Here is a 47322-nt window from a genome sequence, read left to right as displayed (position 1 = left end):
CAGAGCAGCGGCATTGAGCAGGTCAACCTGGCCGTGACCCAGATGGACCAGATGACCCAACAAAACGCCGGGCTGGTGCAAGAGAGCAATCACGCGACCCAGATGCTTGCGCAGCTTAGTACCCAACTGCGCGAGCGTGTGTCTCACTTCCGAGTGGATCACCAGTCGCCCCTAACCCCCCTACCATCACGCTCATCAACGTCACGCGTTACACACGACGATAGCGATTTTTAAACCAGGCTAGCAGCAGAAAAACGCCCCCTTGGCTTTTTTGGCCACGGGGGCGTTTTTGATTGTATGCCCCACCTTTTCAGCGCGCTTATAGCGAATTTTCAACGCCCTTCTAACGAGTTTTATGTAGTTCGCCTTAAGTAACAGAGCGTTAGGCCGATATAGGTATAGGATGTATTCGTTACTTACTTAGCTGTGATAGGAAAATAATAATGCAAATAACAACAACACAAAAACTCTGGGGAACGCTGGGCATCATCTGGATCACCATGCTGCTGCTGGTGGGCTGGCTTGCTTGGGAGAATCGCCAAACGATCGAAAGCGAACGCCGCGACAGCATTCAATACATCGTCGAAAGCGTGCATAACCAGATTGAAGTGTTACAAGAAAGGGTCGCCGCTGGCGAACTGAGCCTTGAAGAAGCGCAACAACGCGCTATCGATAATATGTCCAGTGTGAGCTTTGGCGCTGATGAATATATTTTCTCTTTCAATGACGATTTAATTGTCATCTCCCACCCTAGCCGAACACCTGGCGATGATATGAGCCGCTATGAAGATGCCGGCGGCATGCTGCTGTATCCCGAACTGCTTCGCACAGCGCAAGCGGGAGGCGGCCACGTTGGCTACCATGCTCGCCGTGCCAATGGCGACGAGCAGCTACCTAAAATCAGCTATGTGGCCTACCTGCCTGAGTGGGAGTGGTCACTGGCAACCGGCGTTTATGTGGATGATATTAACGAAGCATTCATTGCCAACTTGCTGCATTCCATCATCATGCTGTTAATCATCGGCTTGCCGGCCACTCTGCTGATGGGCTGGGTCATTCGTGATGTTTCTCGCCGCCTGGGCGGAGACCCGCGTTATGCGGCAACGGTGGTGCGTTATATTGCGGATGGCGACCTTACCCGTAGTACCCAGCTTTCCAGCCGTGACCAAGCAAGCCTGCTTTATGATATTAATCGTATGCGGCAGACGTTAGCCGGAACGATTGGCGATATTCATCACGGTGCCGACCAGGTCAACAGTGGCGTTGAGCAAATTGTGGGCGTTAACGAAGAGCTTTCAACCCGCACCGAACAGCAGGCTGCCTCCCTTGCCGAAACAGCCTCCAGCATGGAAGAGCTCACCGCCACTGTGAAACAGAATGCTGACCATGCCGAGCATGCCCGCCAATTGGCCACGAACACGGCAAATAATGCGCAGCGCGGCAGCGACGCAATGACCACGGTGGTCAGTACCATGGCCACGATTAATGAAAGCTCGGCGGAAATGAGCAGTATCGTGAACACCATTGATGCCATCGCGTTTCAGACCAATATCTTGGCACTGAATGCCTCGGTGGAAGCAGCACGCGCAGGCGAACAGGGCCGTGGCTTTGCAGTGGTCGCCAATGAGGTACGCCAGCTTGCCAGCCGTTCAGCATCGGCCGCTCAGGAAATCAAAAAGCTGATTGAAAACTCCGGCGCTAAAGTCGCCGAAGGCAGCCAGCAAGTCCGCAATACCGGTGACATTATCAATAGCGTGGTCACCGACATCCAACAGCTCAGCACGCTGGTACAGGAGATATCCGCCGCCACCAGTGAACAGAGCAGCGGCATTGAGCAGGTCAACCTGGCCGTGACCCAGATGGACCAGATGACCCAACAAAACGCCGGGCTGGTGCAAGAGAGTACTCATACCACCCAAATGTTAGCGCAGCTTAGTACTCAACTGCGTCAGAAAGTTGCTCACTTCCGTGTAGATCAAAACGGCGAAGAAGCGCAAGCAGCCCTCCCGCAATACCACTAACAAGCACACAAGCCCCATTCGCTGGCTAAAGCTCCCACAATGCTCATCAAGCCTCAAGGCCAAGCAAACATTGTGGGAGCCCAGCTCATCAAGCTTCCAGGGGGTGGGCGAGCATTAGCCTGCCCCACAATTTATTTAAGCAGTATTTGAAGCAGCGCCAGCTAAACGCACTGTTATGATGTATTTCAGCAAGATTATAAAAACGTGAGCCTTGTCAAAACGTTTAAGCCGACTTTAAACGCTTGGAAAAACCTACACTACAACTATACTTAAATTGTACTCGCTAGCAATTCCCCCCTCCCCTGAGGCTAGCGAGCTACTTCGAGCCAAGCTCTTTTGCCCGCCCACCCCGGCGGGCTTTTTTACTCAATATGAATGACGACTTCGACGCGTCGATTGCGTGACCGACCTTCTGGCGTGCTGTTATCTTCAAGTGGCTGAGTAGCGGCGAGCCCAACCGCTCTTAGGCGCTCAGGCGCGACGCCTTCCGCTTCTAGTGCTTCGACAATAGCAATGGCCCGTGCACTGGAGAGTGCCCAGTTTGAAGAAAACTCCTCGGTGCTAATACTCTGGCTGTCTGAGTGGCCCTCTACCCATACCTCCCCTTCGTATCGCTGAATGGTTTCCAGCAGGCTGCCGACCAGTGAGCTTCCTCCACTGGTGAGCTGTGCCTCAGCGGAAGGGAACAGCAGTTGATCCTGAACGCGTAAACTAATCCCCTCCGCCACCCGGGAAACCTCAACACCTTCCAGGTCGGGCAAATAGGGGGAGACATCAACACGCTCGACCAGGGAGGCCTGAAGTACCTGGGCACTATTGATCGCATCCATGGATACTTCCTGAACATTCACCGGGGGGTGGTCTGTCAGTAGCACCATATAATCGGCCAAGGGCGTCGCTAATGCCTCATCATCCGTGCGCATTAACAGCGTAGGCAGCTCCACAGGAGGCATCCACGCTAACGGTTCAGCAACCTCTTCTGGCGGTATAACCTCCACAGGGGCAAGTGCCAGCAGTGGCGGCGGCGCTTCGGGTGTAGCCTCAGGTTCAGCAATACGACTGGGCAACCCGGCAACGCCAAGTGCCGCGCTCAGCGCGTAAGGGTCCAGCCCTCGCCGCCACGCTTCAATAGTGCGCTGTTGCCGTGCATCTTCTATTGGCTCTGGAAGCGGTATGTTAAGTGTAAGATCTGACGTTTGAGCCGCCTCTTCTGAGGATGCTTGAAACAGTTCAGGTGCCTTGGCACCCGCTGCCGCCACAATAATGACAAATAGCGCCACCAGCAGCGTCATAATATCGATGTAGCTAATCATCCATCCGCTACCACTTTCATCGGCAGGATAGGCGGACATTAGCGTATCATGGCGCGAGCCGCCGCGATGGTCTTCAAGCATGCGTGTTATCGCTCATTCAAGTTTTCAATCCCGTGGCCGATGGTTACCAAGCATGGTAAAACTAGACAAGTCTATCAAAGACCCTATGACACGATAAGGAACCTCTGGTGCAGAGCTGCTTAAGCCATTTACTAACGCCCCCATTATTCCGTATTGCCTGTGCAGGGTTTGCAAGCTTACTGCTAAGCGGCTGCTTCTATGCCAACACCTCGCAGGCCCCCATCGCCACCACCTATCCCTATACTGAGCAGCAACGTATGCAGGCCGCTCACCACTGGGAAGTACTGGCGCGCTATGAAACCAACCGCATTCTACAGCGTGAGCGCGTGCGTTTTCGGGATTTATATATCACCGAGCCTGACCACCAAAGCCTGAGTACGTATAGCGGCGGCGAATTTGAACGCGGTTTTCGCACGCTACTAACCAGCGAGCTCGTTTCGCGTGGCGCCAACCTCACTACGCTGCCAACGGCCAACACCGCCGATGTCCATATCGGCGTGGAAGTAGTTGAACACCGAGACCGGGGCTTTATTCGCCCGCCAGTCGGTACCTTTACAGCCCTAACAGCAGGCATTGCGGTCGCGACTATCCCCTATAACCACTGGGCAGAACCCGCGCTTGGATTAATACCCGCCGGGATTGCTGCCGACGCCGTTAGCGGTAGCTGGACCTCTACAGGCAATGAAGAGGTTATTATCACCATTCAGATAACCGACGATGAGCGTATTCTTTACTCCTCATCGAATATCTATTACATCAATGCAGGCGACCGCCGCCAATATGCGCCGCATCGCGTTCCGCAAGCACCGGCTGTCCCCTCTATCCCGGTAACAGGTACCTGGTAACGCCATGCATTTCATATCGTCGACATCACCGCATCCGCACACGTTTCTAGCGACTAGCCGCCTGTTATTGATGGGCCTTTTGCTGCTTTTCATAGCGGGCTGTGCCACGAACAGTGCTAACAGCAAGCCGCGCCCGCCAGAGCCCGACCTTTCTGAGCTGGCGCATAAAGCTGCTCAACAGATGGTGGCTGGCAACCCAGATATCACGCGCTACAACCCCATGATTGCCGCGACCTTTGTCAACATCGACAACCTCACGCAATCCTCCACGTTTGGGCGTATCAGCTCGGAAATCATGGCCTCGGCCCTTGCGCAGCAGGGCATGCAGGTGCGTGAAGTCAAAATGCGCCACAGCATGTTTATTGAGGAGAAAGTGGGCGAGTTGATCCTTTCTCGCGAGGTACAGAGCTTAAGCTCACAATATAATGCACGCTCTATTTTGATGGGCACCTATGCCCAAGGGCAGGATTACCTCTACGTAAGCACACGTGTCGTACGTTCAAGCGATGCCATGGTATTGGGCAGTGCAGATTTTCAAGTAAAGCTGGATAATAACATGCGTAGCTTGCTGGAAGGCCAAGGGGGCTGGTAAACGCGCCCATAGTGAACACTCACTATGGGCCACCTACTCAACTGCCCTGTATGTCTCACCGGCAATGTCGTTTTAATCGTTATTATCAGGCCCTGCAGTATGAAGATATGGAAAGATAAGTCAGGTTATTTCAAGAAAAAATCTCTACAGTGGGCCAACCAAACACGCCATGAGGATATCCAGCGTGTTTTAGTGATACGCCAATGTGCTTTTGGCGACTATATGGCGGCCCGTCCCTTCCTGGTTGAATTAAAAAGGACCTTTACTAACGCGCACGTGACGCTGGCAACCACCCGCAAATACCGCTATGCCGTGCCTGAAGACCTGGTCGATGACATTTTCATCCATGACACATCAACCGGCATTCAAGAACAGTACAAATCGCTTACAACGCTTGGTAAGTTCGATATTGTGTTTGACCTTGCGGATACTTCTCGCTCAAGGGCACTCACACTATTGAGCAGTGCGCATTTAAAAATGGGGTTTCCATATCGCCCCTGGTACAACCGCTGGCTGTATGACGTTACTCTGCCCCGCTCAAACTACCATTACGAAGCCGAGGTCTTACTCGACTTCTTAAGCGTATTCGGCAACCAGCCCTCGTACCCGCTCGATTTTGCGCTGCCCGTTCACTCCCCAAGCGAGAGTGCTCGCGCTATCTACTATTTCCCCTTTGCGTCTGGAACCAATAAATCTGTTCCACAGGACGTATGGAAGGCGCTTATGTTACGCACTGCCTCACAGTTTCCTGATTATCAGCATATTTTGCTGGAAGGGGCCAACGAGAGTGAAAAAGGGGATTTCCTGCTCGCCGAGGCCGCGCAGCACGCCAACATTACGATCCAGCACAAACTCCCCCTAGAGGAGCTTACGCACACCATGGCCCAAGCAGATTTACTTGTTTGCGGCGATACGGGCGTAAGAAACCTGGCACTGGCCACGCACACGCCCACCTTGGGCATTTTTTATTCGACGCTGCCTTACCGCTATTGGCCCAGGTACGAGCCACAACATACGTGTTTATTTAACCAGGATGGGCGCATCCCTGACGTTGATCAAATTCTCGAAGCGATGGCGTCGTTTATCCCTCGCCCTGAGTAATCAGGCATCATTTCACTTTTACGCGTCGCTAAAACCAAAAGGCCTACACGATTTAACGTGCAGGCCTTTTTTCAGATATGGCGTGAATTGGTGAGCCTTACGGGCTAACCAGGCACTTCACGCAACCCCTTATCACAACGTTACTTATAAACCGGGAAGCGGCCGCAAACTTCTGCCACTTTCTCTGCCACTTGAGCCTCAATGGCGCCGGTGTCTTCGCCTTTGGCCAGCACATCCAGGATGTCACAGATCCAGCCTGCAAGCTGACGGCACTCTTCTTCACCGAAACCACGTGTAGTCACCGCTGGCGTACCGATACGCAGGCCTGAGGTAACAAACGGGCTTTGCGGGTCGTTAGGCACGGCGTTTTTGTTAACAGTGATATGGGCACGGCCTAGTGCCGCATCAGCATCTTTACCGGTCACGCCCTGCTTGATTAATGAGAGCAGGAAGAGATGGTCTTCGGTACCGCCGGAAACGATATCAAAGCCTCGCTCCATAAACACACCGGCCATTACCTTAGCATTTTTAACGACCTGCTGCTGGTAGGCTTTAAACTCAGGCGACATGGCTTCTTTGAAGCAGACCGCTTTTGCCGCAATCGCGTGCATTAACGGGCCGCCCTGACCGCCGGGGAAGACGGCAGACTGCAGCTTTTTCTCAATGTCGGCATCATTTTCAGCCGACAGAATCACGCCACTACGCGGACCACGCAGCGTTTTGTGTGTCGTTGAAGTGACCACATGAGCATGAGGCAAGGGGCTTGGGTAAACGCCCGCGGCGACCAGACCCGCCACGTGTGCCATATCAACCAATAAGTAAGCGCCTACTTCGTCAGCGATTTCGCGGAATTTGGCCCAATCGACAATTTGTGAGTAGGCAGAGAAACCGGCAATGATCATTTTCGGCTTGTGTTCACGGGCCAATTCAGCTACTTGATCATAATCGATCAGGCCTTGCTCCTTTAGGCCGTACTGAACCGCATTGTACTGCTTGCCAGAGAAGCTAGGCTTGGCGCCGTGGGTCAAGTGACCGCCTGCGTCCAGGCTCATGCCTAAAATGGTGTCGCCCGGCTTAACCAGCGCTAAAAATACCGCGCTGTTGGCCTGGGAGCCGGAGTGCGGCTGCACGTTCACGTAGGTGGCGCCAAACAGCTCTTTTGCGTAGTCAATCGCGAGGTTTTCAGCGATATCGACAAACTCGCAGCCGCCATAGTAGCGCTTGCCCGGATAACCTTCAGCGTATTTGTTGGTCAGCTGGCTACCTTGCGCTTCCATTACGCGGGGGCTTGCGTAGTTTTCGGAAGCAATTAATTCAATGTGCGCTTCTTGACGGGCCACTTCTTTCTGCATGGCGTCAAACAGCGCATCATCAAATCCGGCAATTGTCATATCGCGGCTGAACATTGGCGGGAAACCTCGTAGATAAGGATCGTTCATGAAAGAAATCAGACTGCTATCATAACGCAGCCTGAGGTGACTTTCATCGCATCCGCGTCAGGTACTGCATGAATACCGTTCATCACGGGTTGCCCGATTTTGTGCGCTATAGACACCCCATAGCACAGCGAGCCAGAACGCATAGAACATGGCGCCACTGTTATGCGCAAAGAACGTTTGTGAGAGGCCAAAATCTATATAAGCAACGGACAATAACGTGCCCGCTACGGCCAACGCCCGAATTTCAAGGTTGGAATGCTGCAAACCGGAGGCAAACATGCGCAGTGGCACTAAATACAAACATAGTAATGCGGCCACCCCGAATACCCCACGCTTAGCAAACGCATCAATAAGGTCATTGTGTGCATGATCAAACGTAGAAGCAGCTAATGAAATATCACCTTCCTCGCTCAGTTTGTGCATAGCGGCCTGGTACCCGGCCTCCCCCCAGCCTAATAAAGGACGCTCTGCGATCAACTGCGCTGCCCCTTGCCACATTTCAAAACGAAGCCCAAGCGAGGTATCCCTTTCTTCTCCCGTGACATAACTGCTGATATCACTGACAGCCTCGTGTACTCGCTTCTGCAAACCGGCCTCAGGCAACATATAAAGCGTTGCAAGAAGCAGTGTTACAAAACCGGCCACGCTGAGTTTAACGCGCACAGAAAAACAGTGGCCATAGCTGCGGTACAGCACCAGGCCTATAATGGGCAAGCCGACCCACCCTCCTCGGCTACCCGAAAATAACGACCCCAACATGCCGCAAAGCGCGCCGGTTAATAAGAGCGCCATCCACGTATAACGAAAGCGCTGCACAGTAGCCCAGCCCAGGCCTGCCAGGCACAACACTCCCATTAGCATACTTAGATTGCCAAACTGTATGGGATGCAGAAACCCATCCGCCCGCCCAACGCCTTCAATGAATTTTTGCCAAGCAGCCAATGCCCCGGCGCCCATTGCACCGACTGCAATACCCGACCATAGCCACGACAAGCGCGGAGGTACACGTAGAATCAACAGCAATACGGGGACCGCCAATAAAAAACGCACCGGGCGGTCAAGCTCGCGCATACTCAGCTCAAGCAGAGAAAACATGCCCACGACAAGGCCATAACCACTCAATGCAGCTATCACCCATAGGTCTCGCCGCGCAAGCTTGTATGGTAGAGGCTTAACCAACAGTAGCCCGCTGAGCAACAATAGCATTGCAGGGCCAATTGAATAGCCCGAGGGCACAATTAGCGCCAAAGCACCCATTAAAAACACGATGCCACTTGCCACTTGGTACAGAGGCTTTGTAACGACCATTTAACGCTTCCAGCAGACAATAAACAGCGAAGATAGTAGCACAACTCTCCAAGAGGGCTCGGAGGCGCCCATATTGCCCAAGCCCCATCTAATGCCTCCTTGTTGGGTAACTCTCCGACAGAAGCTGGGCCAGTGTGCACATACGCGGCAAGGTTCCAGGAATGAAAAACGCCCTCACTGTTCAATGAGGGCGTTTCAGTCAGGTAGAAGCTACAACACCTGCTATGCGGCTAGAAATTCCGATGATAGCGGCTCAGCAACGCCGGTCACCGGCACTGCGTCAAGGTCGAGCATGTTTTGCGTGTTATTGACAGCAGCGACATCGACTTCCCCCTCGACCTCTTCGGCATAAAGCTCATCAAAGGGCGTGCGCTCACCCCGCTCTGGGAGCAATAGCGCTAGCTCTGGGTCAATGGTTTCAAAACCATCCTTACCAAGCGCCTGCATGACGCCGACCATGCTCAGAACCCCCTCAAGGGTTAACGCGCTTGCTACGGCATCAAAATCAAGCGCTAATCCTTCCAGCGCTTTTAGCTCAAACTCTTCAAGCCCACGCTGTTCTATTAAAAGCGCCGGCGTACCATCCATCGCTATACCATTACGGCCTATATTCGCCGCATCGCCGCCAGGAAATAAAGAGAGATAGCCGTAATCGAACAGTTCAACGCCCTGGGAAAGTGCTATAGCCGCCTGCTGAGCGGTGCCCGTGACAGAAGGCTCGACACCGTCATTGGTTGGCCAAAGAATCGACATTGTCTCCAGCTCGCCCGTCTCATTGAGGTAGTTATTCTGGTTGTGATAATCAAGGATCAAGTCTGGCTGAAACGCTTCCAGTACGTTGCGTACGGCCAGGGTTTCAGGAATTAACGCCGGATCGAATGCTTCATCCGAATCCCAGGTACGGTTGAGATCAATATCCGCTGAGTTACGACGCGGGTCCAGGGTTGTCTCTGGGTCGCTGTTACCAGCAACCAACTGTTCCCAACGCTCAAAACCGTCGGGATTAACCCTGGGCATAACGGTCAATGTGACCTGCTCTCGCAACGATTGCGCTGCCTCACTGTCGCCACTCATCCACTCTAGCAGATGCATCGCCGACTCCGTTCCCACAGGCTCGTCACCGTGCTGCTGGGTCACAACCATTAACTTATGCGAGCCTTCGCCTACCGTTGCGCTATATAACGGACGCCCCTCTACAGACTCGCCTGCCTGCGCCAAGCTTAACGTATCATACGTCGCCGCCAACGCTTCCAGGTCCTGATAAAGCTGCTGGTTTGACCTGAAGCCCTCCTGGACTAACGTTTGCTGGGGGTCGTAGTCTTCACTTGAAACGCTTGAGGAGTAGAACTCTGCCACCGAGGCGTAGGCGTTTAATGCCTCGGCATCGGTGTCTTTCGCAAAGCTAATCATATCAAGCAAAATCGCCTGAGCAGAGTGACCATTTTGAGCCTGCTCAGACCAATAGGACACCCCTTCAGCTTCTGCCTCACGTGCGAACAAGCGCTGGTATACCTCATTGACCCAGCCGTTATCCTCAAGTTGAACAAGTACTTCACGCTGTGAAGCAAACTCTTCAGACTGCAGCATCTGCTCGGCGATGCCTTCAAGCGTTAACGTATCGGTATTCAACTTATCGAACCAGTAAGCAAACCCTTCCGGATCGGCGGCCCGGCCAAACATTGCCAAATAGTACGATTGCAACTGCTGTGATGGCGTTAGCATTTTTGTCTCCTGACATCATCCATTACATTCCCTGTCGCCTGTCAGCCACAACGCTACTTAAATGGCAGTCTCTTCGTACCGCTCACTCAAAGCCGTGCTTGCGTATCGTCGCTTAACCAACAGCTGATTCAGCTATAGCTTAGTTCTTGTGGCTGTGTCAATGAATTACCCCGTGGGCGCTACCAATATAGAAAGGTTATAACATTCCACTTGTCTCGCCATAAAAAGCACGGCTAAAAAGCCGTGCTCACATCAACCCTGCTGCTTCTTTACAAACACACTCACCTTTAGTGCGTTTTTTTCTCAGGCAGCTCATCCTTCAGCGCATTCGCATAAGCAGTGCGTGCTGTTTGAGCAATCGCTAACAGCTGGTTTAAACGCTGAATTTCCTGATCCGTTACACGAAGATTAATCAGTTGATTCCGCGCATTCTCAGATAGATCAGATAGAATATACTCATGCCCATCAATCGTGACATATTGAGTTTCATCTTTTGCCATACTAGGCTCCCTGTCAATTAATCATAAAATATCAGTTACATAGTGTAGCAGTTTTGGTGTCATCAAGCTGCCTTCACAACTATAATGCGCCCATACTACTTCGAGCTTCCAACGCACTTAACAAAGCTTCAACATTAGCATTTTCGGGTAAGCGCTGGGATGCCCGCGTAGGGTGACGTAATGCATATTCTTTTAACGTTTTGGCCGGTAACGCGTCAGATAATGCCTTGACCCTGCTCCGCCAGACAAACAGGTGTTGTGTCGAGTGGCTCTTCAAGCACACCTCTCCCCAGCCACAGAAGCCATAACCTTTTACATATATCAGTAGGCAGTCACCCTCGCGGCAACGTTCACTCGCGTCGAAGTCACGCATCAACAGTGGAACATTTTCGGCTGTCCATGACTGCTGCGCCCACTCAGGGGATGTCATCTGCCAGTAATAGCGCCGTACTGTGGGAGGCTGCCGAACTGGCAGTGCTTGGCTCAAACTACCCAGGCAATGCTTTCGAGCCACTGTGTAGTAGGCCAACTGATCTTTCAACTGCGCAATATGTGCATCCACCCGCTCTAAATTCATCAACTGCTGACGGGCCCCTGAGCTTAACGCCCAGGTAGGGTACCGGCGACCTCCCACTACAACGCTTTTGGGCAGCGTAGACATTATGCTCCACTCTCGTTGCGATAAATAAGCGCGCTATTCTACTGAATTCGCATCATGCGGTAAAAACTGTTTTGCTTAATTTGGCAGCTAACGCGAGCAACAGCTGAAGAATGCAACCTCATTCGCATGGGCTGAGTAGACAGCAATTAAAAATCAAACCGCAAATCATCGTCATTATCTGCAAATAGCTCATCAATAGACTCGGGCACACTTAGCTTGGCGTGTAACTCTGAACGTTGAGAAAGCTGCTCATGCTGAGCCATAGAAAACAGCTGTCCATACGCTAGAGCAAGAGGTACGCCCTGCAACTGATAAAAATCTGCCTCCGATAACTTATTCAGCATTTCTTCATTAATTTGATATAGGCCAATAGCGTTAGGCCCATCCTTACCAGTTTGCCACGGCTGCAAAACACCCGACTCGGCTAGCCGTTGGCATGCCTCATCTGTTTGCTGTCGGTTCTTTTCACACTCACCTAAAAAACTCAATTGTTGGGCTACCGCGTTATTAAGCTCGCCTGAATCATCAAATAAAGGCTCTCCTGCTTCATGCGACAAGTGATCGGTATGAACCTGTAAGACCATTTCTCCGGTTGTTTCTTGCTTGGCAAGCCCAAACGGATACCCACGAAACACGGCAGGAACATAGACCCCTAACCAGCGGCTGTCTTCAGGATGTATATAGTGATGTGAGGACTCACCTTGACCAAGCAGCGCAACCAAGGTAAACCGCTCCCCACGCTTGATAAAGCCCATCACGAACTGAGTGGCCGCTTGCCTCAGTTCGCCAGCCAGAATTGGCACAACTGCATGAGTGGCAGTAAAGCGATAGTTTTGGCGCGGCAAATAAAAGAGGTCTGAGTGCTGCTGGCGCGAAAGAGTAACCCATTTAGACATGCTGACTCCCCCTATTAAAAGAAAAACCCCAATCCGAAGATTGGGGTTTTGTTTTCCTAATAGACAATCTTAAAAAATCATCGATAGGAAGCTGGTTGTCAAAAAGAATCCAATGACAACCAGTATTTCTCAACGATTAAGCAAGGTCAACCGCAGATGCATCAACAGTGTTACCAAAATCAACGGTGCCAACCAGCTCTGCACCAGTGAACTCATTGGCGGTATTGGCGTCGTTGACACCAGAACCGGTCAGTTCGAACACTTTGTACTCACCAGCGTTGTTGTTATTTTCGATCATAACAATCGCATTGATGGAGTTACCAACAAGGCCAGTAATATCAGCAGAAACGTCGAGAGTGGTAGACTGCAGGCTACCGTAGTCAGCACTGTTTCCACCATTCTGGATAGCAGTCAGCAAGTTCTCAGCAGTCAGGTTACCCCAAGTCTGGCCAGAGTTATTACCAGTGCCGGCAACAAAGTCGTTCAGCGTAATCACGTTGTTAGCTGTAACAATACCGCCACCGTTAGAACCAACTGTTGCGAACGCGTCACGAGATTCAGCAGAAGTGCTGCCGCCTTGGAACTGCTCGTTAGTCAGGTAGGCAGTGAAGTCTAAAACATCAGCGCCAGCACTGGTGCCATCGGCGTCAAAGTTAACAATGGTGTTACGGCCAAAGTCATTTTCAAAAACAACGGTCTCATTGCTGTTAGCGTCGGTAGATAGAACGATGACATCCCGTCCAGCGCCCGCATTAACAATGTTGCCAGTGTTGTTGTTGGTAGAGGCCGAACCAGTCAGATCAGCACCATTGTCAGTAGCCAGAACACCACCACCTGTACCGATACCTTCAATAGTATCAACAGCGGTCCTGGAGCCAGTCAACACTGCTTGCAGATTGGCATCAGTACCGTCAAAGCTAGAGTCATTAGCTTCTTGGCGAATGGCAGTTTCCAGACGACCTTTATCGGAAGAGCTCATGCCACTTACACCGGCAGGAAGCATCGTGATTTGCAGGTCTTCAGCGGCAAACGTGCCATCAACCAGTGAGCGAATTACCAGACTGTTATCAGGACCGTTCTCAGCAACCAACAGTTTGCTCAGAACGTTGTGGTTGTTAACCACTTGCATGATGGCAGCATTAACGTCGTTCTGGTCACCGAAGATACGGTCTCCCAGAATGTCGTTCATGTTGATAACGCCTTCAAAACCATTTCCAAAGGCAGCAGCAGCACCACTAGTAACTTCACCACCGGTTTGTGCACCGGCTAAAGTAACAGTCAGCTGGGCACCAAACAGTACCGCAGGAATGTCATTACCAGCAGGCGTCGTTTGGCCGGAAGACAGGCCAGCGATAGTACCGCGCAGATCAGTGAACTCTGTATTAGCAGCATTCACCAGCCAAGTTGCGCCTAGATCACTATTCATCTGAGACAAGCCACTGTTATCAGTGTAGATAACGTCGTTGCCAGTACCGGTAGTGATAGATACACCACCTGCACCTTCAGTCCAGACAGTATTATTGTCGCTGCCTGCATTGATGGTAACGTTTGGCTGCAGATCTTGCTGGTTCAGCAAGTTGTTGCCTAAAGTGTTCTCGGAAATAGTGTGAATGGTGTCATCACCCGCACCCGTGTTAATTCCCAGCGAGAAACCGTTGAACTCAGCTGCTTTATCAAGTGAGTAGGTAACATTAATAGTATCGCTACTACCCGCTTCGTTAGCTGTGTTGTAAACGTGGGCACGCGCGTCAGCATTCGGTTCCCAGTCATCGCCAAAGTTATCGGAGCCAGCGTTATCGAGGCCAGCTAAACCGTTAACAGCCAAGTTGGCACCTTCAAATGCAGTCGCATCGAAGTTGTGGACATTGCCAACATTCGCGATGGATAGGTCGCCCTGGGCAGCGCCAGAAGTAACTTCAATTTGCTCGAAGGCAACTTTAGTTTCGGTGTTGTTAACGACTCCGTGGCCCATACCGTAGGCAGAGAACACATTGTCAACTTTGCTGCTACGGTCTACTTCCAGGTTCAGTTTTTCAATTACTGTGCCTGAATTAGACATACCACCAATGGTCACGTCACCAGCTTCGGAACCACGACCAGCGTTGTCAAGAACAAGGTTGGTTTCGATCAGGTTGCTGCTAACAGCAGGATCAACAGGCTGGGCATTACCTGCTACCAGGAAGCCGTCCGCTACCGGCTCAATAGCTGACTGAGTAAAGTTCACGTTACTGAACTCGTTACCGGCAGCATCAGTGATCAGGATTTCTTGTGCAGTGAACGGCAAGTTAACAGTGTTACCAGCCACCGTTACTTGCTCGTAAGGGGTTGACAAAGCAACTTCCACGTCGCTCTGGCCGGCTTCAGCTAACTCAGCGCGCAGCGCTTCTACCAGACCAGCATAAGTGCCGTCAGTAGAGCGAATGCCATCAAGTGTTACCGTCTCACCGCCAAGATCGAAGCTCAGGTTGAGGTCAACATTCGCTAGCGGCGTAGTGGGAGTTTCGGTGCTAACATCAGCAATACGAACCAGCAGCTGAGAGTTCAACTGGGTAGCCGGTGCACGAACCAGAGATTGGCTTTCGAACATGGCACGCAGGCCAGAGTCGAAATCCACGTCACGCATACCGAATGTCACGTCTTTGGTGATATTCAGATTGCTGCCGTTCAGATTGACGCCTGAGAACGTCATATCGCTGCGGCTAAAGTCGGACCAGTATTGCTCAACGTTTTCCATGCGAGTAACGTCGAGAGTGGCGTTACCACCATCGGTAGAGTTGCTTTGCAACGCCTCGATGTATACTTCCTGGATGTTTTGAGTAATAGGACGTGGGGCTTGTGTCGTACCGTCATCAACTTCATTGTCGTTGATCAAAGAAGCTTCAATCGTGTTGCGACCACCAGCACCGTCCAAACGGTCGCCAGTAGAAAGGGCGTTAGAAATCGCGCCGTTCTGGTTCTGGCCTACGTCACCTACGAAGGTGTCGTCGTTAGCAGTACCAGTCACGTTATCGCGACCTTCAGTCAGGACGAAAGTTTCGCCCGGAGTGGCCGGCACTTCAGGTTCAGTCGGCTCTTCGCCGCCCTGTGGGATACCCGCTACCGCGTCAGCAATCTGCTGTTCAGTAACGGCTGTTTCGCCAACGTTCGCCAAGAACTCAGCGGCATAATCAGCAGCATCGTTGCCTGCGTAATCGCTGCCAGCTGCTGCGGTAAACGCGTCAGCTGCCGCTACCTTATTGCTCAGTACAGTAGCGTCTTGAGCATCATCATTGGATGCATTTTCAACAATCGTTAATGCAATCGTCGCGAGGTCCAGCTCACCGCTTTCAAGCTTCTCGGCGTAGAAAACCAGACCGCCTTCATCGGCATCGCGATTGAATGCTTGCTGGTAAATGCTGTTAATCAGCTCTACCGAGCCAAGATCGCCAAAGCGAGCAACATACTCATCAGAGTTGCCGAATACGCTCACCACAGCTGCTGCGCCAGAAGCTTCAATTTCATCAGCCCAAAATTCGAGGCCTGCTTGATCGGCCGGACGACCGTAATAGGCTACGTAAAGCGTTTGAGCCAGATTTAAATTCTCTTGTGTTGCCATGGGACTATAGTCTCCTTGCTTAAAAAAGATACCACCCACAGTGGATGGTTCTTAGCGACCTTGAGCGCTCAAGGTAATCATTCTTGTTCCCTCGGTGCAATACAGTCGTTAGTTCGCATCAGGTGGCTAGCTAACAACACGTATTAACATTACCTAGCTGGAACAAGGGTAATGTAATAGCAGCGTTGATCATAAGTCAACATTCTTACCATCTATCAACATATTAAACATGATTAACAGAGGAAACAAAGAAGAATTGGCCTGTTTTTCTTCGCCCACTGCAATCCTTTTTTGAAGAAAACCTTTAAAAAACCTACAACTCAATGAGTTACAAAAAACGCCTTGTCAACCATGGCATGCTTTGTAAGAAATCTCTTACAAAGAAACGGGCGTTAACCATTATTCTATTGACCATAAATAAGCCGTTTTCCAAGACCAGAAATGGTTCGACCCAAGGGGGCATTTAAATAAGAACAACGCCGCAAAATGGAGCTTTTTACCCCTCATTACCCAGCCAGCCTGGCATCCATTGATTGACGTTCAGCCGCAGGTTGTGGCCAAAGCGTATAAAAGCCTTTACAGACTACTTGGCGCAAGCTTGCCCTCCTTGAGGGTTAGAAGGGGACCGTGTGATAAACGCCACTACCATTCATCGCTCTGGTTTACTACGCCATTTTGTCCTCAAACGCGCCCATGAGCTTTTCCACGACCCTGTTCCATGAGATATGTTGCTGCTGATAGTGTATACGGCCTGCCTGCCCCCACTGTTGTGCCTTTTTCCGGTTTGCATAAGCCGTATCCATTGCATCGGCCAATGCCTGTGCTTCTGGAGGTACGACCCATCCTGTTTGGTCTGGCTCAACAAAGGCCGTTGGACCGCCACTGTCGGTGCAGGTGATCACAGGTTTAGCCGCCAGCATCGCTTCCAAGGTAATATAACCGTAATCTTCATCAAAAGCAGGGAAAGCCACTGCAAGACTGTGAGCGTACAATGCCTGCTTCTCATTTTCGTTACAGTAGCCCAGCAGGCGCACACGGTCTTGCAAGCCATGCTGCTCAATTAGGGCAGCCAGCGCTTCGTGCTGGCTGCCCTCGCCAGCCAGCAGCAGGCTTACCGACGTGCGCGTGTAGCGCATTGCTTCAATCAGCAGTGCCTGGCGCTTTAGCGGCTCCAACCGGCTAGGGTAGAAAATGTATCCCCAATCATCGGCACAGGTAAAACACTCAGCCTGGTAAGGCGGATGATACAGCGGCTCGGCGTTTAGCTGATTATGGTGCTTCAGCCGCTCGGCTACCCGCGCAGAGTTGGCAAAGCACTTTTTTGCCTGGCGTAAATGCCGATTGTCGAAAGCCTCGATCTGGGCCTTCAACTCGGCTTGCGCGGGGCTGGCAGTGGCAGAGTCATATAGCTCATAGCTGGCGCGATGCTGGTGCATTAGCCACACAACATGCTCTGGGTGGGCGACGCCGTAAGTAGGAAACTGCAGACTGATAACTCGATCCACAGAAACATCATTAGGGTTTTGCACATTCAGCTGCTCAACGTAGCGCATTTGGTGAATAATATGCTGTTCGCCGTAATGGAAAGGCAAACGTATCAATTCAACCTGGTAGCCATGGTGACATAGCGCTTTCAATACCCCCTGCACATGATGGTCGGCCCCCCCCGCAATAAAGGGAGTTTGGTTGGCCGTTAGCAGTATTTTCATACCGCCACCTTCATGGGCGCTTTGGCCCCTATCACCGCGTAGTCCATGGGCGCGCATAGCATGTGGTTAAGACGCTCTGCAGTGGGTGTCTCCTCGGGGATGCGCGTTTCTTCAGGTGGTGGATTGAAGCGCTTTATTTCTACCGGCGCATACCCATGGAACTGGTATAGAAACTCAAGCGTGACCGGTGTCAGTGGGTTACGGTGGGTCAAATCGTGGTAGAAGCTATAGCTGGCCACAATCAGATTTTCCGGGTTTGGGGTTTCCAGTACTAAACGGCCACCGGGCGCCAATACTCGATAAGCTTCACCCACTAGCTCAAATAGAACGCTAAACGGTAGATGTTCAGCAATATGAAAGCCGGTAATCAGGGCATGGCTGTTATCAGGTTGTGCACGCAGCGCGGCCAGGGCATCCTGGTGGGTTACGTTAAACCCCTGCTCTTGGCAGTGCTCAACCATGGTAGAATTTAAGTCAATGCCGCAGGCTTGGTAGCCTGCTTGAGTCAGCATACGCAGCCATTCTCCTCGGCCGCAGCCCAAGTCCAGCGCTCTATCCCCCGCCTGACGCGCGCTTACCCACACTGAGCGGTAGCGTTCCAGATGAGCGCTAATTGTTGATTCCTCACCGCGAAAGGTGTCTTCAAATGCTAAATAATAAGCGTCCAACTGACCATGAATGGTCGATGTCATCGCTGGCAGAGCATCCCCTTGTTGCGCCAGCGATGACGCATCATTCACTGGGGCGCTAGCCGGTTGCGCTTGCTGGCGATGCAGATGGGCCAATTGCTGCCCTATACCTTGATGCCTAGTGAGCATCTGCTGTTGGCACTGTTGCAGCTGCATTTGCCGTTGGTCGAGTTCCGCCACGGCATCAATTAATAGGTGTTGGCGCATCGCCTGGCTGCGCTGTAGGGCAATAGCACGCCGGAATTCGGCATGGTGCGTGAATCGGTGCTGCCAACGGCGCTCCAATTTAGGAAGTAGTTTTTGCCATAGCCGGTTACACCACTTCATTCGATTAGCTCTTTTATGCAGGTTTGCCAATCGGTGCAGGCGCGGTGATATCTGAACCTTCTGCTCATTTAGATAGGCGCTAGCGGGTTCTGTGTTGAGCATATTAAGCAGCACAAAGAGACGCCCAAACTGCTGCGCTTCCTGAAGATAGTAGAGCTGCCCTTCGGGGTCGGCTTCGCGGCCTAGCAAGTGATGGTACAGCGCGGCTAGAAAGTGTTCGTCATCCTGGTCGTAGGCCAGCAGCTCAATCATACTGGGCGCACCAGGGTTTAAAAGTATGAGGTAGGGAGTATGCTGATACCTTACTTGATGCTTGAGCAGCCGGTGCCGCCAATCGCCCAGCGGTTCGCCTAACGGCTGTGAGCAGCCTTCGGCGGCCGCCTGGCGCAGCCGCGCTTCTAGTTCGGCAATATCACGCTCAGGGACATTATTCATGGGGTTTCCTTGCTTGCACTTGTTGGTACGCCAGGCTCGCATTGAATTGAATGAGGCGTAAGTGTGTAGGGAAGCTCGCAAATACCCGAGAACGTAGGCCCAATGAAACCAGCCACTTCAAACTGTAAAGCACCGTCCTGCCACCAATAGCAGGCATCAAGATGATCTTTGCCAGGGTGCATTGCTAACGTAACGGTATACTTTCCAGGTGCTATTACTGCATGAATAGCAACGTCAAATGTGCGGGTTTCCCCCTCATCCATTTGGATCGGGCCATGGCGTTCATAGGTATTAATGCCGAAAATATCTTGCCCGAACCGGTCGCGTATCAGCAGGCCTAGCGCCATGTCATCAACTGTTTCCTGGGCAGTTAACGTGATAGTGAGATACAGCATTTCGCCACTGGTAATCACTTCCGCTTGACTCAGCTCTCCTTTGGCCTGCGCATGAGCCACCACGACTTGATGCGTACCTGCAACATTGGCATGGCGGGCTAAATGACGGTTTTCTTCTTCTTCGGACTGCCTGGCCATGATGTGATTGTAAATGTTAACCGCATCTTCCGGTGAACCTTGTGTCACAACTTTACCACCGTCCAGCACGATGGCACGGTCACAGAGTATTTTCACAGCGTTAAGATCGTGGGAAACAAACAGGATTGCTCCACCCTGCTGTTTGAACTCGCGAATGCGCTGCATACATTTTTGCTGAAAGTAACCATCGCCTACCGACAGTGCTTCGTCTACCAGTAGGCAGGCGGGGTCTGCATGTATGGCAATGGCAAACCCCAAGCGCATCACCATTCCGGATGAGTAGGTACGCAGCGGTTCGTGAATATAATCGCCTAGCTCGGAAAACTCGATCATCGCCTTACGCCGCTGCTCGATTTCGGCGTGCGTCATGCCCAGCATCAGAGCATTGGCAGTTATGTTATCTGCGCCGCTTAGCTCAAGATTAAAACCAGTCCCGAGCTCCAGCAGCCCAGTGACCCGACCATTGATGACCATACTGCCGCTGTCAGGCATAATCACGCCTGTTAACAACTTAAGCAGCGTGGATTTACCCGCTCCATTTTTACCCAGTACACCGAGCACTTCTCCTGGCGCAACGCTGAAACTGACATCACTTAATGCCTGGTAGGCCGTATGGCGATTTTTTCCGGTTAGGGCTTCACGTAGCCGATCAGCAGGCTTGGCAAAAAGCTTAAACGATTTACCAAGCCCCTGAACATCAATGGCAAGCGGCTGAGGCGACACAGCATCGCTACTTAATGCAGCAGGGTCCAACGCCGAAAGAGATGATGTAGATGCATTCGATTTCATTGGAAGCCTCCTTATAGCGCGTCACGCAGGTCTTTTTCAGTACGTAAAATTAACCAACGCGCTATCGCTAGCAGTATGACGCTGAGTAACATAACGCCAGCCAACCCTCCCAGGTCAGGCATACGCTGGTACAACACCAACTCACGGTATGCGTTGATGATCTGGAAGAGAGGGTTAAGCTGCATCCACGGGAGCACACTAGCTGGGATAATATCACTGACGTAGACTATTGGTGTTAACCAAAACCATACCGGCAACAACACTGCAACGCCCTCACGCACATCCTTGAGGTATACCGCTAATACGGCTAGCACCAATCCCAAGGCATAGGTAAACATCAGCTGTAGGGCAAAGATGAGGGGCAGAAATAGCCACCAGGTAGTAAGCGGAAACGCCACCAGTATTAGAAAAACGGCAAAAAACAGCATTCCAATGGCATAAATGACACCTTCAGCCAGCAATACCGAAAACGGCAATAGCGGCAGCGAAAGGCGTACTTTTGTTATTAACCAGGCGCGCTCAATAAACAGGTTAGTGATCGTACTGATGCTTTTTGCAAACGCTGTCCAGGCGAGTATGCCGCTGATAAGGTAAATGCTATAGGTATACTGATCGACCTCAACGCCGAAGCCTTCCAGGCGGGCGCCCATTATGGTCGAGAAAATCAGCACAAACACCAGAATATTGATGAGCGGCGCTAACATGGTCCATAAGCGCCCCAGGATAGAGCCTTTATGCCGGTCAACCAGCTCTTGTCGGGTCAATAGCAATATAAGCGGCAACTGTGCTTTGATTTTTTTTGGTAAATTACCCAACCTCATATAGTGTCCTTATCCATGGGGGCGTACGAATGGGCACCAGGCTGGTCTTCCAGTACACAGTTAAGCCATTGCTGAGCACTTTGCTGCCAGCTTAAATAAGGCATGCTGGCCGACGAGGCTATCTCTCCTTGCTCCCAAGCGGTCACCCACTCACGGATAGCAGTGGCGAGCTGTTCGGCCTTGTCGGCATGAAAGTAACGGGCATGTTGACCTGCCACTTCACGAAATACCGCCAAATCACGAGCCAGTATTGCTATTCCGTGATGTGCGGCTTCAATTAGCGGCAGTCCAAACCCTTCGCCTTGAGAAGCGGCGATTAACACATCACTATGCTGATAAAGCGTATTGAGTACTTCGTCACTAGCACCCTGCTTCCAAAACAGCTGCTTGCCAAACTGCGAGTGACGCTCTATTCGGTGAGCCAGCTTCTCAACCTGCCACCCCTTCTTCCCAACGATCACCAATGTGATGCGTTCTCCGTTGGCCCAGCACTGTTCTAATGCATCAAGCACTTGCTGATGGCCTTTGCGGGGTTCTAGTGTGCCTACCATAAGTAGCGTGGGCGAAGCCTGCTTGACGATTTGCGGAGTACTATTATCCTTCGTGGGGGGGTGAGCACTCGCTGAATTGTCAGGTTTGAAATCAGCACCTAAATGAAAATGCTTTACCCAAGGGCGATGGGGCAAGCAAGCTTGCTGCGTCATGGCATCCAATTCGGCTTCTACTGTACTTGCGGTATAGCGTGATACGCAGGTAATCCCGTCCGCCAGAGGAGTGATGGCTTCAAACCATTCGCGCATTACCTGTGGCGTTTCCGGTGGAAAACACGCTGGTAGAGAAAGCGGCAATAAATCGTGTACCGTAAAGTAGAAGCGTACGCCTTGCGCCCGCATACGCTGCATAATATGGCCTGCTTGCTTCAGCAAGTTAGGTGCCCATTCAAGCGTTATATAGCAATCTCCTGCCCTTGCTTCTACTGGGCTGTCAGGCCCAGGAGAAGAAATATTCAGCTGCTGGCTAGCAAAGCCGCGCGCCAGATAGAAGTCATCACCTCCCCAACGAATCAACTCTACTCGCCACCCTTCAGGGGGATGACGTAATAAGTGGTCAGCAATACGTCTTGTCACTCTTTCAATGCCGGTTTTCAGGTCTTCCCAGGCGATCGTACTTACGTCTATTAGTAGCCTCGGAAGCTGCTCGGACGGAGTGTAGTCAGCATCAGCCAACGCCTTACTCAACGCATGGGATTGCGGCGTATCTTGCGCGGCCAAGATGTGCTTTAACGCAGGTATGCTGGCCAGCTGATCCAATAATCCTTCAAAGCGATAGCGCATTGACAGGGCTGGAGAGCGCGTAATTGCCTGAGCATACTGTTTTGCGATATGCGCAGGATTAAGCACCTGGCCGACATAATCGCGCCCCTCACGACTCAGTTTTTGACGACTGGCCGGGGAGCTGATGAGTTCACGCATTGCATCAAGCAGTTGCTCGTGAGTAAACCTGTCAGGTAGTAGCTGCAGCGTTTGCTTAGGTAGTTCAGCACTGCTGCCATGTGCATTGGCAATTACCGGTAAGCCGTAGGCCATCGTATCGAAAATAGCACCAGAGGTCTCCCCTCTGGATTGGGTGCGTAATTGCACTGCCAAGTCGGCAGCAGCCAGCCAATGTGTATAGGTGCTTCGATCAGCGTAGCCTGTAATAATAATGGCACGGCCATTTTGATGCTGTTTTATGTAGCGGTTTAGCTCACTCCCATAGTCACCTCCATGCTGAGCCCCCACTAAAACCAATTTGACATTTTGTGAGGCCAGCTCGCTTTCCAGAAAGGTTTCGACTAGCTTATGCGTCAGTTTTTTGGGGTTAATCCCACCAAAACTGGCCACAACATGGCTATGGGTATCCAGCTCTAGCGCATGACGTGCCACTTGTTTATTTGGCCATGGAGGCAATTCACGCAGGTGCGGAATAATACAGGTTGGTTCAAGCTTTCCCTTGTGCCACTGGCTAGCCAAGCTTCGTGCATACTCAGAATGATAAATGATCCCTCCGGCCAAGTCCGTTACCAAACCATTGACCGGATAGTACTCTGGTCCGCGCGAGTTTGGATCTGCATGTTCAAGCGCAATCAGCGCCGGGTAACCGTGGTCAGCATAAAGCCTTTTGGGTAGCGCTTCAGGCAGCAAGTTACTTTCCTGCAGCCACCAGACCGCGTCGAATAAGTAGTAATCATGCAGCACGACCGTGCCTGGGTAGCTGCGCAGTAGTGCGAACTGATAAGCATGATAAAGCGAATTACCAATTTGATAGAGCGTGAATTGGTATTGCTCAGCTTGCTGGCTAAACGTGGTGGCATCGATGACCTTAAAGTGCTCGGTAATGCCGGGCGCAACTATGGGCTGATCAACCACCACCGTAATATCAAAATATATGGCCAGATAAGGCAGCAACTCAGCGCTGTAACAGGCAATTCCAGTGGGCTGAGGCGGCATGGGCGATACAAAAGCAAGGGTGGGGCGCTCGCTTAAAACTACTTCTCTACATTCAATTTTTCGAGCCACCGAGCCATTACTTATTTCTACCATTGTGGCAGGTGCGTGAGCCTGGACAGCATGGTCAATAAGCAAGTCGACCAGTGTTGCATCGTACTCGGTCAACATTTGAGCAGTATGCGGCAGTACACTATAACAATGAGCTTCCGCTACTCCTTGCGTATGCAGAATGCGCCGCCACTCGATTAGTTCACATTCATTGAATCCAACCAATAGCACGTAGATATTGCTGAGCGCGTGTGACTTATCCTTCAATTGGTGAATTAGTCCCTCTCGCCATTGCTGTACGTCAGCAGGCAAGTGAGCATTACGCTTATCGATTAAATAAAGTGTGGTCATTGACTATCACGCTTCCAGCGTTGCTGGAGCCCATTCGTTATGCGCTGTTGGTGCTCACCATATCCCTCGACGGGGTTTTCAACGGTGAAATTGATGAACCGACCTGCCTGAAGCAAGCGGATAATACGCCCTTTGAGGTTTGGAAAAGGTGCCAGCACCTTATGCCCAAGCCGGCGAACGCTAGGGTAAACAACCAGTTTTTTAAGTACATAACGTAGCGTTTTTTTAATCAGGGCTTTGATCACCTTGCTTCTCCTTTACCAGTGGCTGGCCATCCTTGTTGAATTGCTTGTCTAGCTCATCAGCTAACGCGCACCAAAACTGTTGATAGCTAAACGTCTCAGCGTGTTGGCGACATGCCTCGGGTGAAAACGTGAGCAACTCGAAATGTTCGATAGCTGCTTGCAAGCTGGCGACAGTTTGCTCTTTAAACCATAGGCCTGTGGCATAAGGGCTGCCTGGATCGCCGCGCACAGTTTCAAGCGCACCGCCTTTTCCATAGGCAATGACGGGTGTTCCGCAGGCTTGGGCTTCCAAGGGAAGAATGCCGAAATCCTCATTGGCCGCAAATACAAAGCCTTTAGCTTTGGCCATTAGCTGCGTTAATTGAACATCAGTCTGGTAACCTAAAAGCTCAATATTGGGACATCCCACCGCCAGCTGGGCCAGCCGGGCTTTCTCAGGACCGTCACCAACGACTTTTAGCTTGCGCTGGGGCATGGCGGAAAAAGCGTTAATAATCAAGTCAAGGCGTTTGTAAGGCACAAGACGCGACGCTGCCAAATAGTAGTCTTCACGAGATTGTTTACTGAGCTGGTAGCGTTCTATATCCACGGGTGGATGAATAACACTGGCTTCACGCTGGTAATATTTCGCAATTCGTTTGGCCACATTATGCGAGTTAGCCATAAAGTGATCGACCTGAGTGGCGCTGAAATAATCCCATTGACGCAAGCGTTTGAGCATTACTCTGACACAGGTTTCCATGAACGGTATGCGAAAATTAGCATCTTCCAGGTATGACTCTTTCATGTCCCAGGCATAGCGCATCGGGGTGTGGCAGTAGCAAATATGTGTTTGATCTGGGTGTGTATGTACACCTTTGGCCACCGCATGACTTGAGGAAATTACCAGATCAAAACTACGCAGATCAAATTGCTCAATCGCGTAAGGCATCATCGGTAAATAGTGGCGATAATAACGACGCGCCCACGGCAAGCGCTGAAGAAAGCTGGTGTGTATGGGGTGCGATGTTAACCAGGGAGCTGCCTCCTTGGGCATAAAATTAACAGTCGTAAACAGCTCAGCCTGAGGAAACGCCTTTACCAGCGCATGCAGCACTTTCTCAGCGCCCCCGTTCACCACTAACCAGTCGTGAACAATGGCAACCCGCAGGGATTGATAGCGCGTGTGCAGCGCAGCAAGAGAATTTCCTGGCATCATCTTTTAAGACTCTAATAGAGAGCCAGCCGAAAGCATGATACACCTAATGATGTCCAGGCATTACGCACAGATACGTAAAATTATCTACCGGGCTTTTGGCTGGCACTTGTTGCATAAGACGGCATAGCTTAAAGCAACTGTTCCGCTGGCTCCAGTGAGTCAATCACCCGTGAATAAAGCCACGCGGGCACATCAACTGGCCTTACCTTGCTAACCATGCACGCTTACTGACGCCCATAATCGTCGCTATAACGGACAATATCGTCTTCGCCAAGATAGGCACCGGTTTGCACCTCAATTAGCTTAAGAGGGATAGCCCCGGGATTTTCCAAGCGGTGGATCGTGCCTAGCGGAATATAGGTCGATTGGTCTTCGGCTAGTATAAAACTGCGCAGATTGTCTGTATTGGCGTAACCGTCCCCTAGCGTTACCTGAGCCGTACCATTAACGACTACCCAATGTTCTGCACGATGGTGATGCATTTGCAGGGAGAGTTTACCGCCTGGCTTTACCACGATTTCTTTCACTTGAAAGCCATCGGTTAGCACCAGCGTACGATAGTGCCCCCAAGGGCGATAAACTTGCCGATGGCTCTGATACTCTTTGCGCCCCCCTGCTTTGAGGGCATTGACGATTTGCTTGGTAGCCTGCGCATGTTCCCGACTCGCAACCAGAACGGCATCCTCGGTTTCAATCACAACGAGATTTTCAACACCAACGGTAGCCACTAAACGCGATTCGCTATGGACAAGGCTATTATGCGTATCATGGAGAAGGACGTCGCCTCTTAACGCATTACCGTCGATGCTGGACCCTGCCGCCAGTTCGTGTAATGCGTCCCATGCACCAATGTCACTCCAACCTGGCGACATGGGAACCACTGCTGCTTGATCAGTATGCTCCATCACTGCATAGTCAATCGATTCGCTGCGACACCGACTGAAAGCCTCAACATCAACACGAATAAAATCAAGGTCTTCATTGCGATTGGCAAACGCTGTCTGGCACTCCTCTAGTATGTCGTTGGCATAGGTAGCTAACGCTTCCAGGTACACTTTTGCTTCTACTAGAAAAATACCGCTATTCCAGAGATACTGGCCAGTTGCCAGATACTCTTGGGCTTTGGTGAGGTCAGGCTTCTCGACAAAGCTATCTACGATAAACCCGGCAGCCAAAGGCTGGCCCCGTTTAATGTAACCGTAACCCGTATGCGCAACACCAGGCTCAATACCAAAAGTAACTAGCTTGCCTGAATCAGCCAGTTTGCTTCCATGAACAATGGCTTGAGAAAAGGCATAGGTATCTTTTATTACGTGATCAGCGGGCATAACGAGCAGTTGAGCGTTTGCACGACCATCCGCAACAGCAGCTAACGCTGCTAGAGCAAGGGCTGGCGCAGTATTACGACCGCAAGGCTCTAAAATAATACCAACCTTGTTAATGCCCACCTGCTGCATTTGCTCTGCAACGAGAAAGCGATGCTCTTCGTTGCAAATAATCAAAGGGGCCTGTACGTCAATATCAACATCAGATAACCTGAGCGCAGCCTCTTGAAGCAAGCTGAGTTTTTCATTATGCAAATTCAAAAATTGCTTTGGGTAGTGCTCACGAGATACCGGCCACAAACGCGAACCAGAACCTCCGGATAAAATAACCGGAATAATCATTCTTCCCCCAAAAGGGCTGCTAGATAAAAACTTATGCTCACTCATGCAGTGAACTTTTATTTGCTAAATACCCAAACGCGCGACAAAAGATAGCTGCTAGAAGCAGCCACCAGTACGGCTGGGATTATTGCCCACATACCGGCCAACCCACCCCATAATGCAATAACCAACACGCCATTATTCAGCGCGAAACCACACAAGGACATCGCCAAAAATCGTGACAATTGAGCACGACGGCGAAACGTAAAATACTGATGCCCCAGCAGTGAAGCTGTAAACGCTACACTATAGGCCGCTAAATTGGCCCAAAGTTCGGCTATTAATGGCCAAAATATGAGAAGTGCTGCTGCAGTGGCAATATGTAGCGCACTGGCTGCCACTCCAACGACCCCAAAACGTACGATTTGCCAAAACTCAGCGAACGTCAACATAGTCATCGCTAGTGTCAATGACAAAGTAGAGAGGCCTCTGTTTGCTTTCAATAAACAGCCGACCTACGTATTCTCCTAGAATGCCTATAGATAGCAACTGCATACCGCCAAAAAAAAGAATAGCGGACATCATAGAGGCGTAGCCTGGGGCATCGCGCCCAAAAAATATCACTTGAGCAATAATGACAATAATATATAGAAAGGAAATACCCGCAATAAGAGCACCAATATAGGACCAGACCCTCAGAGGCAAGGTGCTAAAGCTAAAAATGCCGTCTAGTGCGAAATTCCAGAGTCGCCAATAATTAAATTTTGAATCCCCTGCGACCCTGGCAGGCCGACTATAGGGAACGCTTAAGCTTGTGTAACCCACCCATGCGTACAGACCTTTCATAAAGCGATTTCTTTCGGGTAAGTGGCGCAGCGCTTCTATCATACGTCGGTCAATTAATCGAAAATCACCCGCATTTTCAGGAATAGGAGTTTCTGTAATTCGATTGAAAAGACGGTAAAACCAGCTGGCTGAACGGCGCTTGGCCGCCGTGTCCTCAGGGCGGGTAGTGCGCACACCATAGACCATATCAACCTGAGCCTCACGCCAACATTGAACAAAGGTCATGATTAGCTCTGGCGGGTCTTGCAAGTCCACATCCATGGGTACTGCTGCGTCTCCACGGGCATTTAGCAATCCTGCAGAGAGCGCCACCTCTTTACCAAAGTTACGGCTTAACGCTATATAGCCCACGCGGGGATAGCGCTCGACTATCTGCTTAAGGATCGTAAGCGTTTGGTCTGATGAACCATCGTCAACAAAAAGAATATTCCACTGCCATTCCACATCTGCCAACACTTGATGTACGTGCTGGACAAACAGTTCTATGGTCTGCTCTTCGTTGAACACCGGAACAACCAGTGCAAGCTCGACCTGAGCAATATCAGTTGGCGTTTTTTGTTTCACAGCTTACTCTCGTGAAGCGCGTTCAGATCATTCTGTGTATGGCTTTTCCCATCTTCTTGTGAGCTCGCCCCAATAAGGCTGCTATGCCAGACAATGGTGACGTCTTGGTGCCTCTTACATGACCACTCTTGCAATATACAGGCTTGCCGCCCCAATTCATTATCAGTAATTAAATAGGTATTACCTGGAAATAGCTGGCCTTGTTCGAGGGCGTGCTGATGTGCTGCCGTTACATTTTCAATCAACGCATCGTTAGCACGCGCTAAATATGCAACGTTCACCGGGATTTGATGCTTCGCAGCGATCCACAGGTAAGGCCTTAGCGGATTAAAATAATTTGCAGGAAATGCGATAAATCGTTGACTATCTTCCCAAACGGGTGTCAAAGCATCATCTCTAAGCACGCTGTAAGGAAGCGGCTCCTGATAGCTTATGGCCAGTCGGTCTGCCACCGTATCGTGTATAAATTCATACCATCCACGTAAATCTTCGCGCTGAAGTATCACGGTAAGCACTAACAGCGGCAACCAAACACCTGTCTTTAATCGTTTCGTGACTATTATTAAAGCGGCTATAATCAATACATATTGCAATGGCCAAACCATGCGTCCACTAGAGCGCAAGTAATCTCGAAATGGAGCAAATAGAATATCGTAATGTAGCGCTATCCCCTCACCTCCAAACGCTACCTGCCCTGCCAATGCAAATAGAAATAAACCTACTGATGCAATGACGACCGGGGTCCAATCAGGCCGTTGAACATTAGCATGAAATGGCCTTTCTGCCTGACGGGCCTCCTCAAACAGACCTTTGATATACAGCGCAGCGGCGACACTACAAAGCAGTAATAGACCTGCTCCCATGTAAGCCATGCCTTCATACTGCCCTTCAATAGCAGGCGCCCAACCGGCGAAAACTGATGACATCGAAGGGAAGTTATCGTCAAAAAACCATGCCGACGAACTGGGGTTCAAAAAGGTCAGTAGCTCAGCAGAATAATAACCGTATCCCCCCGATGCTGCACTTTGCTCGCCCAAGTGGAAATAACCGACACTCCACATACATAGCAGAACGATGCCTGGCGTAACTAGTGCATTTCCCCAGCCTAAAACATTTTCCTTTACGAGCAGCTCCAGACTGCTACTACGCTGCCATTGCCACCAGACCTGTCGCAACCACCATACCGCCCAAAACACCCCAACCATAAAAAACAGATAAAAATGCATTAAAACAGCAATTAGCAGTAGCGCAAGCCAGTTCAACGCCGAGCGAACGGTTGTATTTCTTATCAGTAAAGTATATTCAAGCGCGATAAAAATCAGCCAGTGGGCCGTTAGCGCTTCATGGCCATGAATCCCTAATCCTCTAGCGGTTATTATAGGTAAACAGCCCATTAGAACTGCGCCCATTACTGCTGCCACTGCAGGCACATTGAGCTTGAGCAGCAAACGGCATGCAAAATAACCGTTTAGGATATAGTTAATAAACAGCGCTAAGCCCAAGTACTGAAATAATGGAGGCAACCAACTATTAACTAACTTTAATGGTATCGCGTAAAGTGGAATTGAGTCTGTATAGACAATGCTGGTTGTCAGGTCTGTTGCCAGTGTGCTAATAGCGCCTAACGGCCACTGCCAAGCCTCTTGGCGATAAAAATGCCAACCTATAAAATGCTGAAAAGAATCACCCTCACGTAATAACCAATACGTGTTAAGTGGCTCAATCATTCCATTATGAAGATACCAGGCGAACCCTCCTAGCAATACTCCAGCGACAATCGCGGGAAAACACTCAGACACATGCGCCGAATGTTTCCAAGTCATCCTTTTCATATACTTCCTTTAGCGCTTGTCTTGTCAGGGCTGTGGATTCACGAAACCGCACACGACAGTCATCGCTAAAATTTTGAGATCAAACCCCAACGACCAGTTCTCAATATAATACAGGTCGTACTCAACACGCCTCTCCATCAGCTTGACGTCATCAGTAATGCCCCGCAGGCCATTTACCTGTGCCCAGCCTGTCATACCAGGCTTAACGCGATGTCGTTGCATATAGATATTGATATGGTCTTTATAATGGTCGTTATGATCCATAGCGTGTGGTCTTGGCCCTACCAGCGACATGCGGCCTTGAAGTACATTATAGAGCTGAGGCAGTTCATCCAGGCTAGTACGACGTAAAAAGCGGCCAACACGAGTCACACGGCTATCGAAGTGTGAAGCCTGCTTGGTGACCGAACTTTCATGCAGGTGCATCGTTCTAAATTTATAAATTCTGAAACGTTTACCATCCAGGCCATGACGCTCCTGCTTGAAAAGGATAGGCCCTCCCATGGTACAGCGAATAGCAATCGCCACAGCAAGCATGACAGGACTAAACATAATAAACAGCACGAACCCCAGCAAGCGGTCTTCCAGCGCTTTGAAAAGCCGCATGGGGCCGCTTAATGGAGTGTAGTTAAGCTCTAAGGAATAGAGTCCCGCGACTTGCGTGATCCGGTGATTTAATAATCGGATATCTGTTAAATCAGGAAAAAATCGTATACTGGCTGGGATCCCGGCAAGTAACCGCATTAGATGACGAACCCGATTGCTTTGAACCAGCGGATACCCAAGCCATATCTCATCAAATTCACGCTGAAAGATATTGGCCTTAGCAAACGCCGCTATTTTGTGAAAAAAGGCAGGGTCATTTTCGTCAACATAATGGCCCATTACGATATATCCCGCATGAGGCGTTTTGACGATCATCTCTTCCAGCAGTGCAATATTGTCTTTTTTACCCACTAATAACACGCGCTTAAGGTTATGGCCCTTGGCACGCAGACGCTTTAAGTAGACGTAAAGCAAGGTACGCATTGTGCTGCCTACCGTGAGTATCGCCAAGGCCGAAACGCCCATCCATAACCGGGAGTAGCTTTGAGTTTCTTGAACAGCCACTAATAGCAGACTGAGCAGCCCTAAAGTGGCTACCCAAGCGGCCAAGTAAATACCCAGCATGTTGTAAAGACTGCGGCCGCGCCAAGGTTGATAGAGACCTATTAATTCCCCAACAGCGGGCAGCAGCAAGCTGCCCACCAGGATAAGAAACAGATAGTCGTTACCCTCTACAACAACATGCGGCATTAGCCGCAGAACGGCAAGAGCAACGCCTATAGCGATCGCAGCATCGAAGCAACGCATGGCACGTCGCAACCATTCGTTGCTTTGACTTGTTTTTATAACGGCCATAGTTGCTGACTACCGGGCTACCTGCACTGACGTAGACATCGAGGCCAGTAGCGCCATGATGCGATCCAAGTCCTGGCTCTCTAGACTGCCCACGGCTGATTGCAGCGCCAACATGTCCAGCGCATAATTACCTACCGTATCAACATACTGGATACGTTGGTCGTAGAAGCTTGCCCGTGCGTCTAGCACATCGACCAGGTCGCGCAGACCTAGCTGCTCGCCCCTTTCAGCCGCTTCCAGGAAGAGTTGGCCTGAGGCAATTGCCTGATTCAGCGCTTCCAGCCGACGCTGCCCGCCGTTCAATGCTCGAATACGGCGGCGAACTTCCTGCATGGCCAGATTGCGTTCGTTATCAACCGTTGCCTGGCCTGCTTCGATGCGTCTTTCGCCTTGGCGCACGCTGGCATTGGTATAGCCACCGCGATAAATAGGCACGCTTAGCTCAACACCGGCCCGGTAATCTTCACTTTCTCGCAAATCATCATCACTAATGCGGTCGGAGTAACTGAGGTTCAGGTTAAGCTCTGGGTAATAGCCCGCACGCCTAGCACCAGTATCCGCTTGGGCAATTTTTTGCTGCTCGGTCGCCAGCAGGACATTAAGGTTTTGCCCTGTACGCGCTAGCCATTGCTCAGCCTCACCCATCTCGTCATCCAACGTTACGTTGGATAACTCGCTCGGCGGGCTGCTTGCAAAGGAAGGCATCACTCCGGTCAGGCGCTCTAGCTCACTTAGCGCATTATCCAGCTCGTTTTCCGCTTCTACCGCGTCTGACACCGCCTGGTCGTAACGGGCTTGAGCCTCCAGTAAGTCAACGCGGTTCCCCACGCCCAAGTCAAAGGCGCGGCTTGCCTGGCGCACCTGCAAATCGAGCGACTCCTGCTGGGCTTCGAGCAAACCTGAACGCTGGGCTGCTAGATAAGCTTTTATGTACGCTTCGCTAACTTGCATCGCAAGCTCTTGCTCAATAACGGCTAGCTGAAGTTCAGCGGCGCTTACCTGGGCGCCCGCAACATCGACGCTACGCCAGCGCTCAAGACTAAAGAGCGGCTGCTGTAGCTGGACCTGCCAATATGCTTCGTCTATTTCACCAGGACGCTGGGTGTTACCAAACTGGTCTATCTCTTCAACGGTTTGAATATTGGTTGAGTCTTGCCACATGTATCCGCCCGTAGCGGTTACCTGAGGCAGCAACCGTGAGCGCGCCATGGGAATTTCTTCCCGCGTGGCTTCAAGCTCAAACCGCTGGCGTGACAAATCAGAATCGTGTTCCAGGGCACGAACGAACAAGCCCGGCAGCGAGGGCAGCGTTTGAGGCTCGCCGGTTGCATCGTTTAGCGCTTCAAATTCGTTCAGCGACTGCTGATCAACAGGCACGTCGCTTTGTGAGAATGCCGCATGGCTAAACAAGACAACCGCAATGCTGAGCGCACTTAAGGTAAAGCGTGGCGTCCGTGTCATTAGTCCTCCCGGATAGCGCGAGCCAGCATATCGGTAACAGGCTTGGCGATGTAGCTGGCAAAGGTACGTTCACCAGTACGGATCATCACTTCGGCAGGCATGCCAGACAGTAACTGCATCTGCTCAGTCATATCTTCGCGGCCTTCGTCAGTAACACGTATACGCGTTTTATAATAGCGCTGCCCAGTCGCCTCATCTTCAAAGCTGTCGGCACTTATGTGGATGATTTCGCCATCAATAATGTTAGTGAGACGCTGGTTAAAAGCCGAGAAGCGAATTTCGGCGAGCTGCCCCAAAAACAGGTTATCGATATCGCGCGTGGGCACACGAGCCTCGACCACAAACCCGTCATTGGAAGGCACAACATCCATGATAGAGTCGCCAGGACGAATAACGGCACCCACGGTATATACCTGTTGGCCAACAATAGTGCCCGATACGGGCGCGCTTACCACAGTGCGATTTACCTGATCGGTCAGTGAGGTAATGCGCTCTTCCGCTTCGGCGATCTGCGACTGAGCGTTACGCAACTGCTCACCCACTTCAGCCTGAAACTCCTGCTGAGTGGTCTCTTTCTGCATGCGGTTTTCACTTATTTGCGAGCGCAGCTGAGCCATATTGGCTTGGAACTCGGCGTTGTCACCTTCGTATTGCAAGATCTGGCGTTCAAGCTCGCGAAGGCGCTGATTATCACCCAGCCCCTCACGGTAGAGCGAACGGAAGTCTTCGGCTTCAGAGCGCAGCGAGCTGATGCGCTGATTATTAACCCGCGTGCGTGCTTCCAAGCCATCGATCTGCTCTTGCATCTGGACGATCTGCTCATCCATGGCTTCCAAGGTGCTGAGAAGCGACTGGCGACGTGCCTGAAAGAGACCTTGCTGCACGGCGGTCACCTGCTGAGCACGCTCGTTGTCGACAGAGCTGAGCTCTTCGGGCATTTCCAGCAACGAGGCGCCTTGCTGCTCTGCCAGTAAGCGCACTTCCATTGCCCGGTTGATGTAATACTGGGATTGGGCAATTTCCAACTGTGAACGCACCTGGGTGTCGCTCAGCACCACCAGCGGCTGGCCGGCTTCTACCTTGTCGCCGTCAGACACCAGCAGCTCGCGCACGATGCCACCTTCAAGGTGCTGAACGGTGCGTTTGAACGACTCCATCGATACATTACCAGGAGCAACCACGGCAACGGCCAGGGAGGCGGTCACCGACCACACTATGAAACCACCTAGCGCAATACCCAAAATCGCGTAGCCCAGCTTGCGATAGCCTTTATCGCTGGTAGGCAACACTTCCTGGGCTTCACCGTCAATGGTGGCGGGGCCTTGCGGGGTCACATCTATTTCATTTTTAGCCGGAAGCTGGTCTTTACGGTTGCTCATCTTACGACTCCTCACTGCCGCCGCTACGGCCACCGGAAATAGCGGAAAGGCGAGCTGCATTCTGCTGCGCGACTTGGGGGCGTTTCTTGGCAAACTGGGCGAGCACCTGGTCTCTAGGCCCGAACATGCTTACCTGGCCCTCTTTCATGACCAGTAGCTTATCCATGGATTTGAGGACACTGGTCCGGTGGCTAATCACAAACAGAGTTGTGCCTTCGGCTTTCAAATGAGAAATCGCTTGGCCTAGTGCGCGCTCGCCTGCTTCATCCAGATTGGCATTGGGTTCATCCAGCACCACCAAAACAGGGCTGCCATAAAGCGCTCGAGCCAAACCAAGTCGCTGACGCTGCCCTCCAGAAAGTGCGCCACTAGTAGAAGAGATAATAGTGTCGTACCCGTTGGGAAGCTCCAGCACCATCTCATGCACGCCGGCTTTTTTCGCAGCTGCAACTACTTCCGCAGAATCAATATTGCCAAATCGAGCGATGTTCTCGCTGATAGAGCCATCAAACAATTCAATATCTTGAGGCAAGTAACCAATATAAGGACCTAATTCGTCTCGGTTATAGTGATTAATCTCAGCGCCATCAAGGCGTACATCGCCAACTTGAGTTGGCCAGATACCCAGCAGCACGCGAGCCAAGGTGGACTTACCGGCCGCACTAGGACCAATAATGCCAACATGCTCGCCTTTGGCTACACTGAAGTTGATACCACGAATAGTTGCCATACGCGTGCCCGGAGGCGCTGCAGCCACGTTTTCAATATCGATAATACCTTGAGGTGCCGGTAGCGACATGCGGCGTTGATCATCAGGTATTTGGGTAAGTAAATCATTCAGCCGACTATAGGCGCCTCGTGCGGCAACAAAGCCTTTCCAGCCACCAATCATCTGGTCGATAGGTGCCAGTGCACGGCCCATCAGGATAGAGCCTGCAATCATCATGCCTGGTGTCATATCACCATTGAGCACCAGCAGTGCCCCCAGGCCAAGAATCAAGGACTGGAATAGAAGACGCATTACTTTAGATGTATTCGTTAATGCACCGGCGCGGTCGCTTGCCTGGGACTGCTTGGCAAGAAACTCATGGTGGCGCTTGGACCAGCGGCCCATGATGCCCGGCAACATGCCCATGGCATGCAGTACTTCTGCGTTTCTCAAGTTGGAGTTAGCCAGGTTTTGCGCCTGGATTTGCTCGCTATTGGCTTCTGCTAACAGGCCTTTTGTTGATTTTTCATTGACCAAGGCAAGTACGAATAAAATGATGCCAGCGCAGGTGGCAAATATGCCCAGCCATGGATGAAAAATGAACAAAATACCAAGATAGATAGGCACCCATGGAGCATCAAAAAAGGCAAACAGGCCGTTTCCCGTGAGAAACTGGCGTAAGTTTGTTAGATCATTTAACGGTTGGGCACTTTGCGTACCTGGAGCAACAATGCTGCGGCGAAACATTGCACTATACAGTCGTTGATTAATCGTGGTATCCAGCCGATTCCCAATCCTGACCAGCATCCGCGACCTTACAAGCTCTAGTCCGCCCATCACCATAAAAAGGAACACCACCACCAAGGTGAGCATGACAAGAGTGTCGAGGCTTTGGGTAGTAAGTACGCGGTCATATACTTGGAGCATATACATCGGGGGAACAAGCATCAGCAGGTTTACAAACATGCTGAAAAAACCCACCGATACAAACGAACCCTTACAGGCGCTCAATGCACGCTGCAGATCCGTTGCTTCCTGTTGCTTTGCCATGGAGGGATCACCGTTGAATCAAAGAAGTCACGCGAAGATTAATCGCGGCAGCATAACAGAAACGCCCCTGCCAAGGGTAGGGGCGTTACAAGAGCCGGATTTATGTATTCAGAACGAAAACATTATCCAAATAGCACCATGCTCTCGTCAGACTCGGAAAAGCCAACCATTACCGCACCTTTCTCAGCGCCGTTGGCTATTTCATCAAGCCAATACTGTTTACCTGCCGCGTCTGGCGCTCGTTCGAGCACGTTGGAATACATTAGTTCAACAAAGGCGTCATCCTGTATGCCTGTATGGCGCTCGTTGAACTCATCAGAGGCAATAAAGCTGTTGGCAATAGTGTCAAGGCTTGCACTCTGGCTGACGTCCAGCCAGTAGCCCAGGCCCGTGCCATCGGCATCACGTTCAAAGGCCGCATCATATAGTCGTAGGAGAGGATCAACCGCTTCGCTGAGCACAGCGTCATCGCGGAATGCCAGGTTCTGAATGCGCAGGTCTTCGCTACTCGACGTTTCAGCTTCGCTGAACGGTGTTTCGCTATACATGGCGCCCATGTATTCGGCGAAGGCGTCTTGCTCACTCCCCTTCTCAGCGAAGTCGAACTTGCCATCCAGCTCATAGGCTTCAAGCAGATCAATGCGTTCAAGGTATCGGTCTTCTCCAAGCGGATAGCCGTCGCCGCCGTCGGCCATGAAGCCCAGGGTAACGACTTTTACGGTTGCGTCTGCATCGCCGACCAAGCGCCCGTTGGCCACCAGCACGTCATGAATTTGGCCGTCTTCGTTGAGAATAGCAGCACTTTGAATACGCTGCCCTGCGGGCTGCTCCCAATCGTAGCTGTACTGAACGCCGCCCACCTGGGCAAACTGGCCTGCACTGATATCAGGGGCGGCGGCCGCTACGGCGTGCTCTAACACGTCAAGCAGCGTGCTGCGGTTAACCGTCAGGATGGCCAGGTCATTATTGAAGCGCAGTGCCGAAGCGGCGTCCAACTGAGATACACCACCTGCTGGCTTGCCGATGGCATCATTGGCAGACGGTGCCTGATAGCTGGGCTCGCTATCGCCGCCTTGCACGACGACTTCGCCAATCGCTTCACGAATACCGCCGCCGTTCTTGAACGAGACCATGACATCGTCATCCAGCTGGCGGGCATACCAGAGGTTGGCGTCGGCAGTGAGGTTCCCGAGATTGGTCTCTTCGGTGCGCACCGAGCCGCGTTCTCCCACCAGATATACATCGGACAGGCCAAGAACATTGCCATCCTGGTCGGCCACGAACTCACCCACGGCACCGACAAGGTCCTGGGCAATCTGGCCTTTGGTTCCGTCAGCAAAAGCGTCTTCCAGGCTGCCCCACAGAGCTTCTACCTGCTCATCCGTCGAGGCGTAAACGCCTGAAGTGGTCTGCTCAATCGAGTCGGTGACGACGTGGCCATTTTCGTCAAATTCGACCACTAGCTGAGCGACATAGCGCCAACCGGCATCGGTGTTCACGATGACCACGTCATTACCGGAAACATCCTTGGTGAGAATCGGGTAGGTGTCATACGGCTCGCCCGCGCCAGGAAACAGACCGCGGTCAATGTCATTTTCATTGGCTAGCAGCGAGTCCGAACCACCGGCGATAACGATATCGACGCCGTCCAGCAGGGTCGCCAGTTCTTCTTCAAACTGAATTTGCTGCAAATGCGCACTCAGGATGATCTTATTGATGCCTTGCGCCTCCAGGTCATCAACCACCGGCTGAATGATAGCGGCCAGGGCCTGCATATCATTGCTGCCACCTGAGAGCACGTCTACACCGCCTATCGATGAAATACTCTCGAGAATCTGGGTGGTAACACCGATAATGCCAATCTTTTCACCGCCACGTTCAGCAATGACTGCCGGGGCAAGCTTAGGCTTGTTCGCATCAGCCAGCACTTCTTCAAGCGTCGACTGAAATGCATCGTGTGAAAATATCTCGTTGGTGGCCAAACCGCTAAGCGCTGAATCCTCTGAGAAGTCCAGGTTGGCAGATATATAGGGGAATTGGGCACCCAGCCACGCTACGTCGGCAGCACTTTCACCATTGACCACGGGCGCGAGCATGTCGGCAATCAGGTCGGTTCCCAAGTCGAACTCATGGTTGCCCAGCGCCACTGCTGCGGCATCGACCAGATCCATCAGCAGCGTTTCAACCCGCCCCGAGGCGGCTGTAATACCACTCATGGAGCCCGTTTCCAGTCCGTAAACATCCTCTACGGCGGTCTGGAACGCAGCTTGTAGGCTCTCTTCAGACGCAGCACTTAAATAGGGCCCAGGCAACACCAGATCACCCGAGCTCACAAACAATGAGTTGGCGTACTGGTTTTCCAGGTGGTCGACGATGGAAACGAAATTGGGTGCGTTCAGTAAGTCCCCGCCACCCCCTTCCATATCAGCGGCGTGCAGAAGCTGTAGCTGAAAGTTGCTCATTGAAATCCCCTTCTTTTTTGAGTATTCGCCCCTTCAAGCGATGAGGGATGTTACTGAGCTAACAGTGACGGCTATATGACACTTTGAATAAATTCGTGCAAAAAATCGTTTTATCCAAGAGTTCAATGCTTGGGCAACGGTTTGTATCACAGCGTCAATATGGATATCTAAAACGTCACAATCATGACATACCCAAGCGTTAGGTTAGGTAATCACGTGATATTGCGAACGATGGACGCCGCATATTGACAGGGTCTTGTCATGCATGTCGCTTGCAACATGTGCATACATGACCCAAACCACAAACGAATGACTGCTTACCTGGACGGAAAATGGACATGAATAACCAGATCATTGTTAGCTCGTTGTACCAGACGCTGCTGTTACGCCAACCCGATGATCAAGGACAGCGTTACTGGGCGGGTTTGCTGGATCGCCGTGAAATAGATGTCGAGGGTGTTGCACGCAACCTGTTGGCCAGCACCGAGTTTAACGAAGTGATTCAACCGATCACCCAGCTTTATACCACTTACCTGTTGCGATCAGCCGATACAGAGGGCCTCACCTACTGGGCCAACACGCTGCGTGAAGGATTAACGCTGCAGGAGGTAACTGAAAGCTTCAAGACTTCTGCCGAGTTCCAAACGATTGCTACGTATGACGATACAGCCTGGCTTACTCAGGCGTATCAGGGGGTGCTGGGACGCGTGCCGGAGCCCACTGGCGCTGACTACTGGTTGGAATTACTTTCTACTGGCGCTTCACGTGAAAACATTCTACAAGCCATCGAGGCGAGCAACGAAAGTCAACAGTTAGCGCCGTCCAGGATGCTGCAACCCCTCGCGGGTGAAGGTGACAATGCAACTGATACTAGTTTCGATACATTGCTAGGCCATCTGATTAACCAAATCGAGGACGAGGCAACCCAGCCTGAACCCGAAGAACCGGAACAGCCTGTAGAACCGGAGCCGCCCGAAGAACCGGAACAGCCCCAAGAACCGGAACAGCCCCAAGAACCGGAACAGCCCGAAGAACCGGAACAGCCCGAAGAACCGGAACAGCCCGAAGAACCGGAACAGCCCGAAGAACCGGAACAGCCCGAAGAACCTGAGCCGGGAAAAACACCCCAACCCGATTTTCAGCTAGGCGAGCGCTACTACCAGGGCGCATCAGACGCATCAGCAGCCGTTGCCATTGACGAGCAACTAATGCTGGTCGCGGACGATGAAGATCAGACCCTACGCCTTTATGACCGCGAAACGGGCGGCGCGCCACTTGTGGCAATTAATCTGAACGATGCGCTGGGTCTCAGCGATAGCCAGGAAGTGGACCTCGAAGCCGTAGCCACCTACCAGGGGGTTCAATACTGGCTAGGCTCGCATCAAAGCGGCCAGCGCTCGATGATATTCACTACAGAAGTGTCCGGTGATAGCGCTGACACATTCGATATCAGCGTGACCGGCCAGTTTACCGATCTAGCCAAACAGCTCGCTGCCTGGGATGCGAACAACGAGCATGGTTTAGGGGATAACGCGCTGAAACTGGAGCTGGGAATAAATGTAGAAGGTGCGGTGTTTATCGACGAGACCCTTTACCTTGGCCTGCGGGCGCCGTTGGACGACGATTTCGCCCAACTGTTACCAGTCTCCAACGCTATCGACTTGGTAAATGGCAGCGCTACCCAAGCATCATTTGGCGAGCCGCTGCGGCTGGATCTTGATGGCCGGGCCGTGCGCGCCATTGAGCCTGCTGGAGAAGAAGGTTACTTGATTCTGGCAGGCCCTGTAGATGATGGCGATGACGCTGGTTTTGGACTCTATTTATGGGACGGACACCATGCTGTTCGCGAAATTGACGGCATCGATCTAAACACCATTCCTGAGGCGCTCACCGCAAAACCCGAAGCGCTTTTTGACGTAAAAATGAGCGATGCAGGTATTTCAGCCAGCGTGCTTTTTGATAGCGGTACGGTCGACTGGTTTGATGATGGTCGGTCTTCGAAAGACCTTCCAGATAGCCAGCAGCAGTTTATCGGTACGGATATTATGTTTGACGCGCTGCCGGATATGGCCCCGCGTGCAGGCGATATCGCCGTTACGGCCGTTAGCGGTAGTGACAAAGAGTTTCAGTTTGTTGCACTACACGGTATCGCCGAAGGGGCAGAAATTACCTTTACGGATTCCGGCTGGACGGGTGATGGCTTCCGAGCCAATGAAGGTGCAGTGAAATGGACAGCGCCAGCAGGCGGTGTTGCCCCGGGCACAGTGATTTCTCACACGCAAAATGCCGACCAGTTCTCTAATGCCAACAGCGCGGCGGTAGGTAATGGCAGTTTCAACCTTTCCGTGGGTGGCGACCAGGTTATTGCGTTTGTGGGTGAAGATACAAACCCTACCTTTATCTATGCCATTCAGACCAATAGCAGTGAGTGGCAAGAAACCGCCACAAACTCCAATAACTCGGCCCTACCGCCAGACCTGGAAAATGGCACTACGGCCATTGCCGTTGGCAGCGCGCGTAACGCGGCCTTTACCGCCGATGGTTACGGTACGGCAGACGCGCTTTTAGCAGCGATTGGTAATCCAGATAACTGGACCTTCGAGCGCAATGCCCTGCCCGATAACGCAACGATGGAATTTCGTATTGGCACGATGGAGGCGCCTTATGTGCCGGGTGAAAGTGACATTGGCCTAGTCATTACCGAGATCTGGCCAGGGCAAGCCGGTACGGATATCACCGAAGACTGGTTTGAAATCACCAACCGTTCTGGTGACACTCTGGACTTTGCTGAATCTCCGCTCTACTACGACGACGACAGCGCCAACCCGCAAGATGCCGTGCTTATCGAAGGCCTGACCACGCTGGCACCGGGCGAATCCTCCATTGTGATCGTCGATGGTGGCATTGATGCCGTGGCCCAGTTCCGTGAGGCCTGGAGCAACATCAGTAACATCGACAGCCTGAAAGTTGGCTTTGCCGACAATGCCGCCGGTTTGGGCAGTGGTGGCGATGCCGTCACCCTCTGGCAGGGCGACCCGCGTATTGATGGCAACAAAGTTGGCTTTGAAGCCTACCCCGACACGTCAAATAACGACGCCGCTTCGTGGAACGTGGACCGCCAAGCGTTCACGCAGACAGATGAAGAGGGTGCAGCTAGCTCTTCTGCCGCGGGGGGTAATAGTGGCGACGTACCCGCTCTCGCCTCTCCTGGCGTTGCCATCAAACCGGAGCCCGAAATTACGCTGATTTCGACGGTTCAGGGTGAAGGCGGTACCAGCGCGCTAAATGACGAGAATGTCACGCTAGAAGCGATCGTTACCATGGTGACGCCCGGTATGGATGGCTTCTTTCTGCAAGAAGAAGATGAGGACAACGACGATAACCCGCTGACCTCCGAAGGAATCTTCGTTTATGCAGGGAGTGGCAGCAGTGAATGGCTTGAGCAGCTCTCTGCGGGCGACCAGATCCGTATTGGTGGCACCGTTTCAGAATTTTATGACAAGACTCAGCTTACCGCTGACCGCTCCAGTCTCGACATTCTGGCTCGCGAGCAGCCTCTGCCCCAGAGCCAGGCCATCAAGCTACCTTTTGCCAACAAACAGGGCCTGGAAGCGTTTGAAGGCATGCGTGTCGCCATTAAAGCACTCGATGGCGAGCCGCTAGTGGTTACTGAGCTTTACGAGCTAGGCCGTTACGGTGAAGTTACGCTTTCTGCCAACGGCCGCCTGGAGCAGTTTACTGAGGTCAACGCGCCGAGCGTGGAAGGCTATAGCGCTTGGCTCGAGGACGCAGAAGCCCGCACGATCAAGATCGATGATGCCAACTCGTCGCAAAACCCGGACCCGATTATCTATGGTCGTAACGGTGAAGAGCTCTCTGCTACCAATCCGCTACGCGGGGGCGATATGCTGGACACCCTGGAAGGTGTACTGGACTTCAGCCATGGGGAGTGGAAAGTACAAAATGTAGATGGCTTGGATTTCTACGGCCCCGCCACACCGGATACCGATACTTTGGGCGATGCTGAAATCAAGGTGGCGTCATTCAACGTACTTAACTACTTCAATACGTTGGATGAAAACGGCAATAAAACAGCCACCCTTGACGGCACTGAGCACTCACCGCGTGGCGCCAATAACGCTGAAGAGTTTTCCCGTCAGGAAGCCAAGATCGTTAACGCAATCAATACCAGCGGTGCCGATGTAGTGGGCCTGATGGAAGTTGAAAACAACGGCTTCGGGGAAGACAGTGCCATTGCGGCCCTTGTTAATGCCTTGAATGCCGATGCCCAGCTAAAAGGTCTTGACGGTGTCACATGGGACTATAGCACTCCCAAGGATGCCGAAGGTAGTATCGCAAGCCCTGGTACTGATGCTATAGCGGTGGGTGTGATTTATAACAGCCAAGCGGTGACACCTGCCGGTGACGCTGCCACCAAGACCGACGGCGCGTTTGCTTATGGAAGCCGCCCTCCGGTCATGCAGACCTTCACCGACGATAACGGCGAGCAGTTCTCCGTAGTCGTCAACCACTTCAAGTCAAAGGGCAGTGTGATCAATGGCGAGAATGCCATTGGTGACGGTCAAGGCAACAACAACCCGACACGCGTTGAAGCAGCCAAGGAGCTCCTTGAATGGCTGGAAAGCAATCCAACAGGCAGTGACGATCAAGACGTACTCATCCTGGGTGATTTGAACGCTTATGCCATGGAAGACCCTATCACGGCGCTGAAAGAAGCAGGGTTTGAGCTGCTCGATGACGACTATAGCTATGTCTTTGATGGCTTCTGGGGGTCGCTGGATCATGCATTGGCCAGCGAATCACTGACCCAGCAGGTTACCGGCACCACGACTTGGCATATCAATGCAGACGAAGCGACTGCCTTGGATTACAACACGGAGTACACCTCTGAGCGCCAGGTCGAGAACTTGTACGCCCCGGACCCATTCCGCAGCTCAGATCATGACCCTATTTTGGTGGGCTTAAACCTAAGTGCGGCAGAAGCCTAAGAGTTTCGCGACAACCGTTCTTAAACGCTCATTATTGATGGCCTCCGCTTGCGGGGTCATTTTTTTTACGCCTTCGAATAGCTCCCCGACTACAGGTAATCCATGGCTCCGGCTTTACAGCGTGTTAAATTCATTGCGTAAACTTATTATGCTTACTATTTCACACCGGCTTTTAATTCTGGAGAAACACGTTGAGCTCAACACGTTTAGCAGCGGCCATTATTGCAGACAGCGGCATTGCCTTCGGTACCAGCGGCGCACGAGGGCTGGTAGAGCAATTTACTGACGAGGTATGTGCCGCATTTAGCGTGGCGTTCATTTCTGCCATGAAGTCGAGCTTTGACGTAAAACGGATTGCAATCGGCATGGACCTCCGCCCCAGCAGCCCAGCCATGGTAGCAGCGTGCACTGGCGCCGCCCACGCCATGGGTGTTGAAGTTGATGACTATGGCGTACTGCCCACCCCTGCACTTGCGTTGCAGGCCATGACAGATGGTATTCCCTGCATAATGATTACCGGTAGCCATATACCTTTTGATCGTAATGGGATTAAGTTCTATCGGCCTGATGGCGAAATTACCAAACAGGATGAGGATGCGATCTCTACCTCAACTGCGCGAATGCCAGCAGAGGTGCATCCAGTACGCAATGTCGTTTCTGATGCAGCCAGCGAGACATATACTCGGCACTTTACCTCGTGGTTTACCGGCGAGCCACTAAAAGGATGGCGCATAGGGCTATATCAGCACTCTGCTGCTGGGCGTGATTTAAACGTCCATATATTGGCCGAGCTAGGTGCCGATGTGGTTATACTCGGTCGTAGCGAAACCTTTGTTCCAGTGGATACCGAGGCAGTAAGCGAAGAAGATCAGGCAAAGGGCAGCGCATGGGCAAAACAGTACCAGCTGCATGCCCTGCTCTCTACTGATGGTGACGGCGATAGGCCTCTGGTCGGCGATGAGACAGGTACTTGGCAACGTGGTGATGTGGTGGGCTTACTGTGCGCACGAGCGCTGGGGATTGAAGCACTTGCTGTTCCAGTAAGCTGTAATACAGCCATTGAAGCATGCGGTGCGTTTAAAAAGGTTGAACGAACACGCATCGGTTCGCCCTATGTATTGGCCAATATGGCAACGCTCAGTAAGCAGTTTGATCGAGTCGCAGGCTTTGAAGCCAACGGTGGCTTTTTGCTAGGTAGTGAGCTGGAAGTAGACAACCGTGCACTAGCAGCACTCCCCACCCGCGATGCACTTTTACCCGCGTTAACCCTGATGATAACAGCTGCCCAACAAGGTATCAGGCTGTCGCAGTTATTTGCCAACCTTCCTTTACGATATACCGCAAGCGACCGACTTAAGGGCTTTCCTACCTGGCAGAGCAATGCTCTGTTAGCAACGTGGCGAGAAGCCCCTAAAGAGATGCAGGAAGCTTTAGGCTTCGCAGCGCCCATTAAAGATATAAATACAATTGATGGCTTACGCATAACGTTGGAAAACAACGATATTGTGCACTTGCGCCCTTCCGGCAATGCCCCAGAACTGCGCTGCTACTGTGAATCAGACTCACAGGCAAAAGCATCTGCCCTGGTTCAGAGAAGCCTGGCTAGCCTCGCTGCCCTTGCTTAAGCCAATCGATTTACAGTAAGAAAGCAAAACGTGAGAGGCTCTTTAGAGCCTCCCGCGCGTTGCGGCCATCCATAGCCGGAGAACCATTTATTCAGTATAGCGATTTATAAAACCGACAGCGACCACACCACTGTCACGTTCTTTATCGCCCATCATTATTCAGTTCATGAAAGAAATCAGGCCGCTATCATAACGCAATCGGACGCGACTTTCATCGCATCCGCGTCAGGTACTGCATGAATGCCGTTCATGGCGACTGGGATGGCTTTTCTGGCTTAAGTGAATGAAAAATGCCCGCGCGGTGGTTTTGAACCGCGCAGGCATTTTCAAATAGGTCCTTACGATAATAATATAACGATAACCATGCCCCACAATGTTAAAAACGTATTACTGACAGCGTAGGGCACCGTATACCCAAGCATGCGCACGTTGCTTTTGGCTTGTTCAGATACCATAGCGACAGATGCCGTGCTCGTTCTGGCCCCACCGCAGCAGCCAAGATTAATCGCAGGGTCGAAACGAAAAATATATTTACCAATCAATGGGCCGAGTACCATCGGGACAGCGGTTGCAAATAGCCCCCAGAAGAATATCTCGAAGCCGACCTGTTGAAGCCCAGCAACAAACGTGGGACCCGCCGTAATGCCCACCACAGCAATAAATATATTCAAACCTACCGAGTTCATAAACCAAAGCGTTGCGCTTGGCACTGTACCGAGCTTCGGTATGAAACTACGTAACCACCCAATAAGAATACCCGCAATCAACGCGCCGCCCGAAACAGAAAGCGTAATTGGAATCCCATCGACAGGAACCGATATCGCACCAATTAAACCACCCAAAACGATACCGGCACCCACTAACACCATATCCGTAACACTGGTAGGACGGTCAGCAAAGCCGTATTCGCCAATTATGTCGTCAATATGTTTCTTCGTACCGTTAATAGTTACGATATCACCACGATGTATTTTAGTTTGCGCGTATAAAGGGATATCTACGCCCATTGAGCCTCGCCGAACACGTGTAACGTAAACACCTCGAGACATAGGCTGCTGAGCAAGCTCAATGAGTTTTTTCCCATTTGCTTTTTTATTGGTAATAAAAACATCGACCGATTCAACAGGTATATTCAAAAGCTCTGGATCAGCGACTTCCTTAGCCCGATTGCTCCACTCTACTAACGCTTCATGATTACCTGAGACAGCAACAATATCGCCTACTTGTAAAACGGTATCGCCATCAAAGGGAATAATCTTTTCTCCACGGCGCAGGTTTTCCAGGAACAGGCGCCCATCAACACTGGCTTCTGCTTCTGATACCGTTTTACCGGCAATCAAGCCGGGCGTGGCAAGCTCATAAGCTCGAATGATGTATTTATGCCATGCGGAATGCATACCATCTTCGGAAGCGCCGACGGACATCTCTTTTTCGTAGCGCTTACACTCTTCCTGTAGGTTGATGCGTAAAAGCTTTGGCCCCAGAAAAGCGATGATCCACCCGGTGCCCACCGTTCCAATTGACGTCCTCCCCGCCCTAAAGGACGGGGATTTCAACTTCTTGAGGGCAACGTCCTGCCCCGAGGCTGAGGATATTCCGGGCCGCATTCACGTCCCGGTCGTGGAGTACA

General features: G+C 51.6%; 31 protein-coding genes and 1 pseudogene. 7 read left to right on the top strand and 25 right to left on the bottom strand.

Features of this window, described 5'->3' with window-relative positions:
* Positions 1-234, top strand: a pseudogene (locus INT20_RS15445) (hypothetical protein); the annotation flags it as partial.
* A 206-nt stretch (positions 235-440) separates the two neighbouring features.
* Entirely contained in the window at positions 441-2021 is a 1581-nt protein-coding gene (locus INT20_RS15440) for a methyl-accepting chemotaxis protein (protein ID WP_193057254.1), read from the top strand.
* 362 nt (positions 2022-2383) lie between these two features.
* Here INT20_RS15440 and INT20_RS15435 read toward each other — a convergent pair whose 3' ends face one another.
* A complete protein-coding gene (locus tag INT20_RS15435; protein ID WP_193057250.1) occupies positions 2384-3415 on the bottom strand; it encodes an OmpA family protein in 1032 nt (343 codons plus the stop codon).
* 107 nt (positions 3416-3522) lie between these two features.
* Here INT20_RS15435 and INT20_RS15430 point away from each other — a divergent pair, with 107 nt between their 5' ends.
* The 3 genes from INT20_RS15430 to INT20_RS15420 all read left to right on the top strand — a co-directional run bounded on the left by INT20_RS15430 (position 3523) and on the right by INT20_RS15420 (position 5953).
* Complete coding sequence (locus INT20_RS15430; RefSeq protein ID WP_319643864.1) at positions 3523-4260, top strand: hypothetical protein; 738 nt, start codon at positions 3523-3525, stop codon at positions 4258-4260.
* 4 nt (positions 4261-4264) lie between these two features.
* A complete protein-coding gene (locus INT20_RS15425) occupies positions 4265-4852 on the top strand; it encodes a FlgO family outer membrane protein (protein WP_193057249.1) in 588 nt (195 codons plus the stop codon).
* Between the two features lie 99 nt (positions 4853-4951).
* Positions 4952-5953 (top strand): glycosyltransferase family 9 protein, encoded by a 1002-nt coding sequence (locus tag INT20_RS15420; protein ID WP_193057248.1) that lies wholly within the window; start codon positions 4952-4954, stop codon positions 5951-5953.
* Positions 5954-6093: 140 nt separating this feature from the next.
* On the opposite strand, the gene glyA is transcribed toward INT20_RS15420, so the two are convergent.
* The 23 genes from glyA to INT20_RS15305 all read right to left on the bottom strand — a co-directional run bounded on the left by glyA (position 6094) and on the right by INT20_RS15305 (position 39058).
* Positions 6094-7359 (bottom strand): serine hydroxymethyltransferase, encoded by a 1266-nt coding sequence (gene glyA, locus INT20_RS15415; protein WP_193057253.1) that lies wholly within the window; start codon positions 7357-7359, stop codon positions 6094-6096.
* 90 nt (positions 7360-7449) lie between these two features.
* On the bottom strand, positions 7450-8700 hold the full coding sequence (locus tag INT20_RS15410) for an O-antigen ligase family protein (RefSeq protein WP_193057247.1): 1251 nt from the start codon (positions 8698-8700) through the stop codon (positions 7450-7452).
* 222 nt (positions 8701-8922) lie between these two features.
* Entirely contained in the window at positions 8923-10422 is a 1500-nt protein-coding gene (locus INT20_RS15405) for a M14 family zinc carboxypeptidase (RefSeq protein WP_193057246.1), read from the bottom strand.
* 287 nt (positions 10423-10709) lie between these two features.
* A complete protein-coding gene (locus tag INT20_RS15400; protein ID WP_193057245.1) occupies positions 10710-10922 on the bottom strand; it encodes a DUF6447 family protein in 213 nt (70 codons plus the stop codon).
* A 79-nt stretch (positions 10923-11001) separates the two neighbouring features.
* Complete coding sequence (locus INT20_RS15395) at positions 11002-11583, bottom strand: hypothetical protein (protein WP_193057244.1); 582 nt, start codon at positions 11581-11583, stop codon at positions 11002-11004.
* A 146-nt stretch (positions 11584-11729) separates the two neighbouring features.
* The gene (locus tag INT20_RS15390; RefSeq protein ID WP_193057243.1) at positions 11730-12479 is read right to left on the bottom strand and encodes a SapC family protein; all 750 of its coding nucleotides are present in this window, start codon (positions 12477-12479) and stop codon (positions 11730-11732) included.
* Positions 12480-12615: 136 nt separating this feature from the next.
* Positions 12616-16074 carry a DUF4214 domain-containing protein gene (locus tag INT20_RS15385; protein ID WP_193057242.1) on the bottom strand — a complete coding sequence of 1153 codons (3459 nt, stop codon included), beginning with the start codon at positions 16072-16074 and terminating at the stop codon, positions 12616-12618.
* A gap of 665 nt (positions 16075-16739) precedes the next feature.
* Entirely contained in the window at positions 16740-17783 is a 1044-nt protein-coding gene (locus INT20_RS15380) for a glycosyltransferase family 4 protein (RefSeq protein WP_193057241.1), read from the bottom strand.
* Entirely contained in the window at positions 17780-19234 is a 1455-nt protein-coding gene (locus INT20_RS15375) for a methyltransferase domain-containing protein (protein WP_193057240.1), read from the bottom strand. The genes INT20_RS15380 and INT20_RS15375 overlap by 4 nt, the downstream gene beginning before the upstream one ends.
* The gene (locus tag INT20_RS15370) at positions 19231-20556 is read right to left on the bottom strand and encodes an ABC transporter ATP-binding protein (RefSeq protein WP_193057239.1); all 1326 of its coding nucleotides are present in this window, start codon (positions 20554-20556) and stop codon (positions 19231-19233) included. The genes INT20_RS15375 and INT20_RS15370 overlap by 4 nt, the downstream gene beginning before the upstream one ends.
* 11 nt (positions 20557-20567) lie before the next feature.
* Complete coding sequence (locus INT20_RS15365; protein WP_193057238.1) at positions 20568-21377, bottom strand: ABC transporter permease; 810 nt, start codon at positions 21375-21377, stop codon at positions 20568-20570.
* Positions 21374-24265, bottom strand: coding sequence for a glycosyltransferase (locus INT20_RS15360; protein ID WP_193057237.1), 2892 nt, complete (start codon positions 24263-24265; stop codon positions 21374-21376). The genes INT20_RS15365 and INT20_RS15360 overlap by 4 nt, the downstream gene beginning before the upstream one ends.
* A complete protein-coding gene (locus INT20_RS15355) occupies positions 24262-24510 on the bottom strand; it encodes a hypothetical protein (protein WP_193057236.1) in 249 nt (82 codons plus the stop codon). The genes INT20_RS15360 and INT20_RS15355 overlap by 4 nt, the downstream gene beginning before the upstream one ends.
* Positions 24491-25708 carry a glycosyltransferase gene (locus INT20_RS15350; protein WP_226912207.1) on the bottom strand — a complete coding sequence of 406 codons (1218 nt, stop codon included), beginning with the start codon at positions 25706-25708 and terminating at the stop codon, positions 24491-24493. The genes INT20_RS15355 and INT20_RS15350 overlap by 20 nt, the downstream gene beginning before the upstream one ends.
* Positions 25709-25932: 224 nt before the next feature.
* Positions 25933-27375: a mannose-1-phosphate guanylyltransferase/mannose-6-phosphate isomerase gene (locus tag INT20_RS15345; protein WP_193057235.1), complete on the bottom strand. Its 1443-nt coding sequence runs from the start codon at positions 27373-27375 to the stop codon at positions 25933-25935.
* Between the two features lie 56 nt (positions 27376-27431).
* A complete protein-coding gene (locus INT20_RS15340; protein ID WP_193057234.1) occupies positions 27432-27812 on the bottom strand; it encodes a GtrA family protein in 381 nt (126 codons plus the stop codon).
* Entirely contained in the window at positions 27790-28764 is a 975-nt protein-coding gene (locus tag INT20_RS15335; RefSeq protein ID WP_319643863.1) for a glycosyltransferase family 2 protein, read from the bottom strand. Before INT20_RS15335 ends, INT20_RS15340 begins: the two co-directional genes overlap by 23 nt.
* On the bottom strand, positions 28761-30596 hold the full coding sequence (locus INT20_RS15330) for a DUF6311 domain-containing protein (RefSeq protein ID WP_193057233.1): 1836 nt from the start codon (positions 30594-30596) through the stop codon (positions 28761-28763). Before INT20_RS15330 ends, INT20_RS15335 begins: the two co-directional genes overlap by 4 nt.
* A 24-nt stretch (positions 30597-30620) precedes the next feature.
* The gene (locus INT20_RS15325) at positions 30621-31949 is read right to left on the bottom strand and encodes an undecaprenyl-phosphate glucose phosphotransferase (RefSeq protein WP_193057232.1); all 1329 of its coding nucleotides are present in this window, start codon (positions 31947-31949) and stop codon (positions 30621-30623) included.
* A 57-nt stretch (positions 31950-32006) separates the two neighbouring features.
* Positions 32007-33458: a TolC family outer membrane protein gene (locus tag INT20_RS15320; protein ID WP_193057231.1), complete on the bottom strand. Its 1452-nt coding sequence runs from the start codon at positions 33456-33458 to the stop codon at positions 32007-32009.
* Positions 33458-34837: an HlyD family type I secretion periplasmic adaptor subunit gene (locus tag INT20_RS15315; protein ID WP_193057230.1), complete on the bottom strand. Its 1380-nt coding sequence runs from the start codon at positions 34835-34837 to the stop codon at positions 33458-33460. The genes INT20_RS15320 and INT20_RS15315 overlap by 1 nt, the downstream gene beginning before the upstream one ends.
* 1 nt (position 34838) lies before the next feature.
* The gene (locus INT20_RS15310; protein ID WP_193057229.1) at positions 34839-36596 is read right to left on the bottom strand and encodes a type I secretion system permease/ATPase; all 1758 of its coding nucleotides are present in this window, start codon (positions 36594-36596) and stop codon (positions 34839-34841) included.
* A 122-nt stretch (positions 36597-36718) separates the two neighbouring features.
* Positions 36719-39058, bottom strand: coding sequence for a DUF4214 domain-containing protein (locus INT20_RS15305; protein ID WP_193057228.1), 2340 nt, complete (start codon positions 39056-39058; stop codon positions 36719-36721).
* A 338-nt stretch (positions 39059-39396) separates the two neighbouring features.
* Between INT20_RS15305 and INT20_RS15300 the strand changes: the two genes are divergently transcribed.
* Both INT20_RS15300 and INT20_RS15295 read left to right on the top strand, forming a co-directional pair.
* Positions 39397-44067, top strand: a complete 4671-nt coding sequence (locus tag INT20_RS15300; protein WP_193057227.1) for an ExeM/NucH family extracellular endonuclease — start codon at positions 39397-39399, stop codon at positions 44065-44067.
* A 191-nt stretch (positions 44068-44258) separates the two neighbouring features.
* The gene (locus INT20_RS15295) at positions 44259-45692 is read left to right on the top strand and encodes a phosphomannomutase (RefSeq protein ID WP_193057226.1); all 1434 of its coding nucleotides are present in this window, start codon (positions 44259-44261) and stop codon (positions 45690-45692) included.
* A 338-nt stretch (positions 45693-46030) separates the two neighbouring features.
* On the opposite strand, the gene INT20_RS15290 is transcribed toward INT20_RS15295, so the two are convergent.
* The gene (locus INT20_RS15290; RefSeq protein ID WP_319643862.1) at positions 46031-47203 is read right to left on the bottom strand and encodes an aspartate:alanine exchanger family transporter; all 1173 of its coding nucleotides are present in this window, start codon (positions 47201-47203) and stop codon (positions 46031-46033) included.
* Positions 47204-47322: the final 119 nt, after the last annotated feature.

It is taken from the genome of Halomonas citrativorans, assembly GCF_014898005.1.
Taxonomy (GTDB): Bacteria; Pseudomonadota; Gammaproteobacteria; order Pseudomonadales; family Halomonadaceae; genus Vreelandella; species Vreelandella citrativorans.
The sequence above is the reverse complement of the archived record's forward strand: the minus strand, read 5'-3'. Positions and strand labels throughout refer to the sequence as shown.

Bases quoted from the DNA above. Each gene is read 5' to 3' on its own strand.
- INT20_RS15325 (WP_193057232.1), bottom strand. From the start codon at position 31,949: ATGCGTTGCTTCGATGCTGCGATCGCTATAGGCGTTGCTCTTGCCGTT.
- INT20_RS15405 (WP_193057246.1), bottom strand. From the start codon at position 10,422: ATGCTAACGCCATCACAGCAGTTGCAATCGTACTATTTGGCAATGTTT.
- INT20_RS15350 (WP_226912207.1), bottom strand. From the start codon at position 25,708: ATGATGCCAGGAAATTCTCTTGCTGCGCTGCACACGCGCTATCAATCC.
- INT20_RS15365 (WP_193057238.1), bottom strand. From the start codon at position 21,377: ATGAGGTTGGGTAATTTACCAAAAAAAATCAAAGCACAGTTGCCGCTT.
- INT20_RS15370 (WP_193057239.1), bottom strand. From the start codon at position 20,556: ATGAAATCGAATGCATCTACATCATCTCTTTCGGCGTTGGACCCTGCT.
- INT20_RS15400 (WP_193057245.1), bottom strand. From the start codon at position 10,922: ATGGCAAAAGATGAAACTCAATATGTCACGATTGATGGGCATGAGTAT.
- INT20_RS15395 (WP_193057244.1), bottom strand. From the start codon at position 11,583: ATGTCTACGCTGCCCAAAAGCGTTGTAGTGGGAGGTCGCCGGTACCCT.
- INT20_RS15410 (WP_193057247.1), bottom strand. From the start codon at position 8,700: ATGGTCGTTACAAAGCCTCTGTACCAAGTGGCAAGTGGCATCGTGTTT.
- INT20_RS15425 (WP_193057249.1), top strand. From the start codon at position 4,265: ATGCATTTCATATCGTCGACATCACCGCATCCGCACACGTTTCTAGCG.
- INT20_RS15305 (WP_193057228.1), bottom strand. From the start codon at position 39,058: ATGAGCAACTTTCAGCTACAGCTTCTGCACGCCGCTGATATGGAAGGG.
- INT20_RS15435 (WP_193057250.1), bottom strand. From the start codon at position 3,415: ATGCTTGAAGACCATCGCGGCGGCTCGCGCCATGATACGCTAATGTCC.
- INT20_RS15330 (WP_193057233.1), bottom strand. From the start codon at position 30,596: ATGAAAAGGATGACTTGGAAACATTCGGCGCATGTGTCTGAGTGTTTT.
- INT20_RS15320 (WP_193057231.1), bottom strand. From the start codon at position 33,458: ATGACACGGACGCCACGCTTTACCTTAAGTGCGCTCAGCATTGCGGTT.
- INT20_RS15310 (WP_193057229.1), bottom strand. From the start codon at position 36,596: ATGGCAAAGCAACAGGAAGCAACGGATCTGCAGCGTGCATTGAGCGCC.
- INT20_RS15380 (WP_193057241.1), bottom strand. From the start codon at position 17,783: ATGAAAATACTGCTAACGGCCAACCAAACTCCCTTTATTGCGGGGGGG.
- INT20_RS15420 (WP_193057248.1), top strand. From the start codon at position 4,952: ATGAAGATATGGAAAGATAAGTCAGGTTATTTCAAGAAAAAATCTCTA.
- INT20_RS15315 (WP_193057230.1), bottom strand. From the start codon at position 34,837: ATGAGCAACCGTAAAGACCAGCTTCCGGCTAAAAATGAAATAGATGTG.
- INT20_RS15385 (WP_193057242.1), bottom strand. From the start codon at position 16,074: ATGGCAACACAAGAGAATTTAAATCTGGCTCAAACGCTTTACGTAGCC.
- INT20_RS15300 (WP_193057227.1), top strand. From the start codon at position 39,397: ATGAATAACCAGATCATTGTTAGCTCGTTGTACCAGACGCTGCTGTTA.
- INT20_RS15345 (WP_193057235.1), bottom strand. From the start codon at position 27,375: ATGATTATTCCGGTTATTTTATCCGGAGGTTCTGGTTCGCGTTTGTGG.
- glyA (WP_193057253.1), bottom strand. From the start codon at position 7,359: ATGTTCAGCCGCGATATGACAATTGCCGGATTTGATGATGCGCTGTTT.
- INT20_RS15340 (WP_193057234.1), bottom strand. From the start codon at position 27,812: ATGACTATGTTGACGTTCGCTGAGTTTTGGCAAATCGTACGTTTTGGG.
- INT20_RS15360 (WP_193057237.1), bottom strand. From the start codon at position 24,265: ATGACCACACTTTATTTAATCGATAAGCGTAATGCTCACTTGCCTGCT.
- INT20_RS15390 (WP_193057243.1), bottom strand. From the start codon at position 12,479: ATGTCTAAATGGGTTACTCTTTCGCGCCAGCAGCACTCAGACCTCTTT.
- INT20_RS15375 (WP_193057240.1), bottom strand. From the start codon at position 19,234: ATGAATAATGTCCCTGAGCGTGATATTGCCGAACTAGAAGCGCGGCTG.